Annotated in this window: 51 protein-coding genes and 1 tRNA gene (1 of these 52 cut by a window edge); 35 read left to right on the top strand and 17 right to left on the bottom strand. The window is 70.6% G+C overall.

The genetic code is table 11. The annotated features are described in order from the left end of the window. Nucleotides 1-331 precede the first annotated feature (331 nt). Entirely contained in the window at nucleotides 332-931 is a 600-nt protein-coding gene (locus ACIPJ2_RS10670) for a biotin transporter BioY (RefSeq protein ID WP_402728796.1), read from the bottom strand. Nucleotides 932-1,046: 115 nt separating this feature from the next. Between ACIPJ2_RS10670 and ACIPJ2_RS10665 the strand changes: the two genes are divergently transcribed. Beyond that, on the top strand, nucleotides 1,047-2,645 hold the full coding sequence (locus ACIPJ2_RS10665; protein ID WP_402728795.1) for an ABC-F family ATP-binding cassette domain-containing protein: 1,599 nt from the start codon (nucleotides 1,047-1,049) through the stop codon (nucleotides 2,643-2,645). A 188-nt stretch (nucleotides 2,646-2,833) separates the two neighbouring features. Here ACIPJ2_RS10665 and ACIPJ2_RS10660 read toward each other — a convergent pair whose 3' ends face one another. Genes ACIPJ2_RS10660 through ACIPJ2_RS10650 form a run of 3 tightly spaced genes read right to left on the bottom strand, consistent with a single transcriptional unit; the run spans nucleotide 2,834 to nucleotide 4,565 of the window. After that, entirely contained in the window at nucleotides 2,834-3,808 is a 975-nt protein-coding gene (locus ACIPJ2_RS10660) for an SURF1 family protein (RefSeq protein ID WP_402728794.1), read from the bottom strand. Next, a complete protein-coding gene (locus ACIPJ2_RS10655; protein ID WP_402728793.1) occupies nucleotides 3,805-4,119 on the bottom strand; it encodes a hypothetical protein in 315 nt (104 codons plus the stop codon). The genes ACIPJ2_RS10660 and ACIPJ2_RS10655 overlap by 4 nt, the downstream gene beginning before the upstream one ends. Continuing rightward, nucleotides 4,119-4,565, bottom strand: coding sequence for a DUF3099 domain-containing protein (locus ACIPJ2_RS10650; protein WP_281264635.1), 447 nt, complete (start codon nucleotides 4,563-4,565; stop codon nucleotides 4,119-4,121). The genes ACIPJ2_RS10655 and ACIPJ2_RS10650 overlap by 1 nt, the downstream gene beginning before the upstream one ends. A gap of 156 nt (nucleotides 4,566-4,721) precedes the next feature. On the opposite strand from ACIPJ2_RS10650, the gene fabG reads away from it, so the two are divergent. After that, nucleotides 4,722-5,435, top strand: coding sequence for a 3-oxoacyl-ACP reductase FabG (gene fabG / locus ACIPJ2_RS10645; RefSeq protein WP_402728792.1), 714 nt, complete (start codon nucleotides 4,722-4,724; stop codon nucleotides 5,433-5,435). Between the two features lie 30 nt (nucleotides 5,436-5,465). Here fabG and serB read toward each other — a convergent pair whose 3' ends face one another. Then, nucleotides 5,466-6,104: a phosphoserine phosphatase SerB gene (serB, locus tag ACIPJ2_RS10640; RefSeq protein ID WP_402728791.1), complete on the bottom strand. Its 639-nt coding sequence runs from the start codon at nucleotides 6,102-6,104 to the stop codon at nucleotides 5,466-5,468. A gap of 104 nt (nucleotides 6,105-6,208) precedes the next feature. Then, nucleotides 6,209-7,450: a glucose-1-phosphate adenylyltransferase gene (locus tag ACIPJ2_RS10635; protein WP_402728790.1), complete on the bottom strand. Its 1,242-nt coding sequence runs from the start codon at nucleotides 7,448-7,450 to the stop codon at nucleotides 6,209-6,211. A gap of 47 nt (nucleotides 7,451-7,497) precedes the next feature. On the opposite strand from ACIPJ2_RS10635, the gene glgA reads away from it, so the two are divergent. From glgA to ACIPJ2_RS10610, 5 genes are all read left to right on the top strand, one after another. Further along, complete coding sequence (glgA, locus tag ACIPJ2_RS10630) at nucleotides 7,498-8,694, top strand: glycogen synthase (RefSeq protein ID WP_402728789.1); 1,197 nt, start codon at nucleotides 7,498-7,500, stop codon at nucleotides 8,692-8,694. Between the two features lie 183 nt (nucleotides 8,695-8,877). Then, nucleotides 8,878-9,243, top strand: a complete 366-nt coding sequence (locus ACIPJ2_RS10625; RefSeq protein WP_281264630.1) for a helix-turn-helix domain-containing protein — start codon at nucleotides 8,878-8,880, stop codon at nucleotides 9,241-9,243. A gap of 32 nt (nucleotides 9,244-9,275) precedes the next feature. Further along, a complete protein-coding gene (locus ACIPJ2_RS10620; protein ID WP_402728788.1) occupies nucleotides 9,276-9,764 on the top strand; it encodes an SRPBCC domain-containing protein in 489 nt (162 codons plus the stop codon). A 50-nt stretch (nucleotides 9,765-9,814) separates the two neighbouring features. After that, nucleotides 9,815-10,597: an ABC transporter ATP-binding protein gene (locus ACIPJ2_RS10615; RefSeq protein ID WP_281264628.1), complete on the top strand. Its 783-nt coding sequence runs from the start codon at nucleotides 9,815-9,817 to the stop codon at nucleotides 10,595-10,597. A 111-nt stretch (nucleotides 10,598-10,708) separates the two neighbouring features. After that, a complete protein-coding gene (locus ACIPJ2_RS10610; RefSeq protein ID WP_071300737.1) occupies nucleotides 10,709-10,957 on the top strand; it encodes a type B 50S ribosomal protein L31 in 249 nt (82 codons plus the stop codon). A 172-nt stretch (nucleotides 10,958-11,129) separates the two neighbouring features. Here ACIPJ2_RS10610 and ACIPJ2_RS10605 read toward each other — a convergent pair whose 3' ends face one another. Continuing rightward, the gene (locus ACIPJ2_RS10605; RefSeq protein WP_402728787.1) at nucleotides 11,130-11,876 is read right to left on the bottom strand and encodes a 3'-5' exonuclease; all 747 of its coding nucleotides are present in this window, start codon (nucleotides 11,874-11,876) and stop codon (nucleotides 11,130-11,132) included. A gap of 35 nt (nucleotides 11,877-11,911) precedes the next feature. Next, the gene (gene treS, locus ACIPJ2_RS10600; protein ID WP_281264626.1) at nucleotides 11,912-13,624 is read right to left on the bottom strand and encodes a maltose alpha-D-glucosyltransferase; all 1,713 of its coding nucleotides are present in this window, start codon (nucleotides 13,622-13,624) and stop codon (nucleotides 11,912-11,914) included. A gap of 111 nt (nucleotides 13,625-13,735) precedes the next feature. Between treS and ACIPJ2_RS10595 the strand changes: the two genes are divergently transcribed. Beyond that, on the top strand, nucleotides 13,736-14,692 hold the full coding sequence (locus tag ACIPJ2_RS10595; protein WP_402728786.1) for an alpha/beta fold hydrolase: 957 nt from the start codon (nucleotides 13,736-13,738) through the stop codon (nucleotides 14,690-14,692). Between the two features lie 5 nt (nucleotides 14,693-14,697). Then, nucleotides 14,698-15,768 carry a glycosyltransferase family 4 protein gene (locus ACIPJ2_RS10590; protein WP_402728985.1) on the top strand — a complete coding sequence of 357 codons (1,071 nt, stop codon included), beginning with the start codon at nucleotides 14,698-14,700 and terminating at the stop codon, nucleotides 15,766-15,768. 172 nt (nucleotides 15,769-15,940) lie between these two features. Here the strand turns inward: ACIPJ2_RS10590 and ACIPJ2_RS10585 are convergent, their stop codons facing one another. Then, nucleotides 15,941-16,690 (bottom strand): hypothetical protein, encoded by a 750-nt coding sequence (locus ACIPJ2_RS10585; protein WP_402728785.1) that lies wholly within the window; start codon nucleotides 16,688-16,690, stop codon nucleotides 15,941-15,943. 627 nt (nucleotides 16,691-17,317) lie between these two features. Between ACIPJ2_RS10585 and ACIPJ2_RS10580 the strand changes: the two genes are divergently transcribed. Both ACIPJ2_RS10580 and ACIPJ2_RS10575 read left to right on the top strand, forming a co-directional pair. After that, nucleotides 17,318-17,779 (top strand): hypothetical protein, encoded by a 462-nt coding sequence (locus ACIPJ2_RS10580; protein ID WP_402728784.1) that lies wholly within the window; start codon nucleotides 17,318-17,320, stop codon nucleotides 17,777-17,779. Between the two features lie 23 nt (nucleotides 17,780-17,802). Then, complete coding sequence (locus ACIPJ2_RS10575) at nucleotides 17,803-18,018, top strand: hypothetical protein (RefSeq protein ID WP_281264622.1); 216 nt, start codon at nucleotides 17,803-17,805, stop codon at nucleotides 18,016-18,018. Nucleotides 18,019-18,480: 462 nt separating this feature from the next. Here the strand turns inward: ACIPJ2_RS10575 and ACIPJ2_RS10570 are convergent, their stop codons facing one another. Then, nucleotides 18,481-19,119 (bottom strand): histidine phosphatase family protein, encoded by a 639-nt coding sequence (locus tag ACIPJ2_RS10570; protein WP_402728783.1) that lies wholly within the window; start codon nucleotides 19,117-19,119, stop codon nucleotides 18,481-18,483. Between the two features lie 7 nt (nucleotides 19,120-19,126). Continuing rightward, nucleotides 19,127-19,966, bottom strand: a complete 840-nt coding sequence (locus ACIPJ2_RS10565) for a Sir2 family NAD-dependent protein deacetylase (RefSeq protein ID WP_402728782.1) — start codon at nucleotides 19,964-19,966, stop codon at nucleotides 19,127-19,129. A 118-nt stretch (nucleotides 19,967-20,084) separates the two neighbouring features. Between ACIPJ2_RS10565 and ACIPJ2_RS10560 the strand changes: the two genes are divergently transcribed. Beyond that, the gene (locus ACIPJ2_RS10560; protein WP_402728781.1) at nucleotides 20,085-20,903 is read left to right on the top strand and encodes a TrmH family RNA methyltransferase; all 819 of its coding nucleotides are present in this window, start codon (nucleotides 20,085-20,087) and stop codon (nucleotides 20,901-20,903) included. Between the two features lie 128 nt (nucleotides 20,904-21,031). After that, the gene (locus tag ACIPJ2_RS10555; protein ID WP_402728780.1) at nucleotides 21,032-22,219 is read left to right on the top strand and encodes a D-alanyl-D-alanine carboxypeptidase family protein; all 1,188 of its coding nucleotides are present in this window, start codon (nucleotides 21,032-21,034) and stop codon (nucleotides 22,217-22,219) included. Nucleotides 22,220-22,279: 60 nt separating this feature from the next. Here ACIPJ2_RS10555 and ACIPJ2_RS10550 read toward each other — a convergent pair whose 3' ends face one another. Next, nucleotides 22,280-23,074, bottom strand: coding sequence for an SGNH/GDSL hydrolase family protein (locus ACIPJ2_RS10550; protein ID WP_402728779.1), 795 nt, complete (start codon nucleotides 23,072-23,074; stop codon nucleotides 22,280-22,282). Between the two features lie 23 nt (nucleotides 23,075-23,097). On the opposite strand from ACIPJ2_RS10550, the gene ACIPJ2_RS10545 reads away from it, so the two are divergent. From ACIPJ2_RS10545 to ACIPJ2_RS10520, 6 genes are all read left to right on the top strand, one after another. Next, nucleotides 23,098-24,255: an acyl-CoA dehydrogenase family protein gene (locus ACIPJ2_RS10545; protein WP_402728778.1), complete on the top strand. Its 1,158-nt coding sequence runs from the start codon at nucleotides 23,098-23,100 to the stop codon at nucleotides 24,253-24,255. 19 nt (nucleotides 24,256-24,274) lie between these two features. Next, a complete protein-coding gene (locus ACIPJ2_RS10540; RefSeq protein ID WP_402728777.1) occupies nucleotides 24,275-26,638 on the top strand; it encodes an FUSC family protein in 2,364 nt (787 codons plus the stop codon). Further along, entirely contained in the window at nucleotides 26,635-27,885 is a 1,251-nt protein-coding gene (dinB, locus tag ACIPJ2_RS10535) for a DNA polymerase IV (protein WP_281264614.1), read from the top strand. Before ACIPJ2_RS10540 ends, dinB begins: the two co-directional genes overlap by 4 nt. Before the next feature lie 146 nt (nucleotides 27,886-28,031). Next, nucleotides 28,032-29,825 (top strand): DEAD/DEAH box helicase, encoded by a 1,794-nt coding sequence (locus tag ACIPJ2_RS10530; protein ID WP_402728984.1) that lies wholly within the window; start codon nucleotides 28,032-28,034, stop codon nucleotides 29,823-29,825. A 13-nt stretch (nucleotides 29,826-29,838) separates the two neighbouring features. Further along, on the top strand, nucleotides 29,839-30,042 hold the full coding sequence (locus ACIPJ2_RS10525; RefSeq protein WP_281264613.1) for a hypothetical protein: 204 nt from the start codon (nucleotides 29,839-29,841) through the stop codon (nucleotides 30,040-30,042). Between the two features lie 70 nt (nucleotides 30,043-30,112). Continuing rightward, a complete protein-coding gene (locus tag ACIPJ2_RS10520) occupies nucleotides 30,113-31,438 on the top strand; it encodes an NAD(P)/FAD-dependent oxidoreductase (protein WP_402728776.1) in 1,326 nt (441 codons plus the stop codon). 298 nt (nucleotides 31,439-31,736) lie between these two features. Here the strand turns inward: ACIPJ2_RS10520 and ACIPJ2_RS10515 are convergent. Beyond that, nucleotides 31,737-31,822, bottom strand: a tRNA-Leu gene (locus ACIPJ2_RS10515). A 168-nt stretch (nucleotides 31,823-31,990) separates the two neighbouring features. Between ACIPJ2_RS10515 and ACIPJ2_RS10510 the strand changes: the two genes are divergently transcribed. The 3 genes from ACIPJ2_RS10510 to mshC are packed head-to-tail and all read left to right on the top strand — an operon-like array spanning nucleotide 31,991 to nucleotide 35,424. Then, entirely contained in the window at nucleotides 31,991-33,310 is a 1,320-nt protein-coding gene (locus ACIPJ2_RS10510) for a M20/M25/M40 family metallo-hydrolase (RefSeq protein WP_402728775.1), read from the top strand. A gap of 48 nt (nucleotides 33,311-33,358) precedes the next feature. Continuing rightward, nucleotides 33,359-34,186 (top strand): undecaprenyl-diphosphate phosphatase, encoded by an 828-nt coding sequence (locus ACIPJ2_RS10505; protein ID WP_402728774.1) that lies wholly within the window; start codon nucleotides 33,359-33,361, stop codon nucleotides 34,184-34,186. After that, nucleotides 34,183-35,424: a cysteine--1-D-myo-inosityl 2-amino-2-deoxy-alpha-D-glucopyranoside ligase gene (mshC, locus tag ACIPJ2_RS10500; protein WP_402728773.1), complete on the top strand. Its 1,242-nt coding sequence runs from the start codon at nucleotides 34,183-34,185 to the stop codon at nucleotides 35,422-35,424. The genes ACIPJ2_RS10505 and mshC overlap by 4 nt, the downstream gene beginning before the upstream one ends. Before the next feature lie 395 nt (nucleotides 35,425-35,819). Here mshC and ACIPJ2_RS10495 read toward each other — a convergent pair whose 3' ends face one another. Continuing rightward, nucleotides 35,820-36,752: a PAC2 family protein gene (locus tag ACIPJ2_RS10495; protein ID WP_402728772.1), complete on the bottom strand. Its 933-nt coding sequence runs from the start codon at nucleotides 36,750-36,752 to the stop codon at nucleotides 35,820-35,822. Nucleotides 36,753-36,889: 137 nt separating this feature from the next. Here ACIPJ2_RS10495 and ACIPJ2_RS10490 point away from each other — a divergent pair, with 137 nt between their 5' ends. From ACIPJ2_RS10490 to ACIPJ2_RS10450, 9 genes are all read left to right on the top strand, one after another. Further along, nucleotides 36,890-37,618 carry an HAD family hydrolase gene (locus tag ACIPJ2_RS10490; protein ID WP_402728771.1) on the top strand — a complete coding sequence of 243 codons (729 nt, stop codon included), beginning with the start codon at nucleotides 36,890-36,892 and terminating at the stop codon, nucleotides 37,616-37,618. Beyond that, nucleotides 37,615-38,706, top strand: coding sequence for a tRNA (adenine-N1)-methyltransferase (locus tag ACIPJ2_RS10485; protein ID WP_402728770.1), 1,092 nt, complete (start codon nucleotides 37,615-37,617; stop codon nucleotides 38,704-38,706). Before ACIPJ2_RS10490 ends, ACIPJ2_RS10485 begins: the two co-directional genes overlap by 4 nt. A 44-nt stretch (nucleotides 38,707-38,750) precedes the next feature. Further along, nucleotides 38,751-39,656 carry an FKBP-type peptidyl-prolyl cis-trans isomerase gene (locus ACIPJ2_RS10480; RefSeq protein ID WP_402728769.1) on the top strand — a complete coding sequence of 302 codons (906 nt, stop codon included), beginning with the start codon at nucleotides 38,751-38,753 and terminating at the stop codon, nucleotides 39,654-39,656. Nucleotides 39,657-39,748: 92 nt separating this feature from the next. After that, on the top strand, nucleotides 39,749-40,789 hold the full coding sequence (locus ACIPJ2_RS10475; protein ID WP_402728768.1) for a helix-turn-helix transcriptional regulator: 1,041 nt from the start codon (nucleotides 39,749-39,751) through the stop codon (nucleotides 40,787-40,789). After that, the gene (locus ACIPJ2_RS10470; RefSeq protein WP_281264603.1) at nucleotides 40,782-41,753 is read left to right on the top strand and encodes a YafY family protein; all 972 of its coding nucleotides are present in this window, start codon (nucleotides 40,782-40,784) and stop codon (nucleotides 41,751-41,753) included. The genes ACIPJ2_RS10475 and ACIPJ2_RS10470 overlap by 8 nt, the downstream gene beginning before the upstream one ends. 414 nt (nucleotides 41,754-42,167) lie before the next feature. Further along, nucleotides 42,168-42,920: a twin-arginine translocase subunit TatC gene (gene tatC / locus ACIPJ2_RS10465; RefSeq protein ID WP_281267580.1), complete on the top strand. Its 753-nt coding sequence runs from the start codon at nucleotides 42,168-42,170 to the stop codon at nucleotides 42,918-42,920. Next, nucleotides 42,917-45,379: a DEAD/DEAH box helicase gene (locus tag ACIPJ2_RS10460; protein WP_402728767.1), complete on the top strand. Its 2,463-nt coding sequence runs from the start codon at nucleotides 42,917-42,919 to the stop codon at nucleotides 45,377-45,379. The genes tatC and ACIPJ2_RS10460 overlap by 4 nt, the downstream gene beginning before the upstream one ends. Nucleotides 45,380-45,480: 101 nt before the next feature. Next, complete coding sequence (gene lnt / locus ACIPJ2_RS10455) at nucleotides 45,481-47,022, top strand: apolipoprotein N-acyltransferase (protein ID WP_402728766.1); 1,542 nt, start codon at nucleotides 45,481-45,483, stop codon at nucleotides 47,020-47,022. 113 nt (nucleotides 47,023-47,135) lie between these two features. Beyond that, the gene (locus ACIPJ2_RS10450; protein WP_281264600.1) at nucleotides 47,136-47,486 is read left to right on the top strand and encodes an RNA polymerase-binding protein RbpA; all 351 of its coding nucleotides are present in this window, start codon (nucleotides 47,136-47,138) and stop codon (nucleotides 47,484-47,486) included. Nucleotides 47,487-47,545: 59 nt separating this feature from the next. Here the strand turns inward: ACIPJ2_RS10450 and ACIPJ2_RS10445 are convergent, their stop codons facing one another. After that, nucleotides 47,546-48,706, bottom strand: coding sequence for an SPFH domain-containing protein (locus tag ACIPJ2_RS10445; RefSeq protein WP_402728765.1), 1,161 nt, complete (start codon nucleotides 48,704-48,706; stop codon nucleotides 47,546-47,548). Further along, complete coding sequence (locus ACIPJ2_RS10440; protein ID WP_402728764.1) at nucleotides 48,703-49,176, bottom strand: NfeD family protein; 474 nt, start codon at nucleotides 49,174-49,176, stop codon at nucleotides 48,703-48,705. Before ACIPJ2_RS10440 ends, ACIPJ2_RS10445 begins: the two co-directional genes overlap by 4 nt. Before the next feature lie 150 nt (nucleotides 49,177-49,326). Between ACIPJ2_RS10440 and ACIPJ2_RS10435 the strand changes: the two genes are divergently transcribed. Together ACIPJ2_RS10435 and ACIPJ2_RS10430 are read left to right on the top strand one after the other, a co-directional pair. Further along, on the top strand, nucleotides 49,327-50,088 hold the full coding sequence (locus ACIPJ2_RS10435; RefSeq protein WP_402728763.1) for an SDR family oxidoreductase: 762 nt from the start codon (nucleotides 49,327-49,329) through the stop codon (nucleotides 50,086-50,088). A gap of 23 nt (nucleotides 50,089-50,111) precedes the next feature. Continuing rightward, entirely contained in the window at nucleotides 50,112-50,570 is a 459-nt protein-coding gene (locus ACIPJ2_RS10430) for an NUDIX hydrolase (protein ID WP_402728762.1), read from the top strand. Here ACIPJ2_RS10430 and ACIPJ2_RS10425 read toward each other — a convergent pair. After that, nucleotides 50,554-50,946: a VOC family protein gene (locus ACIPJ2_RS10425; RefSeq protein WP_402728761.1), complete on the bottom strand. Its 393-nt coding sequence runs from the start codon at nucleotides 50,944-50,946 to the stop codon at nucleotides 50,554-50,556. The genes ACIPJ2_RS10430 and ACIPJ2_RS10425 overlap by 17 nt on opposite strands. Nucleotides 50,947-51,011: 65 nt before the next feature. Between ACIPJ2_RS10425 and ACIPJ2_RS10420 the strand changes: the two genes are divergently transcribed. Both ACIPJ2_RS10420 and ACIPJ2_RS10415 read left to right on the top strand, forming a co-directional pair. Further along, on the top strand, nucleotides 51,012-53,378 hold the full coding sequence (locus tag ACIPJ2_RS10420) for an ATP-binding cassette domain-containing protein (RefSeq protein ID WP_402728760.1): 2,367 nt from the start codon (nucleotides 51,012-51,014) through the stop codon (nucleotides 53,376-53,378). A gap of 335 nt (nucleotides 53,379-53,713) precedes the next feature. Continuing rightward, on the top strand, nucleotides 53,714-53,817 hold the 5' portion of the coding sequence (locus ACIPJ2_RS10415; protein WP_281264593.1) for a hypothetical protein. 58 nt of this gene lie beyond the right edge of the window; only the first 104 of its 162 coding nucleotides appear in the window; the start codon lies at nucleotides 53,714-53,716; its stop codon lies off the right edge, out of view.

Below are 53,817 nucleotides of genomic sequence, written 5' to 3'. Positions count from 1 at the left end.
CTATTTGGGTGTGTGTGGGTGCGGGTGGGCGTCCGGGGCGGGGGTTTTATCCCCCCCCCCCCCCCCCCCGGGGGGGGGGGGGGGGCCCCCCCCCCCCCCCCCCCCCCCCCGGGGGGGCCCCCCCCCCCCCCGACACACCGCTCACGTGCGCCGGGTGGTCGCCAACCGTCGACTGGGTAGCCATCGGCCGACGGTTCGTGACCGGTCGCCGGATGCTGTCGGGGTGTCGTGACCGGTCGCCGCAGACGCGTCCCGGCACACCCGCACCCGCACGCGAACGCGAAGGGCCCCGGACCAGCGGTCTGGGGCCCTTCGCGCGGGTGCAGCAGCGTCAGCGGCGGCCGACGGCCTTCCACACGAGGGGGATGATGCCCGCGGCGATGAGTGCCTTCACGAGGCCGCCCACGACGAACGGGTACAGGCCGGCAGCGAGGACGGACTGCAGGTCGTTCGGCAGGCCGAGCGCACCGAGCGCGACGGCGAGGTAGGGGAGCCCCGTCACGAACGGGATCGCGCTCGCGAGCGTGAACGCCACCGTGGCGCGCCCCACGTGGCGGTCCCAGTTGCGGCGTGCCAGCCACCCGATGACGCCGGCGGCGGGGATGAACCCGATGACGTACCCGAAGCTCGGCAGGGTCAGCGCGTGCAGCCCACCCTGCATGTCCGCGAAGAACGGCGCGCCGGCGAGCCCGGCGATCGCGTAGACGAGCATCGAGAGCACTCCGCGGCGGGCACCGAGGGTCGCACCGACGAGCACGACCGCGAGGGTCTGCCCGGTGATCGGGACGGGCCACATCGGGACCTCGACCTGGGCCATCGCCGCGGTGAAGAGCGTTCCGCCGGCGATGAGCGCGGCATCGGTGGCGAGGCCGTGCGTCCGCAGACGGTCGGCGAGGACTGCGCGGGGAGCGAACCCGGTGGCGTTCGTCATGGATTCTCCTAGAATGGACTGCTGGTCCTGTTCAGGACCATCGGTCCCGTCAGCGTAGCGGTGCACCTCATGCGCACGTCGTTGTGCAAAACCACCAACTGATTGGACTTCCACTGTGCTTGCCGTGCACGACCTCGAGATCCGAGTCGGGGCCCGCCTCCTGATGGAGAACGTGTCCTTCCGCGTGGAGAAGGGCGACAAGATCGGTCTCGTCGGCCGGAACGGCGCCGGGAAGACCACGATGACCAAGGCCCTGGCGGGGGAGACCCCGCCGACCGACGGCAAGATCGAGCGCTCCGGCGAGATCGGCTACCTGCCGCAGGACCCGCGTTCGGGCAACCCGGAGGACACCGCGCGGAAGCGCATCCTCGACGCTCGCGGTCTCGGCGAACTCGTCGAGGGCATCCGACTCGCCACGCTCGACATGGCCAGCGACGACCCGGCCGTGGCCGAGAAGGCGATGCGCCGCTACTCGCGCCTCGACGACCAGTTCAACGCGCTCGGCGGCTACGCGGCCGAGGCCGAGGCGGCGTCGATCGCGTCGAACCTCAAGCTCCCGGACCGCATCCTCGACCAGCAGCTGAAGACGCTGTCGGGTGGTCAGCGTCGTCGCATCGAGCTCGCCCGGATCCTGTTCTCGGATGCCGAGACCATGATCCTCGACGAGCCGACGAACCACCTCGACGCCGACAGCGTCGTCTGGCTCCGTGAGCACCTCAAGACCTACCCCGGCGGCGTCATCGTGGTCTCCCACGACGTCGAACTCGTCGACGAGGTCGTCAACCGGGTGTTCTACCTCGATGCGAACCGCCAGACCATCGACATCTACAACATGGGCTGGAAGCTGTACCAGCGGCAGCGCGTCGCCGACGAGGAACGTCGCCGCAAGGAACGCGCGAACGCCGAGAAGAAGGCGGCCACGCTCAAGGACCAGGCTGCTCGATTCGGTGCCAAGGCGTCGAAGGCGGCCGCGGCGCACCAGATGGTCGCGCGGGCCGACAAGCTGCTCGCCGGCCTCGAGGACGAGCGCGCCGTCGACCGGGTCGCGAAGCTCCGGTTCCCGACGCCGGTCGCATGTGGTCGGACGCCGCTGATGGCCGAGGGGCTGTCGAAGTCCTACGGCTCGTTGGAGATCTTCGCCGGTGTCGACCTGGCGATCGACCGCGGCTCGCGCGTCGTCATCCTCGGTTTCAACGGTGCCGGCAAGACGACCCTGCTCCGTATCCTCGCCGGCGCCGACGCGCCCGACACCGGCGAGATCCAGCCCGGTCATGGTCTGCGTATCGGCTACTACGCGCAGGAGCACGAGAACATCGACGTGAACCGCACCGTCATCGAGAACATGGTGTCGGCGTCGACGGAGCTCAACGAGACCGAGGCCCGTCGGGTCCTCGGATCGTTCCTCTTCACGGGGGACGACGGCTACAAGAAGGCCGGCGTGCTCTCCGGTGGCGAGAAGACCCGTCTGTCGCTCGCGATGATCGTGGTCTCCGGTGCGAACGTGCTGCTCCTCGACGAGCCGACGAACAACCTGGACCCGGCGTCACGCGAGGAGATCCTCGGCGCGCTGGCGGGCTACGAGGGCGCCGTGGTGCTCGTGTCGCACGACGCCGGTGCGGTCGAGGCGCTCAACCCCGAACGGGTGCTCCTGCTGCCCGACGGCACCGAGGACCACTGGAACAAGGACTACGCGGAGCTCATCGAGCTCGCGTAGTGCCGCGCAGGCAACTGCGGGAGGCTGACCCGATCCAGCTCGTTCCCATGACTGGTCACGACATCCCGCTCACCTCCGCCGAGTGGGCAAGGAACGTCGACGCGAGCCGCGCTGACCGACGGACCGTGACCACTCGGCGAACGACCGGCGGGGTGTCGTGACCACTCGGGCCGGTCAGCGCGCTGCGGTCAGCGTGAGAGGAGCTCGTCCTCGATGTCGGCGTCCGACTTGGGCTTCGCGTCCTTGCGCCGCTGCCGCTCGAGGGCGCGCTCGCGCTCTTCCGGGTCGTCCTGGTTGAGGTTCCGGTACTCCTGCACCATCAGGTACGCCAGGAAGCCGAACCCGCCGGCGGCGAACATGAACCACTGGATGAAGTAGCTGAGGTGTAGGCCGGTGTCCGCGCTCGGCCGGTCCCACCCGAGCGGGCGGGCCTCGGTCGGCGCCGGGGTCTCCGATGCGAGCTGGCCGTAGGCGCCCGTCCAGATCGGGGCGTCGACCTTCTTCGCGACGTCGGCGAGCGTCACGGACTGGACCTGGTCGGTGTGGGCCGGATCGGTGCGCCCGGGGATGCGCGGCTCGCTCTGCTGCAGACGGGCCACGACGGTGACCTGCCCGGTCGGAGCGGCCGGGATGTTGTCGGGTGCGTCCTGCCGGTTGCCCGTCGGGACCCACCCGCGATCGACGACGAAGGCGCGGCCGTCCGCGGTGACGAGCGGCGTGAGGACCTCGAAGCCGGGTTGTCCGTTGTGCACGCGGTTCCGGACGAGGAGCTGGTCGTCGGTGTCGTAGCGCCCGGTGACCTCGACCCGGAGCCAGGTCTGGTCGTCGTTCCAGCTCGAGGCCCGGGGGAGTGCCTGGTCGACCGGCACCGGGGAGTGGTCGTAGTTCGCCGCGATCTGCTGGTTCTCGCGCACGGCCTCGTTCCGGCGGTCCCACTGCCACATGCCGAACAGCGCACAGACGATGGCGAACGCGACGGCGATGGCGAAGTACCCGAGCCAGCGGCGGCTCCCGACGAACCGCCAGCCGACGAAGGGCTCGTCGGGGTCGCGTTCCACCACGCCGGCGTCGACGGCCGCTCGGCGTTCCCGCTCGGCAGCGCGACGGAGCTTCTCGGCGTGGCGGCGGCCGTACCGGGAACCCGGGTCGAAGTCGTCGGTCATCGCTCGTTCGCCGAGCGCGCCCGTTCGCCGACGTCGTTCTTCGGCTGGTCGTGCGCGTCGTGCTTGGCGTCGTCGAGCTGGTCGACGTCTTCGTCGATGCCGGTGACCCGGACCGGGAACGTCCGGGAGCGGAGGTACCCGGCGAGGAAGTCACGGTGCTCGTCGCAGGCCGCCCAGATCTTCACGCGGTCGATGGCGTGGATGCGCGGGTTCCGCCAGTTCACCCGCCAGCTGGCGGCGGTCGAGCAGCCGGCGCGGGAGCACACCGGGGTCGAACCCGGCTCGGTGAAGAGGTCGAACGTGGCGCCCATCAGCGGTGGCCCCACACGCGGGAGCGGTCGCCGTTGCGCTGCCATTCTTCTTGCGCGTGCTGGGCACCTTCGCGCAGGCGGTCCTGCTCGTCTCGGTAGGCCTGTGCCCGCGCGTCTTCCTGCTGTTCGCGGAGGCGCGGGTCGATGTCAGCGGCACGGACGAGCGCGCCAGCCGGAGCGACGTAGTCGGATTCGGTGTGGCTGCCGGCATTCGCGATGACCACGGCGACCCAGGGGATCACCGCCGCGAGGACGATCGGGATGAGCGCGAGCCACGGGCTGTGCCAGACGGTGTAGACGAGGACCGCGCCGACGAAGAGGATCACGCGCACGGCCATCTGCCAGATGTAGCGCGACAGACGGTGTTTCCGGTCGCGCTGCGGTGTCTCCGGCAGTGCCGTGATGGCCTGCGTCGTGCGTCGCGTGATGCGTCGCGTCGTCTTCATGCGTTCGGTCTCCGTCTTCCCTCCGACAAGCCTAAGCCCGCGCACCGACACATGGACACATCACGCGCGCGATGTGGGCCCGGGTAGGCTCGTGCGGGCGTGTCGGCCGGGAGACCCGGTCCGCACCGCACGAGATCGCCACCGAACGGAGCCTCCATGACCACCCCCCGTACCGTCCTCATCACCGGCGGCAACCGCAGCATCGGCTTCGCCCTCGCGGAGCGGTTCGTGGCGGAAGGACACCGGGTCGCCGTCACGTCCCGGAGCGGCCTCGGCGGACCAGAGGGTGCGCTCACGGTGCAGGCCGACATCACCGACACCGCGTCGGTCGACGCCGCCTTCACGCAGGTCGAGGCGGAGCTCGGACCGGTCGAGGTGCTCGTCGCGAACGCCGGCATCACGAACGACCAGCTCCTGCTCCGCATGTCCGAAGAGGACTTCACCAGCGTCATCGACACGAACCTGACCGGGACGTTCCGGGTCGTGAAGCGGGCCACGAAGGGCATGATGCGCGCCAAGTTCGGCCGGATCGTGCTGATGGGCAGCGTCGTCGGGGTTTACGGGCAGGTCGGCCAGGTCAACTACGCGTCGTCCAAGGCGGCCCTCGTCGGCATGGCCCGATCGATCACGCGCGAGCTCGGGTCGCGTGGCATCACCGCGAACGTCGTCGCGCCCGGGTTCATCCAGACGGACATGACGGCAGCGCTGCCGGAGGAACTGCAGGCCGAGTTCAAGAAGCAGATCCCGGCGGCGCGCTACGGCAGCGTCGACGACGTCGCGGACGCGACGCTCTTCCTCGCCGGTGACGGCGCCGGGTACATCTCCGGCGCGGTCATCCCGGTCGACGGTGGCCTGGGGATGGGCCACTAGCGCGGACGCGGGCGCCGGCGCGGGCAGCGCTCAGCCGCGCAGGCCGAGGGCGGCGAGCACGGGGGAGAGGTCCCGGTCGACGACCGCGACGTCCGCCGACTCCCGGACACGCGGCTTGGCGTCGAACGCCACGGACAGCGCCGCGACCCGCATCATCTCGAGGTCGTTCGCGCCGTCGCCGATCGCCACGGTCCGTGCGAGGGGCACACCGTCCGCCCCGGCCCATGTCCGGAGCGCGGCGGCCTTCGCGTGCGCGTCCACGACGTCGCCGAGCACCCGCCCGGTGAGCCGGCCGTCGACGACCTCGAGCCGGTTCGCCTGGCAGTGGTCGAGGCCGAGCGCGGCGGCGAACGGGTCGAGGACCTCGTGGAAGCCGCCAGAGACGACGCCGACGGTGCCGCCTGCGGCGTGCACGCCGCGGACGAGCTCGTCCGCGCCCCGTGTCACGTGGACGGCGCGCTGGGCTTCGGTGAAGACGGTGGACGGGAGGCCCGCAAGGGTCGCGACACGCTCCCGGAGGCTGTCCCCGAAGTCGATGTCCCCCCGCATGGCGCGCTCCGTGATCGCGGCGACCTGTGGCCGGGTCCCGGCGGCGTCGGCCAGCAGCTCGATGACCTCCTCCTCGAGCAGGGTGGAATCGGCATCGAGGACGACGAGGAAGCGCGGCACGCCACAACGGTAGCGGTGCCGCGCCTCCTGTGACGTCGGACGGGGCTACGCCTCGACGCGGACGCCCTTGCCCACGCATGGGCGGAGTCCGGAGTCGGGTGCCGTCATGCCTCGACGCGGACGCCCTTGCCCACCACGGTGATCCCGGAATCGGTGACGGTGAAGCCCCTGGCCAGGTCGGCCTCCCGGTCGACGCCGACCTGCGCACCTGGTGCGAGGACGACGTCCTTGTCCAGGATCGAGCGGTTCACGATCGACCCGGCGCCGATCGACGCCCGCTCGAAGACGATCGAGTCGAGCACCTTCGACCCGGAGTCGATCCCGCACCACGGACCGATGACGCTGCGCTCGACCTGGGCTCCGGAGAGCAGGCACCCGAGCGACACGATCGAGTCGACCGTCGACCCGGTGTTCCCGTTCGCGTCCCGCACGAACTTCGCCGGCGGCAGGTTGGTCTGCTGGTTGAAGATCGGCCAGTCCTGGTTGTACAGGTTGAACACCGGCACGGGCGCGATGAGGTCCATGTGTGCGTCGAAGAACGAGTCGATCGTCCCCACGTCGCGCCAGTAGTACTTGTCGCGGTCGTTCGAGCCGGGGACCTCGTTGCCCTTCAGGTCGTAGACGCCGGCGTCGCCGCGCGCGACGAAGTCCGGCACGATGTCGCCGCCCATGTCGTGCGCCGACGACTCGAGCTGGCCGTCGCGCAGCACGGCGTCGACGAGCGCGTCGGCGTCGAAGACGTAGTTGCCCATCGAGGCGAGGATCTCGTGAGGGGAGTCCGCGAGGCCGACGGCGTCCTTCGGCTTCTCGAGGAAGGCATCGATCTTCGTCGGGTCGTCCTCGGCCACCTGGATCACGCCGAACTGGTCGGCGAGGCCGATCGGCTGGCGGATCGCGGCGACCGTGGCGCTGCGGCCGGAGGCGATGTGCGCCTCGACCATCTGGTGGAAGTCCATCCGGTACACGTGGTCGGCGCCGACGACGACGACGATGTCGGGGCGCTCGTCACGGAGCAGGTTGAGCGACTGCAGGATCGCGTCGGCCGATCCGGCGAACCACCGCTTGCCGAGACGCTGCTGCGCCGGGACCGACGCGACGTACGACCCGAGCAGGCCCTCCATGCGCCAGGTCTTCGCGACGTGGCGGTCGAGACTGTGGGACTTGTACTGCGTCAGGACGACGATCTTCTGCAACCCGGAGTTCACCAGGTTCGAGAGCGCGAAGTCGATGAGACGGAAGTTCCCGCCGAACGGGACAGCGGGCTTCGCCCGGTCGGCCGTCAGCGGCATGAGCCGCTTGCCCTCACCTCCCGCGAGGACGATGCCGAAGACCTTCTTTGGTGCCATGCCGTTCACAGTAGGCGTCAGCACTGGGAACCGGTTACGTTGAACCAGTGCGAGTCGATCTGCTGACCAGGGAGTATCCGCCGGAGGTCTACGGCGGTGCTGGCGTCCACGTGGCCGAGCTCACCGCAGCGTTGCGGTCGGGAACGGACACCGACGTGCGCGTGCGTGCCTTCGGCGCGTTCCGCGACGAAGAGGGCGTCTGGGCCTACCGGACACCAGCGGGGCTCGAGAACGCGAACGGCGCGCTCCAGGCCCTCGGTACCGACGTCCAGATGGCGGCGGACGTCGAGGGTGCCGACCTCGTGCACTCGCACACCTGGTACGCGAACGCCGCCGGACGCCTGGCGCAGCTCACCCACGGCATCCCGCACGTCGTCACGGCGCACAGCCTCGAGCCGCTCCGGCCGTGGAAGGCCGAACAGCTCGGCGGCGGCTACCGGCTGTCCAGCTGGATGGAGCGCGAGTCGTTCGAGCAGGCGGACGCGGTGGTCGCGGTGTCGAAGGCGATGCGTGCGGACATCCTGCGCTCGTACCCGTCGATCGACCCGGCGAAGGTCCACGTCGTCTACAACGGCATCGACGTCGACGAGTGGAAGCCGGACGTCGACCACGACGCGGTGCATGCCCTCGGCATCGACCCCGAGCGCCCGAGCGTGGTCTTCGTGGGACGCATCACCCGCCAGAAGGGCCTGCCGTACCTGCTGCGCGCAGTGGCGTCGCTGCCGCCGGAGGTCCAGATCGTCCTCTGTGCCGGCGCCCCGGACACCCCGGAGATCATGGCCGAGGTCACCGGACTCGTCGAGGACCTCCGGGAACACCGCGACGGCGTCGTCTGGATCGACCGGATGCTCGCGCACGAGGAGATCGTCAAGGTCCTGTCCTCCGGCACCGTCTTCGTGTGCCCGTCGATCTACGAACCACTCGGCATCGTGAACCTCGAGGCCATGGCGTGCGGGATCCCCGTCGTCGGCACCGGCACCGGTGGCATCCCCGAGGTCGTCGCCGACGGGCTGACCGGCCGCATCGTGCCGATCGACCAGGCCACCGACGGCACCGGCACGCCGACCGACCCCGACAAGTACGTCGCCGACCTCGCGGCCGCCCTCAACGAGGTCCTGTCCGACATCGGGCTCGCGAAGCTGATGGGTCGCGCGGGTCGGCTCCGCGTCGAGACCGAGTTCACCTGGGCTGCGATCGCGACGCGCACGCGCGCCGTGTACGACCAGGTCCTGGCGGCGCGCTGACCGCACCACGGCCCTGAACCGGACTGGAGGCTCGGGGTGACGTTCCTGACGGACGTCACCTCGAGCCTCTCCCCACGAGCTCGGCCGTCACGCCGTTCCGCTTCGCTCCACGTCGTGCCGGAACCGGCTCGCGTGGGCCCAACCCGTTGCGCGCGGTGCTCGGCGGGCGTAACGTACAACCTGATGGTTGTACGTGATGAGATGGACGCCGAGGCGGTGGACCGCGTGTTCGCGGCCCTCGCGGACGCGACGCGCCGGGACATCGTCCGGCGCGTCATTGTGCGTGAGCAATCGGTGTCCTCGCTCGCATCCGGGTACGCGATGAGCTTCGCGGCCGTGCAGAAGCACGTCGCGGTGCTCGAACGTGCCGAACTCGTCCGCAAGGAGCGGCGAGGTCGCGAGCAGATCGTCACGAGCGAGATCGGCGGCGTCCGACGCGCCGATCGTCTGCTGCGGTCCTACGAGGACCTCTGGCGGCACCGGGTCGACCGGATCACGGAGCTCCTCACCGACGAGGGCCCCGCCGATCGGCCGCACACCGCTCCGTGACGGAGCCAACCGACCCCGAGGGGGACCGGAAGATGAGCACCACCATCGACGCGACGCACGACGTCGACGCCCTGACCATGACCTTCACCGCCGAGTTCGACGCGCCGGTCGAGCGCGTCTGGCAGATCTGGGCGGACCCCAGGCAACTCGAACGGTGGTGGGGACCGCCGTCGTGGCCGGCCACGTTCGTCCGGCACTCGCTGGAGCCCGGGTCACGCAGCGACTACTTCATGACCGGCCCGGACGGCACGAAGGCGGCCGGCTACTGGACGATCGTCGCCGTGGACGAACCGCACGCCATCACGCTCGAGGACGGGTTCGCAGACGAGTCGGGGCAGCCGGACACGTCGATGCCGATCACGACCATGGAGGTCACGCTCGAGGACCTCGGTGGTCGCACCAAGATGACGAACACGGCGCACTTCGCCACGGCGGAGCAGCTCGAGCAGTTGCTCGAGATGGGCATGCGTGAGGGCATGCTGGAGGCGCTCGGACAGATCGAGTCGATCCTGGCGGAGTGACGCTCGGCGTGTGCCCCGTTTCGGTTGGTCGGCTGCCGTAGGGTGATCACATGCCCTCGGTTGTGCGCTTGTCTGACGTGTCCGTGGTCCGGAACGGGGCCACCATCCTCGACGGTGTCTCGTGGGAGGTGCAGGACGACGAGCGGTGGGTCGTGCTCGGTGCGAACGGCGCCGGTAAGACCACGCTGCTGCAGGTCGCGGGTGCCCAGAGCTTCCCGACCTCTGGCGAGGTCGAGGTGCTCGGGACCGAACTGGGCGGTGCCGACCTCTTCGACCTGCGGCCCCGGATCGGGTTCGCCTCGACGGCCCTCGCGCGTCGCATCCCGGTCACCGAGAAGGTCATCGACGTCGTACTCACCGCTGCCTACTCGGTCACGGGTCGCTGGAACGAGGAGTACGAGGAGCTCGACGTCCGCCGTGCGCAGCGCGTGCTCGACGAGTGGGGCCTCGGCGCGTTCACCGACCGCACCTTCGGCGAGCTGAGCGACGGCGAGCAGAAGCGCGTCCAGATCGCCCGTGCGGTCATGACCGACCCCGAGATCCTGTTCCTCGACGAGCCGGCCGCGTCGCTCGACCTCGGCGCGCGCGAAAGTCTCGTGCGCACGCTCGGCGGGTACGCGAAGAGCGGCGACTCGCCGGCGATCGTCATCGTGACGCACCATGTCGAGGAGATCCCCGAGGGCTTCACCCACGCGCTGATCCTGGCCGACGGGCACGTCCAGGCGGCGGGGCCGATCGACGAGGTCCTGACCGACGCCACCCTGACCGAGGCGTTCGGCATCGGGCTCACCGTGTCGAAGGACTCCGGCCGGTTCTCGGCGCGCGCAGCCTAGCCCTGCTCCACATCGGCCCTGCTGTCTGGTAACGTAGACGGCTGGCGTAGGCCAACGACTTCCCGCGCGGTTCTGCGCATCTCAACACACACTGCTATCCGAGGAATCTCCATGAAGACCGACATCCACCCCGAGTACCGCGCCATCGTCTTCCGTGACCTGGCTTCCGGTGAGACGTTCCTGACGCGTTCGACCGCGAACAGCGACAAGACCATCGAGCTCGACGGTGCCACCTACCCGGTCATCGACGTCGAGATCTCGTCCGCGTCGCACCCGTTCTACACGGGCAAGCAGCGCATCCTCGACTCGGCCGGTCGCGTCGAGAAGTTCAACCAGCGCTTCAAGGGCTTCAGCAAGTAAGACGCTCGCGCGCTCGCAACGGGCGGTTCTCCTTCGGGAGAGCCGCCCGTTCCGCGTTACCCAGGGCACACGCGCTCGTGGCGCCCGCGCATGAACATCGCGCCCCGTCGTGAGGGGGCGCGATGTTCACAGCCGGGCGCGATCGGGGTAAGGGCCTGCGGCAGGTCAGGCGTCAGTCGGCGGTGCGGTGGGGCCAGCGGCCGTCGGCGGTGAAGGACGGGTCGCGCTTCTTCCGCATGTAGTCCTGGAACGACGCGGCCTGCTCGGCGCACCAGCCGACCTGCTTGCGGTGGAGCTCTTCGGCGGAGACGGTGAGGTCGTCCGGGTACTTCGTCGCGATGGCCTGCGCGACACGGCCGGCAGCGATCGCGTCCGCGCCGGCGTCGTGCGCGTCGGAGAGGGTGACGCCGTACAGCTCGGCGGCGGCTTCGAGCGTGCGCTTGCCCTTGCGGTAGGTGTCGAGCGCCTTGTCGATCACGAGCGGGTCGACGACGTTGCCGATCACGGGGGAGGCGATGCCGTGGCGCTTGGCTTCACGGTCGAGCAGTGTCAGGTCGTACGGGGCGTTGTAGATCACGAGCGGGATGCCGCGCGCGAACACGGCTTCGATGGCGGCGACGATCTCGGCGACGACCTCACCCGCTGGACGCCCCTCGGCCCGGGCACGCTCGGTGCTGATGCCGTGCACGGCCGACGCCTGCTCGGGGATCTCCACCCCGGGGTCGGCGAGCCAGGAGCCCTCGACGATGCTGCGCCCGGTCATGTCGATCAGCCCGACGTGCGCCGTGACGATCCGGGAGGTCTCGACGTCGATGCCGGTGGTCTCGAGGTCGAACACGCCGAGGGCATGCCACCACGGACGTGTCGAGAGGTCCGGGGAGTGGGTCGGAGCATCGACCTCGGCTTCGGAGTACGTCACGTGACGAGGCTAACCGGACCGACCGACACGCCGGGTCACGCCGTCGGCGCGGCCCCGACGTGCAGCCAGTAGAACGACTGCGTGCCCAGCGTCAGCGTGACGTTGCCCTCGTCGTCGAACGACGGGAACGAGCTGCCGCCGAACAGGTCGTAGAGCGGACGACCCGCGAACTCCGGCGCCGAGATGGTCGCCGTCGTCGCGTTGACCGCGAACGAGAACACGCAGAGCACGTCCTCGGCCGAAGCACCGAACTGGGTGCCTGCACCCTCCCACGAGCGGACGAAGGCGAGCACGCTCTCGTTGTCGGTCTCCTGCACCGCGATCGACCCCATGCCGAACACCGGGTGTGCCTTCCGCACATGGATGACGTTGCGCACCCAGTGCAGCAGGGACCGCGACTGCGCGAGCTGTGCCTCGACGTTGACCTGCGCGTAGTTGTACACGAGCGACTGGACGACCGGCAGGAACAGCTTCCCGGGGTCCGCGGTGGAGAACCCCGCGTTCCGGTCCGGCGTCCACTGCATCGGCGTGCGGGAGGAGTCCCGGTCGGGCAGCCAGATGTTGTCGCCCATCCCGATCTCGTCGCCGTAGTACAGGAACGGTGAACCGGGAAGCGAGAACAGCAGCGCGTGGATGAGTTCGAGCTCCGCGCGGGAGTTGTCGAGCAGGGGAGCGAGGCGCCTGCGGATACCGATGTTCGACCGCATCCGCGGGTCGTACCCGTACCAGCCGTACATCGCCTGCCGGTACTCCTCGCTGACCATCTCGAGGGTGAGCTCGTCGTGGTTGCGGAGGAACACGCCCCACGCCGCACTGTCCGGGACGTCGAGCGTCTCCGACAGGATCGCGGACAGCTCCTTGGCGTGCTGGGCGCGGAGCGAGTAGAAGATGCGTGGCATCACCGGGAAGTCGAACGCCATGTGGCACTCGGGCTCCTCGTCCGTCCCGAAGAACGCCGCGGTCTCGCGGGGCCACTGGTTCGCCTCGGCGATGAGGACACGGCCCGGGTACTCCTCGTCCACCATCGCGCGGAGCTTCTTGATGAACTCGTGCGTCTCCGGCTCGCCCTCGCCGTTGCCCTCTTCCGACTCGAAGAGGTACGGGATGGCGTCGAGCCGCAGGCCGTCCACGCCGAGGTCGAGCCAGTGCCGGACGACGTCGTACACGGCCTCGACGACCGCCGGGTTCTCGAAGTTGAGATCCGGCTGGTGCGAGAAGAACCGATGGAAGAAGAACTGTCGACGGACCGGGTCGAACGTCCAGTTGGACTCCTCGGTGTCGACGAAGATGATGCGGATGTTCTCGTAGTGCTCGTCGGTGTCGCGCCAGACGTAGAAGTCGCCGTAGGGACCGTCCGGGTCCTCCCGGGACTGCTGGAACCACTCGTGCTGGTCCGACGTGTGGTTGATCACCATGTCGATGACGATGCGCATGTTCCGCTCATGCGACTTCGTCACGAGCTCGCGGAACTCCTCGAGCGTGCCGAACTCCGGCAGGATCGCCTTGTAGTCCGCGATGTCGTAGCCGCCGTCGCGCAGCGGGGACTTGAAGAACGGCGGCAGCCAGAGGGCGTCGACGCCGAGCCACTGCAGGTAGTCCAGGCGACTGATCAGGCCCTGCAGGTCCCCGGTACCGTCGCCGTTCGAATCGACGAACGAGCGGATCATGCACTCGTAGAAGACGGACCGCTTGTACCAGAGGGGGTCGAGCGTCAATCCGGGCAGCTGGATCGGGGCTGTGAAGGTCACCGTGCTCCTCGTCGTGGTCGACGGGCATCTCCGCCCGCCCCGGACACGATAGGCCGACGGCTCCGAGCGTGTTCCCGGGTGCACCGGAGTCGGTTTCGTAGACTGGCGCGGATGCAACCGCCCGTGCTCTCTCCGTACCAGTCGCTGATGGCCTCGACGCCCGTCGTGCACCGCGCCGTCGAGGTCGACGGCCGCACCACCCACTACTGGGAGTACGGGCCCGCCGACGCGTCGCAGACCGTGCTCGCCGTGCACGGGTTCCGTGGCGACCACCACGGGCTCGAGTCGATCGCAGCGCACCTCGTCGGGGTCCGCGTGATCGTCCCGGACCTGCCCGGCTTCGGGATCTCCGACCCGCTCGCGGTCTCCGACATCGACGGGTACGTGTCGTGGCTGCGCGGGTTCCACGCGGCGCTCGGCCTCGACCGCACCGCAGTCGTGCTCGGGCACTCGTTCGGGTCGATCGTGGTGTCCGCAGCCGTCGCCGCCGGGCTCGACACGCGGCTGCTCGTCCTGGTGAACCCGATCGCGGCTCCTGCGCTCCAGGGCCCCCGTGCCATCGGCACCGGCATCGCGATCGCGTACTACCGCGCGGGTGCTGCACTGCCCCGACCCGTCGGCCTCGGTGTCCTCAGGAACCGCGCGATCGTCCGGGCGATGAGCGTCGCGATGCTCAAGTCGAAGGACCCCGAGATGCGCCGGTGGGTGCACGACCAGCACGACCGGTACTTCTCCGCCTTCGCCAACCGGACGAGCGTGCTCGAGGCGTTCCGCACCTCGGTCACCCACGACGTCTCGGAGTACGCCGACCGCATCGAGGTCCCCGTGCTCATGATCGCTGCCGAGCGTGACGACATCACCGCCGTGCCGGAACAACGTGCGCTCGCCGAGCGGCTCCGTGACGCCGAGCTCGTCGTCATCCCCGGGGTCGGGCACCTCGTGCACTACGAGACGGCGGCCGCCGCTGCCAGCGCGACCCTGCGCCGGATGGCCGACCCCGTCCGGAAGCCCGCGCGCGCTGCCAAGGCGGGCCGGGCCTCCAGGCCGAACACCGGGCGCGCATCGTGAGCCGCCTGCGCGTCGGGATCGACTGCCGGTACGTCCGGATCGGCCGGCACGACGGCATCAGCCGGTTCACGGCCGGAGTCGTCGCGCACCTCCCGGACCGCCACGACTACACGCTGCTCGTGAACGACGAACGGCAGCTCGAGTCGCTGCCGGGCGGCCTGCCGTGGGAGCTGATCCCGGCGCCGACCGACGCCGGTGAGCCGCTCGTCGCGCGTCACGTGAACCGACTCGGACTCGACGCGGTGTTCTCACCGATGCAGACGATGGGGTCACGAGGGCGCAGGTACGCGCTCGTGCTCACCCTGCACGACCTGATCTACTACCGGAACCGGACGCCGCCGCGGGAGTTCGCGTGGCCGATCCGGCTCGGCTGGCGGGCGTTCCACCTGTCGTGGTGGCCGCAGCGCCTCCTGCTGAACGGAGCAGACGGGGTGGTGACGGTGTCATCGACGACCGCTGCGCTGATCACGGCGCACCGACTGACGAAGCGCCCGGTGACGGTGGCGTACAACGCAGCAGACCCGGCCACGGTGCGACCGGCGGGAGGACCACGGACGAAGACCCTCGTCTACATGGGCTCCTTCATGCCGTACAAGAACGTCGAGACGCTCGTCGCGGCGCTCCCGCTGCTCGGTTCGGACTGGACGCTGCACTGCATGTCCCGCGTGTCCGATGCCGACCGTGCCCGGCTGTCCGCGCTCGCCGGCCCGGACGCGGTCGTCTTCCATGACGGGGCGTCGGACGAGGAGTACCTCGACGCGCTCCGGTCGGCGACCGCCCTGGTCACGGCGTCGTACGACGAGGGGTTCGGGATCCCGTTGGTCGAGGCGATGGGGGTCGGGACGCCGGTGGCCGTCAGCGACATCCCGATCTTCCGCGAGATCGGGGGAGACGCGGCGGAGTACTTCGACCCGTCGTCGCCTTCTGCGGTCGCTGCGGCGGTGCGCAGACTGGAGGCTCGATGGGACGCCGCCTCGGACGCTTCGGTCGTGCAGGCGGCCCGGTTCCGGTGGGAGGACTCCGCCGAGCAGGTCGTCCGGGCGGTCGAACAGGCGGTCGCGGCACGCGGCGCCTGAGGGGTGCGCGGCGTGCCGGTCCGTCGTGTGCGTGCCGGTCCGTCTTGTGCGTTCCGGTCATCGAGTGCGCAGAAACGGGGACCTCAGGGCGGCCGAAGTCCCCGTTTCTGCACACTCGATCGGGCGATGTCTCCCGTCGACGGTTTCGCACCGGCGTTCGGCGACGCACGGGTCACTGCTTGGCGGCGACGACCTGCACGGCGGCGTCGGGGAACACCCGGTGCACGGCGTCCGTGACCTGGGCCTGGACCGCCAGGACGTCTACACCGGTCGGAGCCGTCTCGACCTCGACGGACTGACCGGCGGGTGTGTCGATGCGTCCCTCGCTCGCGGCCGCCCAGACGCACCTGACCTGCTGCACGCCGGCGACCTGCCGGATCGAACGGGCGAGCCGGAGCCGTTCGTCGGTGCGGGCCTTCGACGGCGAGATCCCGACGTCCACATCGCCCAGGTCCGCGATCGCGTACACGTGCACGCCGTTGCCACTCGCGTCCGCCACGGCCTCGCTCAGCTGGTCGATGAGCGCTGTGCGCTGCTCCGGTGACAACTCCGTGGACGCGGTGACCGTCGCCGTGACGTCGTAGCTGGCGAAGGACGTCTTCGTCGGCTTCGTGGCGTCGGTCGAGATCACTCCGTCGAGCGCTCGGGCGTCCTCCGTGAAGCGCTGGAGGCTGGCGTCCGGTCGGGGGAAGATCCCGCCGACGCCGGTCTGGACACTGCCGATGATCATCGAGAGCACGGCGATGATGACCGCGGCCACGACGACCGCCCCGGCCAGGAGCAGGGACCACGCGCGGACGCGTTGCGGCGTCGTGCGCACGGGCACGGAGGACGTGTTCGGACCGAAGGCGCGACCGAGGTCGTCGTCGTCCCCGAAGCGGTCGCGGTGTCGGCCGGTCGGGCCCGGTCCCTCGGTCGTCATGTCATCCCCTCACACGCGTGCTCGGGCCATCGAGTGAACAGGATGCTAGTCCGCGCGCGGGAGCGCTGCCGCGGGTGGAGACAACGATCGGGCAACGTCCTCCACAGGGCGAGGTTGCCGTGATGCCTCCACGGATCCGCACCTTGGGCAGCGAGGATGCGCGGTGTTCGGGAGGGTGGTGCCGTGTTCGCTCGTCCGCTTCCACTGCTCCTCAGGAACACCTCGTTCACCGTCCGCGAGGGGCGCCGTCGAGGTGTCTCGCGGTCGCGGATGCGTGGGCGGGACCTCGTCCGTCCCACTCGCTCGCTCCGCGTACCGCGGGTCGTTCCGCTCGACACCGTCGAGCTGCGGGCCCGTGCGTTCAGGCCGCTGCTCGGTGCGAACCAGTGGTTCAGTCACACCACCGCTGCGGCCTTGTGGGGCCTCGCCCTACCCGCGCGACTACGAGACGAGCCCGTACTGCACGTGACCGGCGCGAACGGACGGCAGATGCGTCGGCCGGGAGTCGTCGGTCACAGGACGAGATCGGTTCCGCGCATCGGAACAGCGGCGGGGTTGCCGGCGAGCAATCCACTCCGGACGTGGCTGGACTGCGCCGCCGTGCTGTCCGTCCGAGAGCTGACCGTGATGGGGGACCAGCTCATCGAGCGGTGGTGTTCGCTGGACGATCTGCGGGTCGCTGTCAGCCGCGCCGGTGGCATCAGGGGGATCACCCGCCTGCGCGCAGCGGTCGAGTTGGTCCGGCCGGGCTCCGAGTCCCCGATGGAGAGTGCGTTGCGCCTGGTGCTCGTCGATCACGGGCTGCCTGAGCCGGAGTGCAACCTCGATGTGCGCGGCAGCGATGGTCGATTCCTCGGGCGGGTCGACCTCGCCTACCCGGAGTTGCGGATCGCGATCGAGTACGAAGGACGCCACCACCAGGAGGACCGGGCGACGTACCTCCGCGACATCGCGCGCCGGGAACGCTTCGAAGCCGAACGGTGGGCCTTCGTCCTGGTGACCGATGGCGACCTGGTGGATGAACGCCGCCTCGTGGATCGCGTGCGACGGCGGCGCGCAGAGCGTTCGTCGGACGCACAGCGGGTGTGAGGATCAGTCGCTAGGCTGCAGGCATGTTCATCACCCTGCTGGTCGTGTTCCTCGCGATCGTGGCGGTCGGTGTCGTGCTGGGGGTCCAGGCGTCACGTCGTGCGCGGTCATTGCGGGGGCTGGAGGATCCGCTCGCGCCCCGGCCCGGCATCGACGCCGATCAGGAGATCCGGACGGCGAACGCCAAGGCCGCGCGCCCAGATGGGGCGACGGGCTTCACCGGCGGTCCCGGCGCCTGAGGGCGAGTTCCCGCGGGGCATCGTCGAGCGTCGTCCATCGAGCGCGCGCGAGTGGCGACGAGGTGGGTGGTGCAGACGCTGATTCTGCGCAATCGATCGGTTTTCTGTTTCGAGTGCGACTTCGTGAGTGATCGAGTGCGCGGAAATGGCGACGAGGGGCCGGCTGAGGTCGTCACTTCTGCGCTGTCGGACCGGGGTCATCCTCGCGCTTGTGCCGGGATGAAGTGACGGCGGCGCGACGTGCGCTGCGCGTCGAGTGTGCAATCGTGCCGATCGGAAGCCGTCCGTGGGCTGCAGGTCTGCGCACTCGGATGGTCGCAGCGGATCGGGAGCGATCGAGTGCGCGGTCGTGGTCACGGGTTTGGGCTGTCCGCCGGCATGGTTGCGCACTCGATCGTGTCACCACGCCGAGCGCCGCGTCACGCCGAGCGCCGCGCCGCGCGCCCGGTCGCTGCGCCCGCCTCAGCTGCGCTGCTCGAGCGGGTTCTGGTACTCGAAGGAGTACTTGCCCGGCGCGTCCGACGCGTCGTCGATGGGGTCGTCGAAGCGGACGAGTTCCGCGTGGAAGCGCTCCGGGTCCCACCGGAAGGAGTGGATCGACCCGTTCCGGATCGGCGTGTGGTGTCGATCGGCGGTCCCGGGAGCCGCGGCGTTCACCACGCTCCGGATCACGGCACCGTGCGTGGCCACCACGATGACGCCGCCGTCGTACCGGACCGCGATCTCGGCGAGGGTCTCGGTCGCGCGGGCGAGCAGCGCAGCCCGCGACTCCCGCCCGGGGATGACGTCGTCGGGGTAGTGCGCCAGGACCTCGTCGTCGGTCAGCCCCTCGGCCTCGCCGTAGGAACGCTCGGCGAGCCCCGGGTACGTCGTGGGCGCCGGGAGCGTGAGGCGCGAGGCGATGATCGACCCCGTCTCCGACGCGCGCGACAACGGCGAGGCGACGACGGCGTCGAACGACCTGCGCGCGAGCAGCGATGCCGAAGCGGCTGCCTGCGCCCGTCCGGTGTCGTTCAGCGGGATGTCGGTCGAGCCCTGGATGCGGCGCTGCTTGTTCCAGTCGGTCTCGCCGTGGCGCACGAGGTACAGGAGGGTGGTCACGACTCGATCATGACAGAGCCAGCCGGGACGCCAGGGCGACCAGGGTCTCCGTAGTACCGGCGTCGATCTTCGCTGCCGCCCGCCGATCGCTCCGCGTGACACCGCGGTTGACGATCACGACGGGGTGCTTCCGCCGCGCCGCGTGGTCGACGAGCCGGACGCCGGAGTTGACGGTGAGCGACGACCCGACGACGAGCAGTGCGTCGGCGTCCGCGACGATCGACACCGACTCGGCGAACTTCTCGGTCGGGACGAACTCGCCGAAGAAGACGACGTCGGGCTTGAGCATCCCGCCGCACACGGTGCAGTCGGGCACGACGAAGCGCTCGACGTCGGTGATCTCGACGTCGCCGTCGGGCTGCAGGCGCACCGAGTCGGGGTCGTCGATCCAGGGGTTGAGCGCGTCGAGGACACCGGCGAGGTCTGCCCGGGCGAACACCTGCCCGCACGTCAGGCAGACGGCGCGGTCCATGGAGCCGTGGATCTCGACGACCCGCCGTGACCCTGCGCGGAGGTGGAGTCCGTCCACGTTCTGGGTGATGACCCCGGTGACGACGCCGGCCCGTTCGAGCGAGGCCAGGGCGTCGTGCCCGGCGTTCGGCCGTGCGGCGGCGAAGGTCCGCCAGCCGAGGTGCGACCCTGCCCAGTACCGCTGGCGCTTCGCGGCGTCGGCGCGGAACTCCTGGAAGGTCATCGGCTTCCGGACGACGCGGCCGCCGCCCCGGTAGTCGGGGATCCCGGAGTCGGTGCTGAGGCCGGCGCCCGAGAGCACGGCGATGCGCTTGCCCGCGAGCAGGTCCACGACCCGGTCGAACCGGGCCGTGTCGGTCGCGTCGCTCGTCGCCATCACGTTCACGGTACCCTCAACAGCCGACCGCCCCCGCCACTTCCCACACCGCCACGCGCAGACGTGGGCAGCGACGCGAGCAGCCGCCACGCGCCGCCACGACCCCGGAACGAGACCAGTGCACCCCGTCCGCATCGACACCATCGACGACCCCCGCCTCGACGACTTCGCCCGACTGACCGACGTCGCGCTGCGTCGGGTGTCCGAACCAGAGGGCGGCCTGTACATCGCCGAGTCGAACACCGTCATCGAACGCGCCGTCCGCGCCGGCCACGTCCCGCGGAGCATCCTGGTGCAGAAGAAGTGGCTGGACAGCGTGCTGCCGCTCGTCGCCGACCACGACGGTCCGGTGTTCGTCGGCCCGGACGACCTGCTCGAGGACCTCACCGGCTTCCGGATGCACCGCGGCGCGATCGCGGCGATGCAGCGCCCCGAGCTGCCGAGCGTCGAGGACGTCGTCCGGGACGCGAAGCTCGTCGTCGTCCTCGAGGACATCGTCGACCACACCAACGTCGGCGCCGTCTTCCGGAGCGTCGCGGGGCTCGGCGCGGACGCTGTGCTGGTGAGTCCGCGATGCGCCGACCCGCTCTACCGTCGCAGCGTCCGGGTCAGCATGGGCACGGTGCTCCAGGTCCCGTGGACACGGATCGGCGACTGGCCGGAGGCGGGGGAGTCGCTCCGCGCGCAGGGCTTCCACCTCGCCGCGATGGCGTTGACGGACCGCTCGGTCGACCTCGACGCCTTCGCGGCGGACGTGCCCGATCGCGTCGCGCTGGTGATGGGTACCGAGGGGCAGGGGCTCACGTCCGCCGCGATCGCCGCCGCCGACACGACGGTGCGCATCCCCATGCACCACGGCGTCGACTCCCTCAACGTGGCGGCGGCGAGCGCCGTCGGCCTGTGGGCGGTGCGGGCGGCGCAGCGAGCGCGGAGATAAGGCCAGGAGGCTCGACCCACCTTCTCCACATCGCGGCGGTTCCGCAGGACGGCCGGTACCCGGCCCCGGTACCCTCGGTTGTCGTGTCACGTGTCGTCCGCCGCCCCCGTTCCGCCGTCAGGAGGCCGGTGACGATCTCGGTCGTCGCGGTGCTCGTCCTGGCGGTGGGGTACCTCGTCGCCGCAGCGGTCGTACCGTTCTCCCCGGCGAGCGCCACGACCACCTCGTACGCGGCCCCGACGTCCTCGCTCCCGTCGTTGACGTTCCCGTCGTACGGCGCGACCGCGGTCGAGGCGCCCGGCTTCCCGGAGAGCCTCCGCACGAGCGGCGACACGAAGCAGCGGTCGATCGCGAGCATCTCGAAGGTCGTGACCGCGTTGGTCGTGCTGGACGCCAAGCCCCTGTCGCAGGGGCAGGCGGGTCCGACGATCGCGTTCACGCCGGAGATGGAGGGCCTCTACGCGCAGTACCTCGCGCAGAACGGCGAGGTCGCTCCGATGCCCTCTGGGCTTCGGTTGTCGGAGTACCAGACGCTGCAGGTCATGCTCATGAAGTCGGCGAACAACTACGCGGGCTCGCTGGCGCTCTGGGCGTTCGGGTCGATGGACGCGTACAAGAAGGCCGCAGCGTCGTGGCTCGACGAGCACGGCCTCGACGAGACGTCCATCCAGGAGCCCACGGGCCTCGACGCGAAGAACGTCTCGACGGCGACGGACCTGGTCGACCTCGGGAAGCTCGCGCTGGCGAACCCCGTGGTGAAGGAGGTCGTCGGCACGAGGCAGGCGACGATCCCGAACGTCGGCGACATCGAGAACTCGAACAAGCTGCTCGGGATCGATGGGGTCGAGGGCATCAAGACCGGAACGCTCGACGAAGCCGGTGCGTGCCTGCTCTTCGCGGCGACGTACCAGCGCGGCGGGACGACGGTCACGGTGATCGGCGCGATGCTCGGCGGCAAGGACCACGACGCGCTCGACGCCGACATCCAGCGACTGCTGCACTCGGTTGCGGACAACTTCCACGTGGTCACGCTGACCCATGCCGGGCAGACCTTCGGCACCTACTCGACGCCGTGGAAGGACGAGACCGACGCCGTGACGGAGTCCGCGTCGGAGGTCCTGGTGTGGGGCAAGACCACCGTGACGGCGACGACGAAGCTGGACGCCGTGACGCTCGGCACCAAGGGCGAACGGATCGGACGGGTGCGGTTCGCGATCACGGACCACGACCCGGTGACGGTCCCGCTCGTCCTGGAACAGGCGATCCCGGATCCGGGCATCTGGTGGCGCTGGACGAACCCGTTCCAGGGCGCCTGACGCGTCAGCGCCGTTCCAGAGCCGCTGACGCGTCGGCGCCGTTCCAGAGCCGCCGACGCGCTAGGGCGTGTCGCTCCGGTGCTCGACGATCGTCTGGAGCTCCGGGCGCTTCGGGCTGACACCGTCGCCGGACGAGGTGTGCCGGATGCGCCGCACGACCCACGGCACGAGGTACTCCTTCGCCCAGCCGAGGTCCTCGGCGCGGGCCTCGCGCCAGGGTCGGGCGGCGAGTGGCTCCGGGTTGAAGGGCTCGAGTCCGTGCTGCACCCCGAGGGTGTCGAGCACGGCCGCGGCGATCGTCGCGTGGCCCATGGGGGAGTGGTGCAGCCGGTCGGGCGCCCACATGCGCGAGTCGCGGAGCACCCGGAGCGCCCACATGTCGGCGACGAGCGCGCCGTGCTTGAGGGCGATGGCGTGCAGGTGCTCGTTGTAGATCGCCGCCTTGCCACGGACGAGCCCGAGCACCGGGGTCATGCCGACGTCCGGGCCGGTGAAGATGACGACGGTCGCGCCGTCGCGTCGCAGGTCGGCGACGGTCTGGTCGAAGCGCGAGGCGATCTCGTCGGGGTCCGAGCCCGGGCGGATGATGTCGTTGCCGCCGGCGGAGATCGTGATCAGGTCGGGCCCGAGCGCCAGCGCGTCCGACACCTGCTCGTCGATGATCTGCTGGAGCAGGCGTCCGCGGATCGCGAGGTTGGCGTACGCGAAGTCGTCGGTCTGGTGGGCGAGGACCTCGGCGACCCGGTCTGCCCAGCCGCGGAACCCACCCGGCACGGTGGGGTCCGGGTCTCCGAGCCCTTCGGTGAACGAGTCACCGATCGCGACGTACCTGGACCACGGATGACGATCTGACACCCCTCGGAACATAGTCTCGTGCCATGACGAAGGCAAAGCCGTGGACCGTCCCGGACGACCTGCTCGCCCGGTTGGCGGAGCGCGCGCCCCGCTACGACGCCGAGAACGCGTTCTGCACCGAGGACCTCGACGAACTCCGCGCGGCCGGGTACCTGCGCATCGGTGTGCCGATCGCGGACGGCGGCAGTGGGCTCGGTCTGCGCGCGACTGCTGCGGTCCAGCGGGAGATCGCTCGGGCCGCGCCGGCGACGGCGCTGGCCCTCGGCATGCACCAGGTCTGGGTGCAGGCGGCCCGCAGCGTGTCCGCTCGTGGTGAGTCGTTCCTCCAGTCCGTCACGGACCACGCCGCGGCGGACCGGCTGCTGGCCTTCGGGGTCAGCGAACCCGGCAACGACCGTGTGCTCTTCGACTCGCTGACCGAGGCCGCGCCCGACGGGCATGGCGGCTACCGGTTCACGGGCACGAAGGTCTCCACGTCGCTGGCACCAGCGTGGGACGTGCTGAGCGTCTTCGGCAAGGACTCGACGGGCGACGAGCCGCGACTGGTGCACGGGTTCGCCCTCCGCGCCGACGGGGGCATCCGGCACCTCGACGACTGGGACACCCTCGGCATGCGGGCGACGCAGAGCCGGACGACCCTGCTCGAGGGCGTCCACGTGCCCGCGGACCGGATCGTGCGGTCGCTGCCGGTCGGGCCGACCGCCGACCCGCTCGTCTTCGGGGTCTTCGCCGCGTTCGAGTTGCTCGTCGCCTCGGTGTACGTGGGGATCGCCACGCGGGCGCTCGACCTCGCGGTGGAGCGGGTCCGGGACCGGCGGGGGATGGACGGGACGTCGCGTGCGGACGACCCGGACGTGCGCCGGGCGATCGCGGACATGCGGGGGACGGTCGACGCCGTCGCGCTCCAGGTGGACGCGCTGGCGCGGGACGTGGACGAGCTCGAGGACCACGGGCCCCGGTGGTTCCCGCTCCTCGTCGGCACCAAGGCCCGCACGGTGGACGCCGCACAGTCCGTCGTGGACGAGGCGATGCGGGTCGTCGGCGGCGGGTCGTACCGGGCGTCGAGCGAACTCGCGCGGCTGGCCAGGGACGTGCGGGCCGGGCAGTACCACCCGTCCTCGCGGGACTCGGCCGCGCGCACGATAGCGACCGAGGTGCTCGGACCCCCGTCGGCAAAGTAGTTCAGATGCGGTACTATTGGTGTTTTCCCCGCAGGAGGCGATGCGCCAGGTGACGAGCACGACGGACGCGACGATCGAACGGACCGACCGCGGCCGCTCCGCACCCACGCACCGGACACCACCACGGCGTCGGACCCGCCGTCAGCGCCTGTGGGATCGCCTGCTCGTCCTCGACCCGGGCTTCGTCAAGAGCGAGGGCGCCCTCCGCACCCTGCTCTGCGTCCCGGCCGGCATGGCCGTCGGGTACGCGATCGCCCTCGGGTTCGGGCTCCCAGCGATCCTCGGGCTGATGATCGGCGCCATGCCGGCGTTCATCACGTGCCTGGTCATCGTCGACCCGAGCGCCGGACGCGTCGCCGGGCGCACCGGTGCCGTCATCGTGCCCTTCGTCGTCGCCCTGGCCGGCAGCATCGCGCTGCACCCGTTCCGCATCGTCGAACTCGTGCTCATCGTCGTGCTGCTCTTCGCGCAGTTCCTGGCGTTCCAGTGGGGGAAGTGGGCGTCCGACGCCGCCATCGTGGCCTTCTCCGGGTACCTGTGCGGGCTGCTGCTGCCGCTCCCGGAGACCGCGGTGCTGCCACTGTCGATCGTCGTCGCCGGCTCCCTCGCCGTGACGATCGTGATCCGGACCGTGTTCCTCCGCCCGAACCCGTACCGTTCCCTGATGCGCACCCGGCGCGGCTTCGTGGCGCGCGGGTCGGACGTGCTCGAGGCGGCGACCGCCGCCCTCGCGACCGCCGACGAACCGCGCCGTCGTGCTCGCGCCCTCCGGCGGCTCCGGCACCGGCGTGCGCAGTACCACGAGATCGCTCTGACGGTCGACGGCATGCTCGCGGCGAGCGGCGTCGACGGTACGGCCGACGAGCTGCACCGACTCGTGTTCGACACCCACTTCGCGATCGACGAACTCGGTCGTGCCGCAGCGGCCCTCGTCGAGCAGGGCGCGCCGGAGGACGTCCGGCACGCAGCGCTCCGGGCGTTCACGACGGTGCTCCGGCACGGCGGCAGCGCCGGGGACGACGCGGGACGGACGCTCGCAGCCCGGTTCGCGATCACGGCGACCGCTGCCGACCGGGGTTCGCGGACCACGGTGCTCGTGCAGCGGATGGGCCGGGAGTTCGCGGACCTCCGGGCGGCCGGGCTGCGCTGGAGGGAACTCCGCGACGAGCTGCCCCGCGCGGGCGACGGCGTGCCGTTCGCGTCCCCGGTGATCCTCGCGGGTGGCCGCCCGGTCGGCGCCGTGCCGGTCGTCGCGGACGAGATCGCCGAGGGGCCGTGGCGTCGGTTCCACATGACGGCGTCGCTCCGGACCGCGGTGCACGCGGCGATCGCCGTCGCGATCACGGAGCCACTCGCCCTGCTCCTCGACGGCAGTCGCTTCTACTGGGGCGTCATCGGCGTGATGATCGTCCTCGCCGGCACGAACACCACCCCGGAGCGTGTCCGCAAGGGGATCCACCGCGGCGTCGGGACGATCGTCGGCGGTGCGGTCGGCATCGGACTGGTGCACGTCCTCGGCACCGACCACCCCTGGGTCACGATGGTCATCGTCTGCGTGCTGCTCGCCGTCGGCACGTACGGGTTCGGCGGCCTGTACGCGGTCTGGGCGGCGTGCCTCGTCGTCGTGCTCTGCCAGGTCTACGACTACTCGGGCACCTTCACCGACGCGCTCATCCCGATGCGCCTCGCCGAGAACCTGCTCGGCGCGACCATCGCGATCCTGGTCAGCCTGGTGGTGCTGCCGCTCGCGACGCGCAGCGTCGTCCGTCGTGCGGTCCGCCGGCAGCTCGTGGCGGTGCGGGCCTTCGTGCTGGCGACCGTGGGGGTGGACGCGGACGAGACCGACGATGGTGACGAGGCGGACGCGACCACGGCCTCCCGGTCGGACCGGCTCGACCTGCGCTCCCGCTCCCGCGCCGTCGACAACGCGACGTACCAGCTCGAGAGCGTCCTGAAGCCGATGGTGCGGTTCCCGACGGGCGGACCGGCGCGCGCCGACGCGCGGATGCGGGCGTCGCTGCAGGCGGCTGCGGCGTTCGCGCGGGAGCTGGCCGGGAGGCCCGGTGCGGCCCCGGCGGTCGTCCCCGCCACCCTGCGCGGTGCGGCCGAACACCTCGCCGCGTCCGTGGACACGCTGTCGGACCGCGTCGTGGCCGGTCCCGCTGCCGCTGCCGCTGGGGTCTGGACCCGGATCACCGACCGGCTCGAGGACGTGGCGCAGTCACTCCCCGACGATCCGGAGGGCGACGCGCTGCGGGACCGTGTGCACGCGCTCGGTCGCATCGACGAGTCGCTCGCGCTGCTGGCCGAACGGGTCGGCATGACGGTCGTCGGCGACGCCTCGACGCCGATGTCGGCGGTCGGTGGCACCATCTCGGTGTGAGCAAGCAGGACGGACGCAACCGCCTCGTCTCCGACCAACCGGTCGCGGACCTGACGGCGACGGTGCTGCACGTCGACATGGACGCGTTCTTCGCATCGGTGGAACTGCTCGACCGGCCGGACCTCCGCGGGCTGCCGGTGATCGTCGGGCACGACTCCGACCGCTCCGTGGTCACGGCCGCCACCTACGAAGCCCGGAAGTACGGCGTGAACTCGGCGATGCCGATGGCCGTCGCGAAGCGCCGCTGCCCGAACGCGATCATCGTCGAGCCGCACTTCGAGAAGTACCGGGCGAACTCCGAAGCGGTGATGGACGTCTTCGATCGATTCACCCCCAGGGTCGAACGGCTCGGCATCGACGAAGCGTTCCTCGACGTCGCCGGGGCCGTCCGGATGTACGGCACGCCGTGGGAGATCGGCACCGCGATCCGCCGCGCCGTGTTCGAGGCGACCGGGCTGCACTGCTCGGTCGGTGCCGCGTCGACGAAGTTCGTCGCCAAGCTCGCCTCCAGCCGCGCCAAGCCAGCGGGGCTCCTCGTGGTCCCCGAAGCCGAGACCGTGGCGTTCCTCCACCCGCAGCCCGTGTCGGCGCTGTGGGGTGTGGGCGGCAAGACGCAGGAGATCCTCGAGCGCCGTGGCATCCGCACCGTCGGCGACCTGGCGACCACGCCGCTCGGCTCACTCGTGTCCGCGCTCGGCCCTGCCGGTGGGCAGCGTCTGCACGACCTGTCGTGGGGGCGTGACCCCCGCGTGGTCGACACAGCCGTCGGCGAGAAGTCGATCGGGCACGAAGTCACCTTCGGCACCGACCTCACCGACCGCGACGCCGTCGCTCGGGAGCTCCTGCGCCTGGCGGAGAAGGTCGCCGTCCGCATGCGCCGTGCCGACGTCCAGGCCCGCACGATCGCCCTCAAGGTCCGCTACACCGACTTCACGACGGTGACCCGCTCGCGCACCCTCGCCGAGCCGACCGACGTGGCCCGCCGGATCCACCGAGAAGCCGTCGAGCTGTACGACGTGCTGCACAAGCCGGGCAACCGCATCCGGCTCATCGGGGTCCGCGGCGAGAACCTCGTCCCGACCGCGGCGAGCAACGCGCTGTGGGACGACGACGCGCCGTGGCGTGAGACCGAGACCACCGTCGACGCGGTCACGGCCCGCTTCGGCGCCGGCGTGCTCCGACCGGCGTCGCTGGTCCGCGGCACGCCCGAGCAACGACCTCCGCACGCCCGACAGGACATCGGGTGACGGTAGAATCGGGGACAGTGAGCGCAGCGGAGTACGAACACCAGCAGCACGCCGCGGCCGACGGACTCGACACCGAGCGGGCCACGGCGCCGTCGGAGGAACTCGGGCAGGCCCGATCGGCATCGGCCGAACTCGCGCCGGCCGAACTGGCCGAGATCGCGGGGAACGCCGCGGCGGAGCACCTCTCGCCGGCCTTCCCGGACCGCGCGGCATGGGGCACCGCGTCGAAGCTCCGCGCCTGGCAGGTCGAAGCGCTCACCAAGTACTTCGAGACCGAACCGCGCGACTTCCTCGCGGCCGCGACGCCCGGTGCCGGCAAGACGACGTTCGCGCTCCGGCTCGCGACCGAACTGCTCGCCCGGGGCACCGTCGACCGCATCGTGGTCGTCGCACCGACGGAACACCTGAAGCGCCAGTGGGCGGATGCCGCCGACCGCGTGAACATCCGCATCGACCCGATGTTCAAGAACGGCGACGGCATGTTCGGTCGGCACTACCAGGGGGTCGCGATCACGTACGCCCAGGTCGGCATGAACCCCGAGGTCCACAAGAAGATCACCGAGGGCGGGCGCACGCTCGTGATCCTCGACGAGGTCCACCACGGCGGCGACGCACTCACGTGGGGCGACGGCATCAGGGAGGCGTTCAGCGGGGCCACCCGGCGGCTGTCGCTCTCCGGGACGCCGTTCCGCTCGGACACCGCACCGATCCCGTTCGTGCAGTACGCCCCCGACGAGCAGGGCATCCGCACGTCGATCTCCGACTACAACTACGGCTACGGACGCGCCCTGCAGGACGGCGTGGTCCGTCCTGTGCTGTTCATGGCGTACGCCGGCCAGATGCGCTGGAAGACGCGCATGGGCGACGAGATGTCGGCATCCCTCGGCGAGCAGGTCACGAAGGACATCACGGCCCAGGCGTGGCGCACGGCCCTCTCCCCGGAAGGCGAGTGGATGCCGGCGGTGCTGTCGGCGGCCGACAAGCGCCTGACCGAGGTCCGGCGCGGTGTGCCGGACGCCGGCGGCCTGGTCATCGCGACCGACACCACGACCGCGCGTGCGTACGCCAGGATCCTGCAGCAGATCACGGGGGAGCGCCCGACCGTCGTCCTCTCCGACGAAGCGGCGGGATCGAGCCGGATCGGCGCGTTCGCCGCGGACACCTCACGGTGGATGGTCGCGGTCCGGATGGTGTCGGAAGGGGTCGACGTCCCCCGGCTCTGCGTCGGGGTGTACGCGACCAGCGCGAGCACGCCGCTGTTCTTCGCGCAGGTGATCGGCCGCTTCGTGCGTGCACGTCGCCGTGGGGAGACGGCGTCGGTGTTCCTGCCGAGCGTCCCGGGGCTGATGGCCCTCGCCGCGACCCTCGAGCTCGAGCGCGACCACGCCCTCGACCGCCCGAAGGACGCCGACGACGGGATGTACAACCCGGAAGACGCGATGGTCGCCGAGGCCAACAAGGAAGAGCGTGCCTCGGAGAGCCTCCTCGACGTGCAGCCGTTCGAGGCCCTCGACTCGCAGGCGTCGTTCGACCGTGTCCTCTACGACGGCGGTGAGTTCGGCACCGGTGGCGAGATCGGCTCGCTGGAAGAACTCGACTTCATCGGGATCCCCGGGCTCCTCGAACCCGACCAGGTGCGCGACCTGCTGCGTGCGCGACAGGCCACCCAGGCGAAGCGCTCGAAGGGTCGCGCCGTGAAGGACGGCCAACCGAAGGCGGCAGCGCCCGAGAACCGGCCCATGTACATGACGCTCAAGGAACAACGGTCGGAGCTCCAGCGGCTCGTCTCGATCTGGTCCAGGCACTCGAACGAGCCGCACGGCGCCATCCACGCCGAACTCCGTCGGATCAGCGGGGGACCGGCCGTCGCACAGGCGAGCATCGAGCAGATCCAGAAACGCATCGACCTGCTGCGCTCCCGCATCGGCGGGCGCCGGTGACCCGGGTGCGCGCGTGATCGTCGCCGTCGACGACCGGACCTGGCTCGTGAAGCGCACGGCCGAGTCCTCTCCCGAGGCGATCATCGACCGGTTCGGTGGCGGGTACCGTCTCCGCCGCTTCAGCCTCACCGAGTCGCGCCGGACCGCGCACGGGGTGTACCTCGGGGTCGACCTCGCCGAGACGGCGTGGTGGCGGTTGCGCGACGGCCGTCGTTGATCTCGACCGGATCTCGGCATTCTGCGCGGCGTACATGACGCAGCAAGGTCAGATCGAGTAGACCGGAGGAATGGCAGACTCCATCCCTCACGTCCTCGTCCTCGGTGGCGGCTCGGCCGGCTACACGACCGTCAAGCAGCTCCAGAAGCACGCCGCGACCGTCCCGATGCGCATCACCCTCGTCGACCAGAACACGTACTACACGTACCTGCCGTTCCTGCCAGAGGTCGCCGGCGGTCACATCGCGCCGAAGGACGTCACGGTCGAGCTCCGCCGTGCGCTGCGCAAGACCCGGGTGATCCAGGGCAAGGTGACCGGGATCTCGTCCGCCGACAAGACCGTCTCGATCGCCACGGCCGGCGGCGACGACCGCACGCTCGGCTACGACCAGCTCGTCGTCGCGCTCGGCTCCGTCACGCGGACCTTCCCGACGCCCGGACTCGAAGAAGTCGGCGTCGGCTTCAAGAGCGTGGAAGAGGCGGCGTACGTCCGAGCGAAGCTGCTCGACAACATCGCGAAGGCCGCGGCGACCCGTGACGAGGACGAGCGTCGCCGGCTCCTGACCAGCATCTTCATCGGCGGCGGCTACACCGGCGTCGAGGCGATCGGTGAGCTGTTCGACGTCTCGCAGGCCGCGATCAAGACCTACCCGTCGCTCGCGGGGGAGCAGCCGCGCTGGGTGCTCATCGACGCGCTCGACCGCGTGGCACCGGAGGTCGGCCCCGAGCTGTCGAAGTGGACCCTCGAATCCCTCCGCGCCCGCGGCATCGACGTCCGCCTGAAGACCACGATGCCGAGCTGCGAGGGTGGTGTCGTGAAGCTCTCCGACGGTGACGAGTTCGCCACCGGTCTGCTCGTCTGGACCGCCGGCGTCAAGCCGAACCCGCTCCTCGACGCCTCCGACCTGCCGCGCGGGCCGAAGGGGCACCTCGCCGCCAACGCGAAGCTCCAGGTCGAGAACGAGGAGACGCACGAGGTCGTCCCGGGCGTCTGGGGTCTCGGCGACGTCGCGCAGGTCCCCGACCTCACCGCGGACAAGCAGCCGGCGTACTACCCGCCGAACGCCCAGAACGCCGTGCGCCAGGCCGTCGTGGCGGCGGACAACGTCGTCGCGACGATCACGGGCAAGCCGCTCGAGGAGTACCGCCACCCGTCGATCGGGACCGTCGCCTCGTACGGCGTCGGGAAGGGTGCCGCGAACATCAAGGGCATCAAGATGACGAACCTCCTCGCGTGGCTCGCACACCGGGCGTACCACGTCTACGCGATGCCGACCCTGAACCGCAAGGCGCGCATCGTGATCGGCTGGGTGACCGGCGCGGTCTCCGGTCGCGATGCGACCTCGCTCATCAAGGAGACCGACCCGCGCCGCGCCTTCGTGGACGCGACGAAGTAGCGCGCGACTGCCTGACCGACGGGAGGCCCGGTGCCAGCTGGCACCGGGCCTCCCGTCCGTCTGCTGCGCTCCCGCTCCCGACTCGGAACGACCACGCCGTTGTCGTACGACAGCGACCCTGTCGCTCCTTGCGGGCGCAACAGTTGCATGCGCGCGGTTGCGACGTACCCGTTGTCGTACCACAGCGACCCTGTCGCCCTTTGCGGACGCAACGACTGGTACGGCGGGAGCAAACGGGCGCGCAAAAACGAACGGCCCACCCGAAGGTGAGCCGTTCGCCGCGTGTCTCAACACTGCGTGTCCGAGGGGGGACTTGAACCCCCACGCCCTAATACGGGCACTAGCACCTCAAGCTAGCGCGTCTACCAATTCCGCCACCCGGACAGGTGTTCGTTTCAGTTGTCGGCCGCTCCGGCGGGTTTCCCCGGCGTTGCTGCCGGAGAAGACATTAGCACGGCTGTGAACGCACGTTGAACACGGGCGCGCATCCCGGGCGCGTCCTCCGGTGACGGCGAGTTCCGGCGCGTCAGCGGTGCCCGATAGCGTTGGTGCATGACGACGGATCCCGCGGCCACCACGACCGAGCTCGAAACCACCGCGGCGATCGCCAGGGACCTCATCCGGATCGACACCACGAACTGGGGCGAAGGCCGTTCGAGGGGCGAGACGGAAGCGGCGCACTACGTCGAAGCCAAGCTGCAGGAGCTCGGCGCGACGCCGCAGCTGTTCGAGTCGGAGCCCGACCGGGTGAGCGTCGTCGCACGCATCCCCGGGCGTGATCGCAGCAAGCCGGCGCTCGTCGTGCACGGCCACCTCGACGTCGTCCCGGCCGATCCCGCGAACTGGAGCGTCGACCCGTTCGGCGGCGTGGTCAAGGACGGCATGCTGTGGGGCCGCGGCGCGGTGGACATGAAGAACATGGACGCGATGATGCTCACCGCCCTCGGTGACGTGATCGCCGCGCAGGGGGCACCCGAGCGCGACCTCGTGATCGCGTACTTCGCGGACGAGGAAGCCGGGGGAGTCCTCGGCTCGCACCACGTCGTGTCCGAGCACCCCGAGGTGTTCGCCGGAGCGTCGGCCGCCATCAGCGAGGTCGGTGGCTACTCCATCACGCTCGGTGACCGCCGCGCCTACCTGCTGCAGACCGGCGAGAAGGCCCTGATGTGGATCAAGCTCGTCGCGAAGGGCACCGCGGCGCACGGCTCGCACGTCATCCGCGACAACGCCGTGACCAAACTCGCAGCGGCGGTCGCCCGGATCGGCAGCGAGGAGTGGCCAGTCCGGCTGTCCGCCACGACCGAGGCGATGATCGCCGAGGTTGCACGGTTCCTCGGCGTCGACCCCGCGGTGACCGGCCCGGACGAAGTGGCCCTCGCGACGGGATCGGCGTCCCGGTTCATCCACGCGGCGCTCCACACGACGTCGAACCCGACGGTGCTCCAGGCCGGGTACAAGCACAACGTCATCCCCGACGCCGCCGAGGCGCTCATCGACATCCGGTGCCTGCCCGGCGACGAAGAGACGGTCCTCGAGCGCGTGCGGGAGCTCGCCGGCGACGACGTCGAGGTCGTGATGTCCTTCCGCGACATCGGTCTCGAGCAGGACTTCGGCGGCCCGCTCGTGGACGCCGTCCGTGACGTCCTCGGCCGCCACGACCCGGGTGCGCCGGTGCTGCCGTACCTGCTGTCCGGCGGGACCGACAACAAGGCGCTGTCGACCCTCGGCATCGCGGGCTACGGCTTCGTACCGCTGCAACTACCGGCCGGCGTCGACTTCCCGGCGATGTTCCACGGTGTCGACGAGCGCGTGCCGCTGGACTCGCTCGCGTTCGGTCGTCGTGTCCTCGGGGACCTGCTCGCGTCGTATTGATATGCTGTCGGGTCGCCACCGGCGACCACGACCCGAAAGGCCGCGCCAGTGCACATCCTCGAGGCGATCTTCCTCGGCTTCGTGCAGGGACTGACCGAGTTCCTGCCCGTCTCCTCCAGCGCACACCTGCGCATCGTCGGACTCTTCCTGCCGGACGCGCAGGACCCGGGTGCCGCGTTCACCGCCGTGACGCAGCTCGGGACCGAGACCGCGGTGCTCATCTACTTCTGGCGGGACATCACGCGCATCGTCAAACGCTGGTTCGGGGCGCTCGGTGGCAGGGTTCCGCGCAATGACCCCGACGTGCGACTCGGCTGGCTCGTGATCATCGGCACGATCCCGATCGGCGTCGTCGGACTCCTGCTGCAACACTCCATCGAGACCACCTTCCGGTCGCTCTGGATCGTCGCGATCGTCCTCATCGTGTTCGGCATCGTCCTCGGTGTGCTCGACCGGGTCGGCCGCAAGGAACGCCGGATCGAGCACATGACCTTCGGCGGTGGGATCCTCATCGGCATCGCGCAGGTCCTCGCACTCGTTCCCGGTGTCTCGCGCTCCGGGGCCACCGTCTCGATGGGGCTCGCCCTCGGCTACACCCGTGCCGCAGCCGCGCGCTTCGCGTTCCTGCTCGCGATCCCGGCGGTCTTCCTGTCCGGCCTGTACGAGGCCGCGACCAGCCTCAGTGACACCGGCGCGCCGTTCGGCGTGGCCGACACGGTCATCGCGACCGTCGTGGCGTTCGTCGTCGGGTTCGTCGTGATCGCGGCGTTCATGAACTACATCAGCAAGCGCAGCTTCATGCCGTTCGTCTACTACCGCATCGCACTCGGTATTGTTCTCATCGTGTTGCTGTCGCTCGGAGTGATCCAGCCGTGAGGGCCTGGGAGGCCCCGTCCGTCCCCGACGTCGGCGGGACCGGACCCCGTCCGGTCGTGCACGACACGGCGACCGGGAAGCCCGTCGACCCGACCCGCGGTGACGACCGTGCGGCGCTGTACGTCTGCGGGATCACCCCGTACGACGCCACGCACCTGGGACACGCGGCGACGTACCTGGCGTTCGACACACTCGGCCGGGCCTGGCGCGACGCCGGACTCGACGTCGAGTACGCGCAGAACACCACCGACGTGGACGACCCGCTGCTCGAGCGGGCGACCCGTGACGGCGTCGACTGGCAGGAGCTCGCGGCGTCGCAGATCGACCTGTTCCGCCGGGACATGGAAGCCCTGCGCATCATGCCGCCCGACGACTACGTGGCCGTCACCGACGAGGTCGAGCGCATCGCCGAGGCCGTCGCGTTCCTGCAGGAGACCGGCTATGCCTACAGCGTGCCGACGCCCGACTCTGCCGGCGACGACCTCTACTTCGACGTGAACCGTCCGACCGAGTCCTGGGCGCTCGGCGACGAGAGCCGCATGGACCGCGAGACGATGCTGGCCCTGTCCGCCGAACGCGGCGGCGATCCCGACCGTGCCGGCAAGCGCGACCCGCTCGACCCGCTGCTCTGGCGGGCCGCCCGTGCGGGGGAGCCGCGCTGGGAGACCGTGCTCGGCGAGGGGCGCCCCGGCTGGCACATCGAGTGCAGCGTCATCGCCGGCGACCGGTTGGGGCTGCCGATCAGCGTGCAGGGCGGTGGCAGCGACCTCGTCTTCCCGCACCACGAGATGAGTGCTGGGCACGCTGCGGCGCTGGCGCACCAGCCGTTGGCGCACGCGTACGTGCACACCGGCATGATCGCGTACCAGGGCGAGAAGATCTCGAAGTCGCTCGGCAACCTGGTCACGGTCCGCGGCCTGCTCGACGACGGGGCCGATCCCCGTGCGATCCGGCTCGCGCTCCTCTCGCACCGGTACTCGGACGACTGGGAGTGGTTCGACGCCGAACTGTCGAGCGCCATCCGACGGCTCGCGGCCTGGGACTCCTGGGCGACGGCGGGCGCCGGGCACGCCGACGACGCCGACGACGTCATCGCGCGCATCCGAGCGCGCGTCGCCGACGACCTCGACACGCCGGGTGCGGTCGCGGCCGTCGACACCGCGGTCGCCGGCGGGACCCGGTGCACGCCCGAGCTCGTCGACCTGGTCGACGCCCTGCTCGGCATCCGCATCGCCTGACGCGCGCCCCGCTGTCGGCACCTGCCGACCGGCACCTGCCGACCGGCACCTGCCGACCGGCACCTGCCGACCGGCACCTGCCGACCGGCACCTGCCGACCGGCTGGTGCCGACCGGTCACAACACCCCGCTCACGTCTGCCGAGCGGCCACGATCCTTCGTTCCGGCCGCCCGCGAGCCACAGTTCGTGACCGGTCGGCGAGAGGCGGACGGGGTGTCGTGACCAGTCGGCGGGCGGCGGTCGGCGGGCGCGGCGCGGGATCCGGACGGGGCCCGAATCGGACGGGAGGCTCGGTGCCAGCTGGCACCGTCCCTCCAGGCTCGGCCGTCACCCCGCTGGCGCGGTGCGCCGGTACCGGCTGGTGGGGCCCACCTCCCGTCCGTCGTCGCGCGCTCCTACTGCGGCGGCTGCGGGGGCCGCCACGGGCCCTCGCCCGCCTGGCCGGGACCGTCCTTGCCGTCCTTGCGCTCCCGACGCCGCAGGTACTGCTCGAACTCCTGCGCGATGGCGTCACCCGACGCCTCGGGGGAGTCGACGGTGTCGCGCGCCTGCTCGAGCTGCTCGATGTACGACGCCATGTCCTCGTCATCGGAGGCCAGGGCGTCGATGCCCTCTTCCCACTGCGTCGCGTCGTCGAGGAGCGTGCCGCGGGGGACCGTGACGTCGGTGAGCTCCTCCATCTTGTCCAGGAGCGACAGCGTGGCCTTGGGCGACGGCGCGTTGTGCACGTAGTGCGGGACCGAGGCCCAGAGGGACAGCGTCGTGAGTCCGGCCTTGTCCATCGTGTCGGAGAGCACACCGAGGATGCCGGTGGGGCCCTCGTAGGACGACTTGTCGACGTCGAACGCGGCACGGACGCCGGCGTTCTCGCTCGACACGAACACCGAGATCGGACGGGTGTGCGGGACGTCCGCGAGCATGGCGCCGACGAACACCACCGCGTCGATGGAGTACACGTCGGCGAGGTCGATGATCTCGGCGCAGAACGCCCGCCACGTGCGGGACGGCTCCGGTCCGACGAGCACGAAGACGTCGCGCTCCGCCGGGGAACCCGCCGCGCCGATGACCGGGCGTCCGACGTCGCCGGGGCCGTGCAGCACGATGCGCGGCCACTGGATCCCGCGGACGCCGTTGTCGTCGCTGCCGACGGTCGGGCGGTTGAACTGGTAGTCGACGTACTGCTCCCCGTCGATCTCCCGCAGTTCGTCGAGCCCGAGTGCGTCGACGATCCGCCGGGCGAGGCCACTGGCGGCTTCCCCGGCGTCGTTCCAGCCCTCGAACGCGACGACCAGCAGGCGGCCGTCGTTGAAGGGGGAGTGCTGTGGCACGGAGCGGACCTCCTGGAGGTGGAGTGGAGCGGGTCGGCGCGGGAGGCGGACCGTCCACAGCCGACCGGACACGATCAGGCATCCACAATAGGCCCCAGGGCCTTCGGCGACCGCGTGCGCCGGTAGACTCGTCGCCCGTGACCGCGCATCCCCTCGCCCTCGTCCAGCCCGCAGCCGTGCTGTGGGACATGGACGGCACGATCATCGACACCGAGCCGATCTGGCAGCAGTCCCAAGTGGAGCTGACCGGTCGCTACGGCGCCGAGTGGACCCACGAGGACGGGCTCTCCTTGGTGGGGAGCGGCCTCGAGCGCTCGGGGGAGATCCTGCGGGACAAGGGCGTCGACATGGAGGTCGAGGAGATCGTCCAGTGGATGACCTCGTACGTCATGGAGCGGCTGGCGCACGACGACCTGCCGTGGCGACCCGGTGCGCGTGAGCTCATCGAGGAACTGCACGCCCGCGGCATCCCCACCGCGCTCGTGACGATGTCCCGCCGGAACATGGCGCTCGTCGCCGCTGACGCCCTGGCGGACCACCCGTTCCGGGTCGTCGTCGCCGGTGACGACGTCGAGCACCCGAAGCCCCATCCCGAGGCGTACCTGACCGCAGCCGCCCAGCTGGGCGTCGACGCCACCGCATGCGTCGCGATCGAGGACTCCGCCACCGGAGTCGCCGCGGCCGTCGCGTCGGGCGCGGTCACGATCGCCGTCGAACACATCGTGCCGCTGCCGGAGACGGCCGGCGACGTCTACCTGACGTCGCTCGCCGGTGTCGACGTGGACCGGCTCGTGGCGCTCACCTCGCCGGCGCTGGCCGCACGAGCCGGTGGGTCCGCCACCGACGCCGAGGAGGTCGCACGATGAACGCCGACCTCCCCGACACCACCGGACTGCCGCACACGACCGGCGGCACCCCGCACACCCCGCCGCGCGGCTCGTTCCGCGCGGGGGACCGCGTGCAGCTCACCGGCCCCAAGGGCAAGCTCACGACGCTGTCGCTCGAGCCCGGCGTGATCTACCACACGCACCGCGGCATGCTCGCGCACGACGACGTGATCGGGCAGCCGGACGGGTCCGTCATCACCGCGAGCTCGGGCGACGAGTACCTCGCGCTCCGGCCGCTGCTGAACGACTACGTCATGTCGATGCCGCGCGGTGCCGCGATCGTCTACCCGAAGGACGCCGCCCAGATCGTGGCGTTCGCCGACGTCTTCCCCGGGGCCCGCGTGGTCGAGGCCGGTGTCGGCTCCGGCGCGCTCTCGCTCTGGCTGCTCCGCGCGATCGGTCCGACCGGCCGCCTGCAGTCGTTCGAGCGTCGCGACGAGTTCGCCGAGATCGCCCGTGGGAACGTCGGCACCTTCCTCGGCGCCGTGCCGGACAACTGGAGCGTGACCGTCGGCGACCTCGTCGAGGAGCTCCCCGGTGCCACCGAACCCCAGAGCGTCGACCGCGTCGTGCTCGACATGCTCGCGCCGTGGGAGTGCGTCGACGCGGCCGCCGACGCGCTCGTGCCCGGCGGGCTGATCGTCTGCTACGTCGCGACCGTCACGCAGCTGAGCCGCACGGCGGAGGCGCTCCGCGACACCGGCCGGTTCACCGACCCCCAGTCGAGCGAGACGCTCGTGCGCACCTGGCACGTCGAGGGGCTCGCCGTCCGACCGGACCACCGCATGGTCGGACACACCGGGTTCCTCGTGACGGCACGCTGTCTGGCCGACGGTGTGGTCCTGCCGAACCTGAAGCGACGCGCAGGCAAGGCCGAGTTCTCCGACGAGGACGTCGAGGCCTGGACGCCGGGCGCCGTCGGCGAACGGTCCGCCAGCGACAAGAAGCTCCGCAAGGTGGCGCGCCAGGCGGCGGCACAGGCCCGGAAGGTCGCGGCCGCCGAAGCCGCGGACGCGGCAGGCGCCGGCGCGATGGACGCGTCCGATCCTGATGGAGACGACCGGTAGGCTACCGACCGTTGCCCGCCCCGCATCGAACGGAAAGAGGGTCCGTGCGCACCATCCCCGCACTCCTGGTCACCATCGGACTGGCCGCGTCGCTCACGGCGTGCGCGTCGAGCGGAGCCGGCACGACGCCGTCGAGCTGCAACGCTCCCGGTGCCGCGTCCGAGTCCGTCACCGCGTCGGGCGCGTTCGGCAAGGAGCCGAAGGTGTCGATCCCCGCGGGGCTCACCACGAAGGGCACCCAGGTCTCGGTCCTGAAGCAGGGCGACGGCCGCACGGTGGGGGACGGTACGCCGGTCCTCATCGAGTACACGCTCGTCGACGGCGCCACCGGGAAGGTCGCGCAGACCAGCGGGTACTCCGGCACGACCGCGCCGATCACCGCGGGTTCCTCGAACGCCGGTGCCCTCGGCAAGGCGCTCGAGTGCGCGAAGGTCGGCGACCGGCTCGCCGTGGCACTGCCGCAGAGTGCGCTGTCGAGCGGCGCGACCTCGACCAAGAAGACGGAGGACGCCGTCGTCGCGGTGATCGACGTCAAGCGGGCGTTCGACTCCCGCGCCACCGGGACCCCGCAGCTCGCGGGTGACCACATGCCCGCCGTCGTCCTGGCCCCGGACGGTGCCCCCGGCATCACGGTGCCGTCGTCCGCGGCCCCGTCCTCCGACGAGACCCACCTGCTCCGCAAGGGCCACGGCGAGGTGCTCACCGACAAGGACACCGCGGTCATCAAGTACACCGCCGTCACGTGGGGGAACGACTCCACGGTCGCCGGGTCGAGCTGGACCGACGGGACCGGCGCCCAGACCGTGCCGCTCGCCAAGGGGCAGGTCCAGGAAGGCGTGCGCAGCGCGCTCGTCGGCCGGAAGGTCGGCGACCAGGTGCTCGCGATCGTCCACCAGCAGGGTGTGGCCTACGCGTACGTCATCGACGTGCTCGGCTCGATGAAGTCCTGACCCGGATCCCGGTCCTGACGACGCTCGTCCGCTCTCCACGAACCCGCGCGCGGGTGCACTCCGGTGCCCCCGCGCTGCCGTAGGATCGGCTCGTGCCAGCCACCCGTGTGCCCCGCGTACCGGCGGAAGAACGCCTGTTCAGCCTCGTACTCGCGCTGCTGTCGACCGAGTCGGGCCTGACGAAGTCCGAGATCCTGACGAACGTCCAGGGCTACCGACAGCGGTTCACGGCCGGTGGTGACAACGCGTCGCTCGAGCGGCAGTTCGAACGCGACAAGGACGACGTCCGCGAACTCGGCATCCCGCTCGAGACCATCGAGACCCCCGGATCGTCCGGCAACAACCAGACCCTCCGGTACCGCATCCCGAAGGGCGAGTACGACCTGCCTCTCGACGTCCGGTTCACCCCGGACGAATCGGCGTTGCTGTCGCTCGCGGCGATGGCGTGGCGCGAAGGGGCCCTGTCGTCCGATTCGCGTCGAGCGCTCCTCAAGGTCCGTTCCGCCGGTGACGACGACGGCAGCGCCGGCGCGACCGGCATGGACGCGTACGCTCCGCGGCTCCGCGCGCGGGACGCCGCGTTCGAACCACTCCGTGCCGCGCTCGACCGCGCGGCAGCCGTCCGGTTCGACTACATCACCCCTGGTGAACACGAAGCACGACGGCGCGACGTCGCTCCGCTGGCGCTCGTGCAGCATGGTGGCCGGTGGATGCTCGCCGCACACGAACGCTCGACGGACTCCGACAAGAACTACCTGCTCTCGCGGATCGTCGGTCCCGTCACGACGTACGAGCCCGGTCGCCACCCGGCGCCCGCCGGTGCGGGGGAGCGGACGCTCGCGGAACTCGACCGGCTCTGGTCCGAGCGCACGGCGACGATCGCGGTCGTCCCCGGGTCGGATGCCGAACGCCGTCTCGGCCGTCGGCGGGACACCACCGCACAGGGCGACGGCGTCCTCGTGCTCCACTACGTCGACCCGCAGATCCTCGCCGAGGAACTCGCCGCCTTCGGCCCAGAGGTGCAGGTGCTCGAACCCGCGGACGTCCGCGACCGCGTGCTCGACCGTCTCCGCGGGCTCGTCGCTGACCACGGCGAAGTCGCCGACCACAGCGAAGAGGTGCTCCGTGGCTGAACCCCAGCCGCTCCAGGCGCAGGACAAGCTCGCGTTCCTGCTCGCACTGGTGCCGTACCTGATCGACCGCGAGCGGGTCTCCGTGGCCGAGGCCGCTCGGCACTTCGGCGTCCCGGAGACCAGGATCCGCCGCGCGGTCGAGCTCATCGCCGTGTCGGGGATCCCCGGCGAGACGATGCAGTACCAGCACGGCGACCTGTTCGACATCGCCTGGGACGACTTCGAGCAGAACGACATGATCGTGCTGACGAACCTCGTGGCGATCGACGACTCCCCGAGGCTCTCCGCACGAGAAGCATCTGCGCTCATCGCAGGGCTGCAGTACCTCTCCGCGCTGCCGGAAGCCGCCGACCGCGACGCCATCCGGGCGCTGATGGCGAAGCTCTCCCGCGGTGCTGGTGGAGCATCCGCGAACGTCGCCGTCGGCCAGGAGCGCCACGACGCCACGCTCGCCACCATCCGGCAGGCGATGTCCGACGGCCGTGGACTCGTGTTCGACTACGCCGGGCCGCGAACCCAGGGCAGCACGCGCTCGGTGGACCCGCTCCGCGTGGAGTCCATCGACACGGACTGGTACCTCCGCGCCTGGGACCTCGATCGTGCAGCACTCCGCACGTTCCGACTGGACCGGATGTCGGCCGTGCGCGTCGACGACCGCCAGGCGTCGCACTCGACGGACGACGTCACCATCCCCGACACGCTGTTCCAGCAGAGCGCGGACGACGTGATCGTGACCGTGGAGCTCGACGCCTCGTCGTTGCCGCTCGTGGCGGACTTCCTCGCGGACACCGCCGACGTGCCCGACGCCGATCGGCGCGTGCGCATCCGGCTCGCTGCGTCCGCGGGGTTCGACGGTGTGGTGCGTCTCGTCGCCGGCCTGCCGGGGCGGGCCGTCGTGCTCGACCCGCCCGCCGCGCGAGACGCCGTGCGCGCCTTCGCCGCGTCCGCGCTGCCCGCGTCCTGACGCGAGCGGCCCACGACGCGGGCGCGTGGCGACGCGGGGTGGGAGCGGACGCGCCCTGGTCGCGACCATCCACCGGACCGGAGGCTCGTTCCCGGCCCGCACCGTGCCTCCCGTCCGCCGACTGCCCACGGGACCCACAGCGGCCGCCGACCGCGGCGAGTGGTCGCGACACCCCGCGCACCGACCGCCCACCGGTCGCAAACCGTCGGTCGGTGATCCCGACGACGACGGACCTTGACCGGTCCGCGGATGCGAGCGGGGTGTCGTGACCACTCGCCCGAAGGTGCGCTGTGCGTTCGCACGTCGCGCCGCCGACCGAGGGCCGCGCTGCCGTAGGATCGACGCATGGCTTCGACGACCGCGCGCGGGCGAGAGAAGCGGCAGGGTCGCCGTCCGAAGGAACCCGAAGGCCGCATGTCCCTCGGGCAGCACCTCATCGAGCTGCGCAACCGCCTGTTCAAGGCCGTCCTCGCGGTCCTCGTCGGTGCGGTCGGCGGCTGGTTCCTGACTCCGTTCGTGCTCGACTCGCTGCGTGCCCCCGTGTCCCAGCTGGCGAAGGTCGGCGGGCACACCGCCGAGCTGAACTTCCCGATGATCACGGGCGCGTTCGACCTCAAGCTGCAGATCGCGATCACGATCGGCATCGTGATCGCGAGCCCGGTCTGGCTCTACCAGATCTGGGCGTTCATCGTCCCGGCGTTGGTCCGGCGCGAGAAGCAGTACGTGTGGGGCTTCCTCGGCACGGCGATCCCGCTGTTCTTCGCCGGGTGCTACTTCGGCTGGTACGTCCTGCCGCACATCGTCGGGATCCTCGGCAGCTTCGTGTCGAGCCAGGACACCTCCATCGTCGACGCGAAGGCCTACTACGACTTCGTCATCAAGCTCATCGTGGCCGTCGGCATCGCCTTCGTGCTGCCCGTGTTCCTGGTGCTGCTGAACTTCGTCGGCGTGCTCGAGGCGAAGTCGATCATCAAGTCCTGGCGCGTGGCCATCCTCTGCATCCTGGTCTTCTGCGCGATCGTGACCCCGAGCGCCGACGTCATCTCGATGTTCCTGCTCGCGATCCCGATGATGGTGCTCTACGTCGCCGCCTGCGTGGTGACCTGGCTGCACGACCGTCGTCTCGCGAAGCGCCAGGCCAAGCTCGACGCCGAGTACGGCCTGTGACGGACACCGGGCTGAGCGCGGCCGAGCGGTTCCAGGCCGCCCGCGTCCGGAGCCGGTCGCGCAACCTGGAGCTGTTCCGTGCGGACCTGCGGTTCGACCTGGACGCGTTCCAGTTCGCCGCGTGCGATGCGCTCGACCAGGGGCGGAGCGTGCTCGTCGCCGCCCCGACCGGCGCAGGCAAGACGATCGTCGCCGAGTTCGCGATCTGGCTGGCGATGCGGCAGCCGACGGCGAAGGTGTTCTACACGACGCCGATGAAGGCGCTGAGCAACCAGAAGTACGCGGAGCTCGTGGAGGCGTACGGGGAGTCCGAGGTGGGGCTCCTCACCGGCGACACGAACGTCAACCCCCGGGCACGGGTCGTCGTGATGACGACCGAGGTGCTCCGCAACATGATCTACGCGGACTCCGACCTGCTCGACGACCTGGCGTGGGTCGTCCTGGACGAGGTCCACTACCTCGCCGACCGGTTCCGGGGCGCGGTGTGGGAAGAGGTGATCCTGCACCTGCCGACCGAGGTCCGTCTGGTCTCGCTCAGCGCGACGGTGTCCAACGCCGAGGAGTTCGGCGACTGGCTGCAGACCGTCCGCGGCGACACCGACGTCATCGTGTCCGAGGACCGTCCGGTGCCCCTCGAGCAGCACGTGCTCGTCGGCAACAAGATGGTCGACCTCTTCGACTCGTCCGGTGCCGCGGCGACCAACCGCGTGAACCCCGAGCTGCTGCGTCTCGTCGGCGGTGGCTCGCGCAACGACAGTCGTGGCGGCCACCGCGGACGTCGGGGTCGTGGCGGGTACGTCGACCGCCGTGGCCCGCGCACCGAGAAGCTGCACCGCGAGCACATCGCCCGCATGCTGGACGAGCGGATGCTGCTCCCCGCGATCTTCTTCGTGTTCAGCCGCAACGGGTGCGACCAGGGTGTCCGGCAGGTCCTGCGGTCCGGCGTGTCCCTGACCACCCGCGAAGAGCGGAACGAGATCCGCGAGACCGCGGAGTACCACTGCCGGACGCTCCTCGACGAGGACCTCGCCGTCCTGGGGTACTGGGAGTGGCTCGAAGGCCTCGAGCGGGGCGTCGCTGCGCACCACGCCGGGCTCCTGCCCGCGTTCAAGGAAGTCGTCGAGGACCTCTTCCAGCGCAAGCTCCTCAAGGTCGTCTTCGCGACGGAGACCCTGGCGCTCGGGGTCAACATGCCGGCGCGCACGGTCGTCCTCGAGAAGCTCGAGAAGTTCAACGGCGAGGCCCGTGTGCCGATCACGCCGGGGGAGTACACGCAGCTCACGGGTCGAGCAGGCCGTCGGGGAATCGACGTCGAGGGGCACTCGGTCATCCAGTGGACCGACGGCCTCGAACCGCAGGCCGTCGCGTCGCTCGCCAGCCGTCGGACGTACCCGCTCAACTCCTCGTTCAAGCCGACGTACAACATGGCCGTGAACCTGATCGAGCAGTTCGGTCGACAGCGCACGCGTGAGGTCCTCGAGACGTCCTTCGCGCAGTTCCAGGCGGACCGCTCCGTCGTCGACCTCGCCAGGAAGGTGCGGTCGCAGCAGGAGTCGCTCGACGGCTACCAGCGGTCGATGGCGTGCCACCTCGGCGACTTCACCGAGTACGCGGCGCTGCGACGGCGGCTCTCGGACCTCGAACGCACGAGCGTCCCCGGCGGCCGCGAAGCCTCGCACGGCGCCCGCCAGGAACGCCAGTCCCAGATCACCGAGGTGCGGCGCGCCCTGCAGCGTCACCCGTGCCACGCCTGCCCCGACCGCGAAGCGCACGCCCGCTGGGCGGAGCGCTGGTACAAGCTCAAGCGCGTCAACGACAAGCTCGTGCAGCAGATCCGCTCCCGGACCGGCGCCGTCGCGACGACGTTCGACCGGGTGACCGACGTGCTCGTCCAGCTCGGGTACCTCGTGCCGAGCGGGAACGACGCGTCCGCCGGTCCTGACGGCGAGCTCACCGTCGCCGCCGGTGGTCGTCGCCTGCAGCGGATCTACGGCGAGCGGGACCTGCTCGTCGCCGAGTGCCTCGAGGCCGGGGTGTGGAAGGACCTCACGCCGGCACAGCTCGCCGCCATGGCCGCCACGATCGTCTACCAGCCCCGTCGGGAGGACGCCCCGGGGACCGAGCACGCACTGCCGCGCGGCGCCTTCCGCCCGGCGCTCGACGAGACCCTGACGATCTGGTCCCGCCTCGACGACGTGGAGCGCGACGCCCGGCTGTCCGGTTCGCAGCCGCCGACCCCCGCGATCGCCGTCGGCATGTTCCGGTGGGCGTCCGGCTCGGCGCTCGACGACGTCCTGCGGTCGCTCGACCTGGCAGCAGGTGACTTCGTCCGGTGGTGCAAGCAGGTCATCGACCTCCTCGACCAGATCAAGAACGCCGGCGACCCCGAGCTCGCCGAGACCGCCCGACGGGCGACGGACGCGGTCCGCCGCGGCATCGTCGCGTACGCGACGGTCTGACGGGAGGCCCGGTGCAGGTTCCCGAGACCGGTGTGCGTCCGCCGGTTGGTCGCGTCCCATCGAGACGCCGCGGTCCGTCCGAGACGCCGCCAATTCCCGCGGTGTGTGAAGGACTTGGCGGTGTCTCGAGGCCGTCGCCCTTCGCGGCGCTGCGGGTACGGATCGCGCTGCCGCTGGCGGTCATCGGGGGACTCCTGTTCGCACTGTCCTTCCCGTCGCCCGGGTGGTGGTTCCTCGCCTACCCCGCGGTGGCCTGTCTGCTGCTGTCCGCCATGGGACAGGGGTGGCGCCGTGCGGCATGGCTCGGCTACCTCGGGGGAGTCGCGTTCTGGATCCCGGCCATCTCGTGGGCCGGGCGCTACCTGGGGCCGGTCCCGTGGCTCGCGCTCGCGCTGTTCGAGGCGGCCATGTTCGCACTCGGCAGCGTCGCGATCGCCCTCGCGTACCGCTGGGTCGCGCGCGTCGTGCCCTCGACCGCCGGACGCGTGTGGGGCCTCCCGGCCGTGGTCGCCGCACTGTGGACCGGACGCGAGTGGTTCTCCGGGAGCTGGCCGTACGGGGGGTTCGCGTGGGGGCGGGTCGGGCTGTCGCAGTCCGAGAGCCCGTTCGCCCACCTCGTCGCGTACGTCGGCGTCCTCGGGTTGTCGTTCGTCGTCGTGTACTGCGTCGCCGTCGTCGTCTCCCTGGGACTCGTCGGGGGGATCCAGCTCCGGATGCGCGTCGCCGTCGCCGGACTCCTCGTGGCGGCGGTGCTCGCCGTCCCCGCCTGGCCGACAGCGACCGACGGGACGATCCGCATCGAGTCCGTGCAGGGGAACGGTCCCGCCGGGTACTTCGACCGGGCGGCGCCCGGGCAGGTCCTCGAGTCGCAGGTCGCCGCGACCGACGTGTCCGCGAAGGGCGTCGACCTCGTCGTCTGGCCGGAGGCGTCCGCGGAGTTCGACCCGCGCCAGCAGCCCGTGATCGCGAGCGCGCTGAACTCCGTCGTGCAGTCGGTCGGTGCCCCCATCGTCGCCGGCGCGATCACCCAGACACCGTCGGGTGTGCTCCACAACACGTCGTTCGTCTGGACCGCCGACGGATGGCAGTCGTCCTACGACAAGAAGCGCCCGGTGCCCTTCGGCGAGTACGTCCCGGACCGGTGGTTCTTCTCCAAGCTCGCGCCGTCGCTCATCGGACTGCTGCAGCGCGACTACACGCCGGGGACGAAGCCGAACGTGCTCGACGTCGCCGGGATCAAGGCGGGCATCGCGATCTGCTTCGACATCGTCGACGACGGGCTGACGCGGGACATGGCCCACGGCGGCGCGCAGGTGATCCTCGCGCAGACGAACAACGCCGACTTCTCCGGCACCGACGAGAACCTGCAGCAGCTCGAGATCGCGCGGATGCGGGCCATCGAGACCGGCCGGTCGCTCGTGAACATCTCGACCGTCGGCGCCTCGCAGGTGATCGACGCCTCCGGGCGGACGATCGACCGCGTGCCGGAGTACACCGCGACTTCGATGGTGACCGACGTCCCCCTCGGGACCTCCACGACGCCGGCCACCGTCGCGTCCGGACTGGTCGCGCTCGTCCTCTCGCTCGGCGGGCTCCTCGTCCTCATCGCCTGCGCCCCGTTCCACACGCCCCGCCGCCGCTGAGCGTCCGCCCGTCCCGCGGGCCCGCACTGGGAACCCACTGTGAATGCGGATGCTCCGGAACGAACCCGCGTGGGACAGTGTTGCAAGGGGGGAACGAGCGAGAGGAGTCCACCATGGCTGATCGGAGTCTCCGCGGCATGCGGCTCGGGAGCCAGAGCCTCCAGAGCGAAGAGGGCGTCGAGCTCTCTGACCGCAAGCGCGCGGTCTACCAGACCGACTCGGGCGAGACGTTCGACGTCGTGTTCTCTGCCGAGGCAGAGGTCCCGCAGAGCTGGGCCGACCCCAGGAGCGGACGCGAAGGGCGCCTGCTCGGCGACGACGGGGTGCCCGTCGAGGTCGCGGCAGAAGACGTCAAGGCGCCACGTACCCACTGGGACATGCTGCTCGAGCGGCGCTCCCGCGAAGAGCTCGAGGAACTGCTCCAGGAACGACTGCAGTTCCTGCGCGCCCGTCGCGGCGCCTGAGGCACTGGCGAACGACGAAGGCCCGCTCCCCGATGGGAGCGGGCCTTCGTCGTTCCGTCCTACTGCTGCGTGCGGTCGTCGCCGAGCTGCTCGCGCGTGGCCTCGGCCGCAGCGGCGAGCTTCTCGTCGACGCTGCGGTTCGACTCGGCGAGTCGCTCGTCGAGCACCGAGTCCGGGACGATGTCCGCCGCGGTCGCGTTCGGGTTCGCCGCAGCCGCGCCGCCCCCGGGCTCGGTCGCCGCCGTGTTGGCCAGGCTCTCGTTGGCCAGCTTGGAGATCTTCGCGAGGAAGTCGCTCCCACCCGCACCGCCGGCGGCAGGCGCTGCGCCCGAGCGGCTCGTGGTGAAGCCCTTGGCGATGCCGGACAGCGCCTCCGTGAACTCGCTCGGGATCATCCAGAGCTTGTTCGCGGTGCCCTCGGCGATCTTCGGCAGGGTCTGCAGGTACTGGTACGACAGCAGCTTCTCGTCCGGGTCGCCGGTGTGGATGGCGTCGAACACCGTCGCGATGGCCTGCGCCTCACCCTCGGCGCGGAGCACCTGGGCCTTGGCGTCACCCTCTGCGGCGAGGATCGCCGCCTGTCGCTGGCCCTCTGCCTCGAGGATCTGCGACTGCTTGGTGCCCTCGGCCTGCAGGATCGCTGCACGACGGCTGCGCTCCGCTCGGAGCTGCTGCTCCATGGCGTCCTGGATGGACACGGGCGGCTCGATGGCCTTGAGCTCCACGCGTCCGACGCGGATGCCCCACTTGCCGGTCGCCTCGTCCAGCACCACGCGGAGCTGGCCGTTGATGTTGTCGCGGCTGGTCAGTGCCTCTTCGAGGTTGAGCCCACCGACGACGTTGCGGAGCGTGGTGGTCGTCAGCTGCTCGACGGCGCCGAGGTAGTTCGCGATCTCGTAGGTGGCGGCGCGGGCGTCGGTGACCTGGAAGTACACGACGGTGTCGATCGAGACCACGAGGTTGTCCTCGGTGATCACCGGCTGCGGCGGGAACGACACGACCTGCTCGCGCATGTCGAGCAGCGGCCGGAGCCGGTCGATGAACGGCACCAGGAGGTTCAACCCCGGGTTGAGGGTCTTGTGGTACTTGCCGAGCCGCTCGACGATGCCCGCCGTGGCCTGGGGGACGATGCGGATCGCTTTGGCCAGGACGACGATCACGAAGATGACGATGACGACGATCAGTACGAGGAGCACGATCGTCCCGGGTTCGAGGGTCATGAAGCAGCCTTCTGTTGGATGCGGACGACGGCGGTCGAGCCCTCGATGGACTCGACGACGACGTGGGTGCCGAGCGGCGGAGTGCGATCGGGGGCGGCGACGTCGATGCGCGCGCTCCACGTCTCGCCGTTCGCCAGGCGGACCTGGCCGGGGGCGGTGGAGGTGAACGCGACGGCGACCGTGCCGGGCATGCCGACCAATCCCTCGACGCCGGTGCGGTGGGGGTCGGCGTTCCGGCCGAGCGCGACGAGGAGCCGGGGCCGGACGAGCGCGAGGAGCAGGAGCGCGACGGCCGCGGCGATGATGGCGGACAGCCACCACTCAGCGCCGATGAGCGCGGCGATCAAGCCGCCCGCTGCTCCGGCTGCGAGCATGATGAAGATGAAGTCGAGGGTGAACACCTCGACCACCCCCAACACCAGCACCAGAGCGATCCAGACGATGGTCTGGATCCAATCCGAGATGTTCACGCGATCTCCCTCCCTCGGTCGCGCGCGGCAGCGCTGCGTCGCGACGGCCGGTTCAAGTCCGTTCAACATATCAAACGACGTCTGACCGGGCGCACGGATTGGTAGGCTCGACCGGTCCCGATGCACGGTCACGAACTGGAGAACACCACTGTGAGCAGCCCCCTCGCCCCCGGATCCCTCGCCGGCAAGCGCGCCCTCGTCACCGGCTCGTCCCGCGGCATCGGTGCAGACACCGTCGGGTACCTGGCCGAGGCCGGGGCCAAGGTGGTCGTCAACTACCGGAACAAGGCCCGCCGCGCCGAGCAGATCGCCGAGGGCATCGTCGCCGCCGGGGGAGAGGCCCTCGCGGTCGGCGCCGACCTGACCGACCACGCCTCGGTGCAGGCGATGGTCGACACCGTGGTGCAGGCATGGGGCGGCATCGACCTCCTGGTGCTCAACGCCTCGGGTGGGATGGAGTCCGGCATGGGCGAGGACTACGCGCTCCGTCTGAACCGCGACGCGCAGGTCGACATGCTCCAGACCGCCGTGCCGCACATGGCCGCCGGCTCCCGCATCGTGTTCGTCACGAGCCACCAGGCCCACTTCGTCGAGACGGCCGAGACGCTGCCGGAGTACCTGCCCGTCGCGAAGAGCAAGCACGCCGGTGAGACCGCGCTCCGCGAGCTCCTCCCGCAGCTGGAGGCAGCCGGCATCGAGTTCGTCGTCGTCTCCGGCGACATGATCGAGGGCACGATCACGGCGACGCTCCTGAACCGCATCAACCCCGGTGCGATCGAGGAACGCCGCGGGGCCGTCGGCAAGCTCTACAGTGTGTCCGAGTTCGCCGCCGAGATCGCCCTCGCCGCGGTCGAGCCGATCCCCGCGGACAACACGCGCCTGGTCGGCGACGTCAGCGGCTTCACGGCCTGATCAGTCGGGGTAGCGTCGGCCGGGTGACTGCTGCACCCGGGCTCCGCCTGACCTCCCGCATCCTGCTGCTCGACGACGACGGTCGCGTGTTCCTGATGGACACGAACGCCCCGTCGTCCGACGGCTTCCATCGGTGGATCACGCCTGGTGGGGGAGTCGACCCGGGCGAGACGCACCGCGACGCCGCGATCCGGGAGCTCCGCGAGGAGACCGGCATCGTCATCACCGACCCGGGCGAACCGGTCTGGTCGTGGGACTTCGACGTCACGTGGGACCAGGCGGACCACGACCGCGGACACTCCGAGTTCTACGTCGTGCGGACCACCGGGTTCGTGCTGTCGAGCGACGAGTGGACCGACGACGAGCGGGTCGACATCCTCGGTTCCCGCTGGTGGACGGCCGACGAGCTCGACGCCACGGACGAGCCGTTCGAGCCCGCTGAGCTGCCCGACCTGGTCCGGCGGGTCACTCGCGGGGCGTGAGCACGCAGAACTCGTTGCCCTCGGGATCGGCCAGCACCACCCACGGCACGTCGCGCTGACCGACGTCGGCGAGCGTCGCGCCCCGGGCCACCAGGGCGTCGATCTCTGCCTGGTGCGAGTCGTCCGGCGCGGGTGCGAGGTCGATGTGGAGCCGGTTCTTCACGGTCTTGCCCTCCGGCACCGGCACGAAGACGAGCCCCTGCGGCTGGTGCTCGCGCGGCGTGCCCTCCGGGAGTTCGAGCGCGTGTTCCGGCGCGATCACGGCTTCGTCGTCGGACTCGTACACGACCGGCCACGCGAGCGTCTCACCCCACCACCGCGCGAGCGCGTGCGGGTCGTGGCTGTCGACGACGATCGAGTACCAGCGGAGTGCCATGGCGCCAGTATGGCCGTGGCCACCGACGCCGTCCGGACAGCGGTCCGGTCGGTACCCTGATCGGCATGCACACCAGCGACGCGTCGATCGCAGACAGCCACGACCGCATCCGTGTCCGTGGCGCGCGCGAGAACAACCTGCGCGACGTCGACGTGGACCTGCCGAAGCGTCGGCTGACGGTGTTCACGGGTGTGTCCGGCTCCGGCAAGAGCTCACTCGTGTTCGGCACCGTGGCGGCGGAATCCCAGCGGATGATCAACGAGACGTACAGCGTCTTCGTGCAGGGGTTCATGCCGACGCTCGGCCGTCCGGACGTCGACGTGCTCGACGGCCTGACCACTGCGATCGTCGTCGATCAAGAGCGCATCGGGGCCGATCCGCGCTCGACCGTCGGTACCGTGACGGACGCGAACGCGATGCTGCGCGTGCTGTTCAGCCGGCTCGGGCAGCCGCATGTCGGCGGGCCCAACGCGTTCTCGTTCAACCTGGCGACCGTGTCGGCCGGCGGAGCGATCACCGTCCAGAAGGGCACCGACGCGAAGGCCCAGAAGGTCAGCTTCAACCGGCTCGGCGGGATGTGCGCCCGCTGCGAGGGGCGGGGGAGCGTCAGCGACATCGACCTCACGCAGTTGTTCGACGACGCCAAGCCGCTGTCCGACGGCGCCCTCACGATCCCCGGCTACGGGACAGAGGGCTGGAACGTCCGGCTGTACGCCGAGTCGGGGTACTTCGACGCGGACAAGCCCATCCGGGACTTCACCGAGCAGGAGCGGCAGGACTTCCTCTACCGGGAGCCGACGAAGCGCAAGATCGCCGGCATCAACATGACGTACGAGGGCCTCGTGCTCCGCGTCCGACGGTCGTTCCTGCAGAAGGACCGCGAAGCGATGCAGCCGCACATCCGTGCGTTCGTCGACCGTGCCGTGACCTTCACCACCTGCCCGGACTGCGACGGAACGCGGCTCAACGAGGTCGCGCGGTCGTCGAGGATCGCCGGCGCGAGCATCGCCGACGTGTGTGCCATGCAGATCACCGACCTCGCAGCGTGGTTGTACCGCCTGGATGAGCCGTCGGTCGGACCGTTGCTCGACGGGCTCCGCGACGCCGTGGACTCCTTCGTCGAGATCGGCCTCGGGTACCTGTCGCTCGACCGGCACACCGGCACGCTGTCCGGCGGCGAGGGCCAGCGCGTGAAGATGGTGAAGCACCTCGGGTCCTCGCTCAGTGACGTCACCTACGTGTTCGACGAACCGAGCACCGGCCTGCACCCGCACGACATCGAGCGGATGAACGGGCTGCTGCTCCGGCTCCGCGACAAGGGCAACACGGTGCTCGTGGTGGAGCACAAGCCCGAGGTGATCCAGATCGCCGACCACGTGGTCGACCTCGGGCCCGGCGCGGGCACCGCGGGCGGGACGCTCTGCTACCAGGGACCGCTCGACGGACTCCGGGGGAGCGGCACCGTCACCGGGAACCACCTCGACGACCGGGTCTCGGTGAAGCCGTCGGTCCGGCAGCCGACGGGCGCGATCGAGATCCGCGGCGCCCACCGGCACAACCTGCAGGACGTCGACGTCGACGTGCCGCTCGGGGTGCTCACCGTCGTCACCGGGGTCGCGGGCTCCGGGAAGAGCACGCTCATCCACGGGTCGCTCTCGCCGTTGGACGACGTCGTCGCGATCGACCAGAGTGCCATCAAGGGCTCCAGGCGGAGCAACCCGGCGACCTACACCGGCATGCTCGAGCCGATCCGCAAGGCGTTCGCGAAGGCCAACGGCGTGAAGCCGGCGTTGTTCAGCGCCAACTCCGAGGGGGCGTGCCCGGCGTGCAACGGCGCCGGGGTGATCTACACCGACCTCGGGTTGATGGCCGGGGTCTCCACCACCTGCGCGGAGTGCGACGGCAAGCGCTTCGACCAGTCGGTGCTCGAGTACCGGTTCGGCGGGAAGGACATCAGCGAGGTGCTCGCGATGTCGGTCGCGGACGCCGCGGCCTTCTTCGCCGCAGGGGACACCCGCGTCGCCCCGGCCCGGGTGGTCCTCGAACGGCTCGTGGACGTCGGCCTCGGGTACCTGACGATCGGGCAGCCGCTCACCACGTTGTCCGGCGGCGAACGCCAGCGGCTCAAGCTCGCGACGCACCTGGGGGAGTCCGGCGGGATCATCGTCCTCGACGAGCCCACGACCGGCCTGCACCTGGCCGACGTCGAACAGCTCCTCGGCTTGCTCGACCGGCTCGTCGACTCGGGCAAGAGCGTCGTCGTGATCGAGCACCACCAGGCGGTGATGGCGCACGCGGACCGGATCATCGACCTCGGGCCCGGCGCGGGGCACGACGGTGGGCGAGTGGTGTTCGAGGGGACGCCGGCCGAGCTGGTCGCCGCGCGGTCCACGCTGACCGGGCAGCACTTGGCGGAGTACGTCGGGGGCTGAGCGGCCGGGTGCCGGTGCGTGCCGGTGAGTGTGAGCTCCACATCGAGTGCGCGGAAGTTGCGGGCTGGAAGGGGTTCCGGCCTCGTTTTCTGCGCACTCGATCGTCTGTGGTGACGGATCCCGACCGGTCGCGTGCGGTCGCGTGCAGGCTCCACATCGAGTGCGCGGAAGTTACGGGCGGAGTCGTGTTCCGGTCGCGCTTTCTGCGCATTCGCGCGGACGGCCAGGCCGACCACGGGCGGACTGGAGGCGCGGTGCCGGGAGCGAGCCGAGCCTCCAGTCCGGAAGGCGGCGGCTGACGGCCGTTCCAGCGTGGCGCGCGTACGGTCGCGACCATGAGTTACAGCCAGCCGGATCCGGCAGAAGAGACCACACAAGGCGGAGCGCCCGAGCAGCCCGACACCGAGCCCGAGGTGCTCGAGGAGTCGGGGGAGGAGAG

Origin of the sequence: Curtobacterium sp. NPDC090217, assembly GCF_044746705.1 — a bacterium.
Lineage (GTDB): Bacteria > Actinomycetota > Actinomycetes > Actinomycetales > Microbacteriaceae > Curtobacterium.
Note: the sequence above shows the minus strand (reverse complement) of the source record. Positions and strands in the feature narration are given on the sequence as shown.

Excerpts from the sequence above, each read along its gene's own strand:
- ACIPJ2_RS10670 (WP_402728796.1), bottom strand. The coding sequence starts at position 931 with ATGACGAACGCCACCGGGTTCGCTCCCCGCGCAGTCCTCGCCGACCGT.
- ACIPJ2_RS10660 (WP_402728794.1), bottom strand. The coding sequence starts at position 3,808 with ATGACCGACGACTTCGACCCGGGTTCCCGGTACGGCCGCCGCCACGCC.
- ACIPJ2_RS10655 (WP_402728793.1), bottom strand. The coding sequence starts at position 4,119 with ATGGGCGCCACGTTCGACCTCTTCACCGAGCCGGGTTCGACCCCGGTG.
- ACIPJ2_RS10650 (WP_281264635.1), bottom strand. The coding sequence starts at position 4,565 with ATGAAGACGACGCGACGCATCACGCGACGCACGACGCAGGCCATCACG.
- fabG (WP_402728792.1), top strand. The coding sequence starts at position 4,722 with ATGACCACCCCCCGTACCGTCCTCATCACCGGCGGCAACCGCAGCATC.
- ACIPJ2_RS10635 (WP_402728790.1), bottom strand. The coding sequence starts at position 7,450 with ATGGCACCAAAGAAGGTCTTCGGCATCGTCCTCGCGGGAGGTGAGGGC.
- ACIPJ2_RS10625 (WP_281264630.1), top strand. The coding sequence starts at position 8,878 with ATGGTTGTACGTGATGAGATGGACGCCGAGGCGGTGGACCGCGTGTTC.
- ACIPJ2_RS10620 (WP_402728788.1), top strand. The coding sequence starts at position 9,276 with ATGAGCACCACCATCGACGCGACGCACGACGTCGACGCCCTGACCATG.
- ACIPJ2_RS10615 (WP_281264628.1), top strand. The coding sequence starts at position 9,815 with ATGCCCTCGGTTGTGCGCTTGTCTGACGTGTCCGTGGTCCGGAACGGG.
- ACIPJ2_RS10610 (WP_071300737.1), top strand. The coding sequence starts at position 10,709 with ATGAAGACCGACATCCACCCCGAGTACCGCGCCATCGTCTTCCGTGAC.
- ACIPJ2_RS10595 (WP_402728786.1), top strand. The coding sequence starts at position 13,736 with ATGCAACCGCCCGTGCTCTCTCCGTACCAGTCGCTGATGGCCTCGACG.
- ACIPJ2_RS10585 (WP_402728785.1), bottom strand. The coding sequence starts at position 16,690 with ATGACGACCGAGGGACCGGGCCCGACCGGCCGACACCGCGACCGCTTC.
- ACIPJ2_RS10580 (WP_402728784.1), top strand. The coding sequence starts at position 17,318 with ATGGGGGACCAGCTCATCGAGCGGTGGTGTTCGCTGGACGATCTGCGG.
- ACIPJ2_RS10575 (WP_281264622.1), top strand. The coding sequence starts at position 17,803 with ATGTTCATCACCCTGCTGGTCGTGTTCCTCGCGATCGTGGCGGTCGGT.
- ACIPJ2_RS10565 (WP_402728782.1), bottom strand. The coding sequence starts at position 19,966 with ATGGCGACGAGCGACGCGACCGACACGGCCCGGTTCGACCGGGTCGTG.
- ACIPJ2_RS10545 (WP_402728778.1), top strand. The coding sequence starts at position 23,098 with ATGACGAAGGCAAAGCCGTGGACCGTCCCGGACGACCTGCTCGCCCGG.
- ACIPJ2_RS10520 (WP_402728776.1), top strand. The coding sequence starts at position 30,113 with ATGGCAGACTCCATCCCTCACGTCCTCGTCCTCGGTGGCGGCTCGGCC.
- ACIPJ2_RS10510 (WP_402728775.1), top strand. The coding sequence starts at position 31,991 with ATGACGACGGATCCCGCGGCCACCACGACCGAGCTCGAAACCACCGCG.
- ACIPJ2_RS10485 (WP_402728770.1), top strand. The coding sequence starts at position 37,615 with ATGAACGCCGACCTCCCCGACACCACCGGACTGCCGCACACGACCGGC.
- tatC (WP_281267580.1), top strand. The coding sequence starts at position 42,168 with ATGTCCCTCGGGCAGCACCTCATCGAGCTGCGCAACCGCCTGTTCAAG.
- ACIPJ2_RS10450 (WP_281264600.1), top strand. The coding sequence starts at position 47,136 with ATGGCTGATCGGAGTCTCCGCGGCATGCGGCTCGGGAGCCAGAGCCTC.
- ACIPJ2_RS10445 (WP_402728765.1), bottom strand. The coding sequence starts at position 48,706 with ATGACCCTCGAACCCGGGACGATCGTGCTCCTCGTACTGATCGTCGTC.
- ACIPJ2_RS10425 (WP_402728761.1), bottom strand. The coding sequence starts at position 50,946 with ATGGCACTCCGCTGGTACTCGATCGTCGTCGACAGCCACGACCCGCAC.
- ACIPJ2_RS10420 (WP_402728760.1), top strand. The coding sequence starts at position 51,012 with ATGCACACCAGCGACGCGTCGATCGCAGACAGCCACGACCGCATCCGT.